This is a genomic window from Microbacterium longlingense (assembly GCF_058349825.2).
In genome coordinates, this window is sequence record NZ_JBYRJA020000012.1 from 1 (window position 1) to 55161 (window position 55161).

Here is a 55161-nt window from a genome sequence, read left to right on the forward strand (position 1 = left end):
TGGCGTGTGCTTTGTCCTCCTCTTTGTTTTTTGTAGAATTCGGTGGGGGGGGGGTTTTCTGGTGGTGCTGGACCCCCCCTCCACGACAAGAATGCCCTATCAGTCCAGCGGTGTGACGTAGGCGGCGCTGATGCCGCCATCGACCAGGAAGGTCGAGCCGGTGATGAACGACGAGTCGTCGCTCGCGAGGAACGCCACCGCAGCGGCGAGCTCCTCCGGGTTGGCGAAGCGGCCGACGGGGATGTGCACCAGGCGCCGCTGCGCGCGCTCGGCATCCTTGGCGAAGAGCTCCTGCAGCAGCGGGGTGTTCACCGGTCCCGGGCAGAGGGCGTTGACGCGAATGCCCTGGCGGGCGAACTGCACGCCGAGCTCCCGGCTCATCGCCAGCACGCCGCCCTTGGAAGCGGTGTAGGAGATCTGCGATGTCGCCGATCCCATCACGGCCACGAATGACGCGGTGTTGATGATCGACCCGCGCCCCTGCTTGGTCATGTGCCGCAGCGCTGCGCGCGAGCACAGGTAGACGCTCTTGAGGTTGACGTTCTGCACCTTGTCCCATGCGGGGAGCTCGGTGGTCTCGATCGAGTCGTCGTCATCGGGGGAGATGCCGGCGTTGTTGAAGGCGATGTCGACAGAGCCGTACTCGCGCGCCGCGGTGTCGAACAGATTGTCGACCTGCTCCTGGTCCGTCACGTCGACCGGGACGAACAGGCCGCCGACCGCTTCGGCCGCCGCGGGGCCCGCGACCGGGTCCATGTCGCCGATCACGACGCGCGCGCCCTCGGCCGCCAGACGCTTCGCGGTGGCCAGGCCGATGCCGCTCGCGCCGCCGGTGATGACGGCGACGCGCCCGGCGAGACGCTGGGTGAGGTCGATGGGAGTGATGTCGCTCATGGGTTTCCTCTGAGAGAAGGGGTGGTGAGATGGGGAAGTCAGCTCGCGCTGTAGAAGACGTTCTTGGTCTCGGTGAAGTGCTCCGCCGCGTCCGGGCCGAGCTCGCGGCCGAGGCCGGACTGCTTGAAGCCGCCGAACGGTGTGGAGTACCGCACCGAGGAGTTGGAGTTCACCGAGAGGTTGCCGCCCTCGACGGCGCGGGACATGCGGATGCCGCGTCCGAGGTCGCGCGTCCAGATCGAGCCGCTGAGGCCGAACTCGGTGTCGTTGGCGATGCGGATCGCGTCTGCCTCATCGGTGAAGGGCAGCACGCTGACCACCGGTCCGAAGATCTCTTCCCGGCATACGCGGGCGTCGGCCTGCGGGGTGAGCACGGTCGGGGGGAGCCAGAATCCCGGTCCGTCTGGGGCCGTTCCCTGGAACGCGACCGGGTCGCCGTCGGCGAGGAAGCCGAGCACGCTGTCGCGGTGGGAGGCGGTGACGAGCGGGCCCATCGCGGTGGACTCGTCACGGGGGTCGCCGACCTTCATCGCCTTCACGGCCTGCTCGAAGAGCTCCATGAAGCGGTCGTAGGCGCTGCGCTCGACGAGGATCCGGCTGCGGGCGCAGCAGTCCTGGCCGGAGTTGTCGAACACCGCGAAGGGCGCTGCAGCCGCAGCGGCCTCGAGGTCGGCATCGGCGAAGATCACGTTCGCGCTCTTGCCGCCGAGCTCGAGCGTCACACGCTTCACCTGCTGCGCGCAGCCGGCCATGATGTGCTTGCCGACCTCGGTCGATCCGGTGAAGACGATCTTGCGCACGCCGGGATGCGACACGAAGCGCTCGCCCACCACGGACCCCCGGCCGGGGAGCACCTGGAACAGGCCCTCCGGCAGTCCCGCCTGCAGGGCCAGCTCGCCCAGGCGGATACTGGTGAGCGGGGTCCACTCCGCGGGCTTGAGCACCACGGCGTTTCCGGCGGCCAGGGCCGGGGCGAACCCCCAGCCGGCGATCGTCATGGGGAAGTTCCAGGGGGTGATGACGCCCACCACGCCCAGCGGCTCGTGGAAGGTGACGTCGATACCGCCGGCGACCGGGATCTGCTGACCGATCAGGCGTTCCGGTGCGGCAGAGTAGTACTCCAGCACGTCGCGGACGTTCTGTGCCTCCCAGCGGGCGTTCGCGATCGGATGGCCGGAGTTGGTCACCTCCAGGGTGGCGAGGTTCTCCCGGTCCGCGTCGACGGCTTCGGCGAAACGCCGCAGCGCCGCGCCGCGATCGGCGGGGGCGAGCCCAGCCCAGTCGCGCTGGGCGACGGCAGCGGCAGCGATCGCGGCGTCCGTCGCCTCGATGTCCAGATGCTCGACATCGGTGACGATCGTCTCGTCGGCCGGGTTGATGACCGTGTAGCTCATGGTTCTCCTTGTGGCCCTGGCGGGGTGGGGGTGTCTGGGGGGTGCGCGTCAGCGAGCGGTGCGCGCGTCGCGGTGGGCGCGCGCGGCTTCGACGAGGCCCGCGAAGAGGCGGCGGTCCTCGGTGTGCTCCTCCGGATGCCACTGCACGGCGATCGCGAAGGGGGCGCCATCGACCTCGATCGATTCGACGATGCCGTCGTCGGTACGGCTGGTGACGCGAATGCCGTCGGCGATCTCGCCGAGCGCCTGGTGGTGGTAGAGCGGCGCTGTGGCGCGGAGGTCGTCGGCGTAGACCTCGGCGATGCGGCTCCCCGGGTCGACCGTGACCTCGGTGCTGCCGAACACGGCGGCGCCGGGCTGATAACGGTCATCTCCCACGAGATCAGGCACATGCTGGATGAGCGTGCCGCCGAGCGCGACGTTCAGCATCTGTGCGCCCCGGCAGATGCCGAGGAACGGCAGCTCTGCCGCGAGGGCCGCACGCAGGAGCGCGTCCTCCCATGCGTCGCGATCGGTCCGGGGAGCGCCGGTGCGCTCGTGCGGCTCCTGACCGTACCGGGCGGGGTCGACGTCGGCGCCACCGGTCACGATCAATCCGTCGAGGCGGGCGAGAACGGCCTGCGCCACCGGCTCATCGACGGGCTGCGGCGGGAGCAGCAGGGCGATCCCGCCGGCATCGGTGACCGCGTCGATATACACCTTCGGCAGGAACGAGGCCCGCACGTCCCAGACGCCGGTCTGGGCCTGCTCCAGATAGGTGGTGAGGCCGATGACGGGTGCGGCGACGTTGTTCTCAGAGGCGCTCAAAGCCGCGCACCCTCTCCCAGTCCGTGATGGCAGCATCGAAGGCCGCGACCTCGACGCGCGCCGCGTGGACGTAGTGGTCGACGACCTCGTCGCCGAAGACCTCGCGGGCCAGCTCCGAGCGGTCGAACAGGTCGGCCGCCTCGCGCAGCGTGGTGGGCACCCGGTCGATCTCTGCCTCGTAGGCGTTGCCGGCGATCGCCTCGCCGAGCTCGAGTTCGTCCTCGATGCCGGACAGGCCGGAGGCGAGGATTCCCGCGACGGCGAGATACTGGTTGACGTCGCCGCCCGGCACGCGGTTCTCGACCCGCATCCCGTGGCCGTGGCCGACGACGCGCAGTGCACAGCTGCGGTTGTCGTGGCCCCAGGCGACGGCGGTCGGCGCGAAGCTGCCCTCCACGTAGCGCTTGTAGGAGTTGATGTTGGGGGCGTAGAGGAGGGTGAACTCGCGCATCGCGCGCAGCTGACCGGCGAGGAACTGGCGGAACATCGGAGACATGCCGTCCTCCGCATCCGCATCGGCGAACACCGGGGTGCCGTCTGCGGTGCGCAGGCTGGCGTGGATGTGACAGCTGTTGCCCTCACGCTCATTGAACTTGGCCATGAACGTGATGCTCTTGCCGTGCTCGTCGGCGATCTCCTTGGCCCCGCTCTTGTAGATCGAGTGGTTGTCGCAGGTGTTCATCGCATGCGCGTAGCGGAATGCGATCTCCTGCTGCCCGAGGTTGCACTCGCCCTTGACGCCCTCGCAGTACATCCCGGCGCCGTCCATGGACACGCGGATGTCGCGCAGCAACGGCTCCATGCGCGTCGAGGCATGCAGCGCGTAGTCGATGTTGTAGTCGCTCGCGGGGCGCAGGTCGCGATAGTCCTTGCGCCAGGCGGTGCGGTAGTCGTCGTCGAAGACGATGAACTCCAGCTCGGTGCCGACGTAGGGGATGAGCCCCTTCTCGGCGAGACGGTCGATCTGACGACGGAGGATCTGGCGGGGGGAGACGGAGATCGCCTCCCGGTCGGACGAGACGAGGTCGGCGAGGACGAGCGCGGTGCCGGGGATCCAGGGGATCCTGCGCAGGGTGCCCAGGTCTGGCATCATCGCCATGTCGCCGTATCCGCTCTCCCAGCTGGTGAGGCGGTAGCCGTCGATGGTGTTGAGGTCAACGTCGACCGCGAGAAGGTAGTTGCAGCACTCGGCGCCGTGGTCGATGGCGTCCTCCACGAACAACCGTGCCGAGATGCGCTTGCCGACGAGGCGTCCCTGCATGTCGGTGAAGCCGAGGATGACGGTGTCGATCTCTCCTGCGGCGACCGCTGCGCGCAACTCGTCTGGGGTGAGGTTTCCGCTGTCGGGGATCATCAGGCCTCCTCGGCTCGCCGGCAGCGCTGCCGGCCGATGTCTTCGGTATCCCCAGAGCCTGTCGCAGGCAATGGGGGGATTCCCGACCATTAGACCACAGCGGGGTGCTTCCGTCCATCACTCCGCCGCGGTGATCCGGCGTCGGTGCGCGTGCTGCAGCGCGCGGGGCGGGCTATCCGGCTAAACAACCAAAAATTAGCCTGATAAAGGTGGTGAATGCCGACCAATGAATCACTACACTCGTCCCCACCCGACCGAGCCGCGCTGCTCGGTGTGCGCAGAGAGGCGCGCGGGTCTCGCTCGATGAGAGGAAGCGGCATGCCCAAGGATACGCTCCGGGTCGACGGCGTCACCTATACGACGGCGGACGACGACTACTTCGACAAGCGCAAGCTCAAGAGATCGGCGGGCATCTGGGGACTCTGGGGCCTCGCCGTCGGCGCCGTCATCTCTGGGAACTTCTCGGGCTGGAACTTCGGCATCGAGGCCGCCGGCTTCGGCGGGATGCTCATCGCCTTCGGAATCCTCGTCGTGATGTACTACGGCCTGGTCTTCTCGATCGGGGAGATGGCCGCGGCGATGCCGCACACCGGTGGCGCGTACAGCTTCGGACGCGCGGCCATGGGCCCGTGGGGCGGTTTCGTGACGGGTCTCGCCGAGACCATCGAGTACGTGGCGACCACCGCGGTGATCGTCTACTTCTCCGCGGGCTACGCCAACGGGGTCACCGAAGCGCTGATGGGATTCTCGCTGCCCACCTGGGTGTGGTGGATCATCCTGTACACGGTCTTCGTGGGCCTGAACACGGCTGGCGCCTCGATCTCGCTCAAGTTCGCGATCATCGTGTCGATCATCTCGATCGGCGTGCTGCTGCTCTTCGGCGTGATGGCGCTCGTGAGCGGCGCGGCCGACTTCGGCAGCCTTTTCGACATCGAGCCGGACCCGGGTCAGAGCGCCTTCCTGCCGCACGGTGTGCTGCCGATCCTGTTCGCGCTGCCCTTCGCGATGTGGTTGTTCCTGGGCATCGAGGAGCTCCCGCTCGCCGCAGAGGAGTCGCACAACCCGGTGCGCGACATCCCGCGCGCCGGTATCTGGGCACGCGGCACCCTGGTGGTCACCGGTCTCCTCGTGCTGGTGCTGAACACCGCCGTTCTCGGCGCGTCGGCGACGGGTGTCGCGGGGGAGCCGCTGCTCGACGGCTTCCGGGTGATCGTCGGCGACGAGCTGGCGTGGGTCGCCGGCGTCCTCGCGCTGTTCGCTCTCTTCGGCCTGCTCGCCTCTCTCCAGGGGATCATGTTCGCCTACGGCCGCAACATGTACTCGCTCTCGCGTGCGGGCTACTACCCGAAGTTCCTCTCCCTCACCGGCGCCCGGCAGACCCCGTGGGTCGCCCTGCTGGCCGGTGCTCTGATCGGGTTCGTCGCGCTCGTGATCGTCGACGTGATGGGCGGCGAGGATGGCGTCGCCGGTGCTGTCGTGCTGAACATCGCGGTGTGGGGCGCGGTGCTGGCCTACTTCATGCAGATGATCTCCTTCCTGATCCTGCGGCGGAAGTTCCCCGACGCCAAGCGCCCCTACCGCAGCCCGTGGGGCCGGTTCGGCGCGATTGCGGCGGCCGTGATCTCGGCCTTCATCTTCGTCGGATTCCTCCTCAACGAGGCGTTCCGCCCGGCGATCGTGGCCATCGTCGTCGTCTACGTGATCGCCCTGATCGTGTTCGCCGTCTACGGGCGGCATCACCTGGTGCTCTCCCCCGAGGAGGAGTACGCGGTCTCTGGGGGCCTGCACGGCGACCCCCAGACGGAGGGCTACGGCGGCGCGGTCGAGGACGAGCTCCTGGCGATGGACGGACGAGACGACTGATGCGGGGCGCGCTTCGCGCGCTCCCGAATCACCAGGGAGTTCAGGTCGGGTGGGCGCGGCGCGCGCCCACCCGACCTGAACTCCCTGGTGATTGGGCAGGCCGAGCGGAGCGCGGCCCGGTGCCCCGGCGGCCGGCGGCGGGCGTAGCCTGAGACCGTGTCGGCATACGTCTCGGTCTTCGACCTCTTCTCGATCGGCATCGGCCCCTCCAGCTCCCACACGGTCGGCCCGATGCGCGCTGCGGCCGACTTCGCGGCGCGCCTGACCGACCGGGGGGATCTCGATCGCGTGGCCCGGGTCACGTGCACGCTGTTCGGCTCCCTGGGCGCGACCGGCATCGGGCACGGGACACCGGATGCCGTGGTGGCGGGTCTGGGCGGCCGGCATCCGGAGAGCTGCGATCCGGACGACGTGCGCGATGCGTGGACGGCGTGGCCGACGGCCGCCGAGGGCGGCGCCGAACTGCGCCTCGACGGGGCGGCTGGCATCCGCTTCGCCAAGGAAGACGTGGTGTTCGAGCCGCGCACCCGCCTGCCAGGGCATCCCAACGCGATGACGCTCCTGGCGGCGGACGCCGCGGGCGCACCGGTGCTCGTGGAGACGTACTACTCGGTCGGCGGGGGGTTCATCCGCCGCGAGGGTGAGGATGCGGGGCTGCGCCAGCGGCCCTTCCCCCATCCCTACGACGATGCGGCCTCGCTCCTCGCGCTGTGCGATGAGCACGGGCTCGCGATCGCGGATGTCGCGCGGCTCAACGAGCTGGCGCTGCGCAGCGAGGCCGATCTCGCCGCCGGACTCGACGCCATCTGGGACGCGATGTCGGCCTGCGTCACGGCGGGGTTGAGCGCGGAGGGCACGCTGCCCGGCATGCTCAGGGTGAAGCGACGTGCGGCCACCATCCGCGGTCAGCTGGAGGCCGCGGAGGCCGACGGCCATCGCGAGCTGCCGGGTGAGTGGCTCGGTGCGTTCGCGCTCGCCGTCAACGAGGAGAACGCGGCGGGCGGACGGGTGGTGACCGCGCCCACGAACGGCGCTGCCGGCATCCTGCCCGCCGTCGCGATGTACTGGTGGCGTTTCCTCGCCGACTCCGGGTTGGGCGCGGGCAATGCGGTGACCCCGTACGGCGAGCTGGTCGGCAGCGCGCTGCTGGGGTTCGGAGGCGCGGGATCCGGCGGAGCGGACGCGGCGAACGCCGATGACGCGGCTGTCGCGGAGGCGAACCGGCGCCGCGGCATCCGCCGGTTTCTGCTGACGGCCACGGCGCTGGGGTCGCTGTTCAAGGCGAACGCGTCGATCTCCGGGGCGGAGGGCGGGTGCCAGGCCGAGGTGGGCAGTGCCTGCGCGATGGCCGCAGGAGGGCTGACCGCCGTGATGGGGGGAACCAACCGCCAGATCGAGAACGCCGCAGAGATCGCGATGGAGCATCACCTGGGGCTCACGTGCGACCCGATCGGCGGACTGGTGCAGATCCCCTGCATCGAGCGCAACGCCATCGCCGCCTCCACCGCGGTGACCGCATCGCGTCTCGCGCTGCGGGGCGACGGCACCCACTACGTCTCCCTCGATCAGGTCGTGGAGACGATGCGCCAGACCGGTCTCGACATGTCGACCAAGTACAAGGAGACGAGCGAGGGCGGCCTCGCGGTCAACGTCATCGAGTGCTGACGCCGGTCACCGTGCCGGCGTCGATCGCCGGTCGAGCCCGTCGTTGCACGCCCGCGGGCCGGCTCCGGGCGACGGGCTCGGGCCACGGCCGGTTTCATCGCCGCACGACGACGCCGCGGAGCTTGTCCGTGAGGAGCTGCAGCTGGCGGAGCTCCTCCTCGTCGAGGCGGGACATGCGCTCCGAGATCGCCTGCGCATGGCGCATCGCGGCGACCCGGAAGCGACGTACGCCCTGCTCGGTGGCTGTCACGAGGGTCCCGCGGCCGTCCGAGGGATCAGCGCACTTGGTGATGAGGCCATCGATGACCATCCGGTCGAGCAGGCGAGACACGCTCGGCTGGCTCAGCCGCATGTTGCTGGTGATGTCGCGCATGCGAGCCGTTCGTTTCGGCGTGCGCATGACCGTGATCATCGCTTCGTACTCGGCCTCGCTCAGCGGGCCCTCATCGAAGTCGCTGGATACGCCGGCTGAGACGGCGTCCTGGGCGCGGAACAGACTCTCCCACGCGTCGACAGCAAGGTTGTGATCGTTCATTATCCCCCCGGATGAACGCCAGTGATCTACGGCATCGCCGTAGATCAAATCATATCCCTCGGTGCCGCGGGGGGAGCGGAACGGCGAGGGCCGGTCGGAGAGGTTTCGACCGGCCCTCGCACTGCACCAAGAGTGTCCTGCAATCACATGCGGTGTCTGTCACAGCTCACATTCACCGTGCGATCAATCTATAACGGAACGGTAACGGCGCACAAGAGGCAAATCCGAGTTTCTTTCCGGTGGTGCCGGGCCGGGTGTCCCCGTGGATCATCCGCCGTGCTCGGAGTGCGGATCGCCCCCGGCTGCCGATGCGGTCAGGGCGTGGAAGAAGCGCAGCACCGCCTCTCGGTCGTCGGCCGTCAGGCCGCCGACCGCGTCGAATCGGCGAGCATGGCTGCGCCCGACGGAGGCGCGGGCCGAGGTCAGCGTCGTCTCGCTGACCTCGATCGCGATGCGGCGACGGTCGTCGGGGTGAGCCAGGCGGCGGATATGGCCGCCGGCCTGCAGGCGGTCGGTGAGCTTGGTCGCCGCGGCGGGGGAGATGCCCAGATGCGAGGCGATTCCGCCGGGGGTCGCGACGATGCCCTGGCGGTGTGCGGCGATGAGGTATCGCAGGGCGCGCATATCGGTATCGCCGAGCCGCATGTATCGTCGCGCCGTCTCGTTCATGGCGTTCTCGAGCTCTCGCCAGGCGCTCATCGCCTCGAGCACCGCCACCACCTGTGCGATCTCGTCGTCGGAGAGGTGCTGGCGCACCACCACCTCGCCGTCTGGGTCCATCGCGCGCGGGTCGAGCAGCGACATCCTCGGGGTGCTGCGCTCGGCGGTGGCATCGGACATGCGCCGATAGTACCGGGATTTGGTATTACTCACAGGAACTGTTTAACCTCGTTAAATATTTAGATGCATGGTCTTCGCTGCCGGAGGCTGGCATCATCGTCCTTCGACATCCGGGAGAGCACTGATGACACCTGTTCCGTACGCATCGCCCGCCAGTGTCGCCGGGGCACCATACGCCACAGATCCGCAGCCGTACGACGCGATCCTGCTCGCCGGATTCGGAGGGCCGGAGGGGCAGGACGACGTGATCCCCTTCCTGCGCAACGTCACGCGCGGTCGCGGGATCCCCGACGAGCGCCTCGAAGAAGTCGCGCACCACTATCGTCACTTCGGCGGCGTGAGCCCCATCAACGCCCAGAACCGGGCGCTGAAGGCCGCGATCGAGCACGAGCTCGCCGCGCGCGGCATCGACATGCCGGTGTACTGGGGCAACCGCAACTGGGCCCCGTATCTCACCGAGGCCGTGCAGGAGGCCGCCGAGGACGGGAACACGCGCCTGCTCGCATTCGCGACCAGCGCCTACAGCTCGTTCTCGAGCTGTAGGCAGTATCGCGAGGACTTCGCCAGAGCTGTGGAGGAGACCGGGCTGGGAGACACGGTCACGATCGACAAGATCCGGCAGTTCTTCGACCACCCCGGTTTCGTCGACGCCTTCGTGGGAAGCATCGTCGCCGCTCTCGCCGGCTTCCTCGCGGCGGGCACGGCACCGGCCGCGATGCGCGTGCTCTTCACGACCCACTCGATCCCCACCGCAGACGCGCAGCGCTCCGGCCCACGGGACAGGGACTTCGGGCAGGGCGGGGCGTACGAGGCCCAGCATCAGGCGGTGATGGCGGCGGTGATGGCGCGCGTCGGGGCGCAGGACCCCCGGTTGTCTGAGGTCGCCGCCGAGCTCGTGTACCAGTCGCGGTCCGGACCCGCGTCGCAGCCGTGGCTCGAACCGGACATCTGCGACCGCATCGCCGCGTTGCCGGCGGAAGGCGTCGAGGCCATCGCGATCTCCCCGATCGGCTTCGTCAGCGACCACATGGAAGTGCTCTGGGATCTCGACACCGAAGCGCTCGACGCGGCGGAGTCTGCCGGGCTGCAGGCGGTGCGAACCGAAACGCCGGGCTCCGGCCCCGTCTTCGTCAGCGGCATCGTCGACCTCATCCAGGAGCGCATCGCCGGAACGGAGCCGTCTGAGCGCGCCGCGGTGACGTCTCTCGGGCCCTGGTTCGATGTCTGCCGGCCCGGTTGCTGCGAGAACGTGCGGGCCGGATTCACGTCCGCCGCCGCCGGCGTGGCGCCGTGAACCGGCCGGGGAGACGATCGTGAGCGGCGCGAGCGTCGTCTGGTTCCGTGACGATCTGCGGGTCGAGGACAACCCGGCTCTCGCCGCCGCAGCCGATCGTGATGCTCCGATCGTGGCATTGTTCGTGCTCGATGAGGAGTCGCCCGGCATCCGGCCGCTGGGGGGCGCCGCGCGGTGGTGGTTGCACCACTCGCTGCGCGCCCTCGAGGAGCGGCTGGCTGATCTCGGCATTCCGCTGGTGCTGCGGCGGGGCGCGGCGGCTCGGATCGTCGCAGACGTGGTGGGCGAGGCGTCAGCGGATGCGGTGTTCTGGAACCGGCGCTACGGCGGAGCGGAGCGAGCGGTCGACGCCGAGGTCGCGGATGCGCTGCGGCGAGCGGGCTGCGCGGTCGCCTCCTTCTCGGCATCGCTGCTGCATGAGCCGGGGACCGTGGTCACGGGCGCGGGAACGCCGTACGCGGTCTTCACGCCGTTCTGGCGGGCGTGCCGGCAGCGCCCGGAACCGCGAGCGCCCCTGCCCGCCCCGAAACGGGCGGCATGGCCGGCCAGGCGGATCGCGTCGGACGCCCTGGATGACGCGGGCCTGCTGCCGCGTGATCCGGACTGGTCCGGCGGGCTCGCCGACGCCTGGGTGCCCGGCGAGGCCGCAGCGCACCGCGACCTGGGGGCCTTCGTATGCGATGAACTGGCCGGTTACGAGCAAGCGCGCGATGAACCGGCAGCCGGCTCTACCTCGATGCTCTCGCCTCGATTGCGATGGGGCGAGCTCAGTCCGTTCACCGTCTGGCACGCGGTCGCCGGGGAAGGCGGCGCGGCCCGCTTCCGCACCGAGCTCGGCTGGCGCGAGTTCGCCTGGCACACCCTGTTCGCCTTCCCTGCGTTGGCCACCCGCAATCTTCGCGCCGAGTTCGATCGGTTCCCCTGGCCACCACGCGACGACGACGCGGTGCACGCCTGGCAGCGCGGCCACACCGGTGTGCCGCTCGTCGACGCCGGCATGCGCGAGCTGTGGCAGACCGGGCATATGCACAACCGTGTGCGGATGGTCGTGGCATCGTTCCTGGTGAAGAACCTGCTCGTGCACTGGCGCGTCGGCGAGGAGTGGTTCTGGGACACCCTGGTCGACGCGGATCCGGCGAGCAATCCGTTCAACTGGCAGTGGGTCGCCGGCTCCGGCGCCGACGCCGCGCCCTACTTCCGGGTGTTCAACCCCCTCCTTCAGGCCGAGAAGTTCGATCCCCACCGGGCCTACATCGACCGGTGGGCTCCCGACCGGCCGGAGACGCCCATCGTCGACCTCGCGGCGAGCCGCCGGGCGGCTCTCGACGCCTACGCTCGGATGCGCGCCGAGGGGAACGGCGTTCGGGCGCGCTGAACAGGGTTGCGGCGCAGCCTCCCTGCGGCTCGCCGTCAGCGACCCACGATCTGCGCGGTCGTGACGATGGTCGCAAAGCCGCGCGCAGCGAGGACGGCCTCGGTGCGCTGCATGATCTCCGCACCCGACACCGCGGCGAGCGACCCCGCAGCGGGGATCGCGGACGTGGTGGTCGCATCGGTCACGAACTCGACCGCGAACCCCAGGTCGCTCGCCACGCGCGCGGTGGTCTCGCAGCACTGCTCGGTGCGGATGCCGCAGATGATCACCCGCCGGACGCCGCGCTGCATGAGCTGCTGATGCAGGTTGGTCGTGGTGAAGGCGTTGATCGACGTCTTCACCACCCGCGGCTCGCCGTCGCGCGGTGCGAGCTCGGCCAGCACCCGGACGTGACCGTTCTCGGGATCGAAGACGCTGCCGGAGCCGGGGTCGGCGTGCGTCACCCAGACGACCGTGTCGCCCGCGTCGCGAGCGTCGGCCACCAGCCGGGCGATGTTCGCCACGGCGTCCGGGTTGGCGGTCGTATCCAGGCCGCCGGGCAGTTCGCGGAAGGACTCCTGCGCGTCGATCACGAGGAGCGCGGTTTCGGTCGTCATGTTCTCAGCGTGACGGGGCGGTTGCCCGCGGGCAACCGCCCCGTCACGGCACGATCAGTGAGGCGCGTGGTACTCGGCCTCGCCGCGCTTCCAGTAGCCCTTGACGACGGCCTCGTCGACCGGAACACTCCAGCGGCGCAGCAGGGCGCGGCCCGGCTTGACGATCGACTGCTCCGCGGCGATGAAGCAGAACGGGTTCGCGCTCACGGCGTCGGACTCCCCGAGGCCGTCGAGGTAGCTGATCAGCGCAGACCCCTCCGGAGCATCGCCGCGATGCAGCCATTCGATGCGCGCCGCCGCGGCGATCTCGACCTCGTCGGCGGGGGTGGGGACCTCGATCGCGATGCGCGCGGGCGCGCCCTCGGGGATGTGCAGCGCGAAACGGCGGATCGCCGGGATCGCGGTCGCGTCGCCGGCGAGCAGCCAGCCGTCCGGCTGGCCCTCGATGAGCATCGACCCGCGGGGGCCGCCGACGAAGACGGGAGCACCGATCGGGGCCTCCGCCGCCCAGGGGGCGGCGACGCCGTCTGCGCCGTGCACGGCGAACTCCACGTCGAGCCAGTCCTCACCCCAGGCCAGCGGGGTGTACTCCCGGCTGGGAGCCTCGCGGGCGGCCTCGGCGTCGACGGTGTCGTCCGCGACGAAGAAGAGCCTCATGTGGTCGTCGCAGCCCGGGGAGTCGAAGCCGACGAGATCAGGGCCCTCGAGCCGCACCCGGACGTAGTCGGGTGCGAGCCAGACGCGGGAGGCGAGATGGGCACGGCGGAAGCGGAGATCGAGCATGCGGCGCTCGAGACGGAAAGAACGACTCGCGGAATTCATATGGTTAGGCTAACCTATCTTCTAGGCGTGCAGATGTGCTCCTGGCAAGTCGGATCTCCGGATGGTCAGCCGAGCGAGCCGCCGCACACGAGGTGGGATCGAGCAGGGGCAGACTCGGTCCCACCATCGTGCTGCGTGGGACGCGGGCTGAGACCAGCACGGGTTGGGCCACGACACGCTGCTCGTGCGCAGGAACGACGGTCAATGCGACCGATGGTCTTCGGGGGCCAGTCGCGGCCCGCGCCGAGGCTCCCGCACGCCGCTCGCGAGGATGTACCGGATCGCACGCTGTCGCTGCCCGCGCCACGGCTCCAACAGCTCGAGCATCCCGGCGTCATCCGTGCGGCGCCCCGTGAGGGCATGGCCGATCTGATGGGGCAGGTGATAGTCGCCGGTCGTCACCGCATCCGGGTCGCCGAGCGTGCGCAGCCGGGTCTCCGCCGAGGTCCACGCGCCGATACCGGGTATCGCTGTGAGCGCGCGATCGAGCTCTGCCGCGACGGTCGGGAAACGATCGCCGACGACCGACGCGCGCAGGATCGTCTTCGACTGCGGTGGCTGGACGCCCGCGCGATGCCATTCCCACGAGGGGATGCGGCGCCACACCTCCGGGCTGGGGTGCGCCCACAGGGGGCGCGGCGATGGCCCCGGCGCACTCTCGCCGAAGCGCTGCACGAGAACGCGCCACGCGCGATAGGCCTGCAATGACGTGACCTTCTGCTCGAGCACGATCCCCGCGAGCTCATCGAACACCCGGCCGCCACCCGTCAGACGCAGCCCGGGGTGCCGGTGGGCCGCCGCGGCGACGAGCGGATGCAAGGATGCGTCGAAGGGCGTCGGGTCATCCCCCGCGCCGCAGAGCGCGGGAACCTCGGCGATGACGTGCTCTGCACCGGCACCCCAGGCCGCAGCCCTGACCTCGCCGGAGACCATCCGGAGCGCGAGCGTCGCGGCGCCCCGCGGGGTCCGGCGCCCGAACCAGAAGACACCGTGTGCGCGCAGCGCCGTCGGGTCATGGGGCCCGCGGAACAGCACGCCGAGCGTGAGACCGAGGTCGAGCGGATGCCGCGGACGATACGTTGCCTCTGTGCGCTCGGGCGCGGCGTCCGTGATCGTCATGCAGTCACCCTACGTCCGGCCGCGGACACCGCTCCTGTGCTCGGCGTGTTCGGCCTGAGCGGAGCCGGGAGCGCTGTCGCCGGGGGCGCCGCGGCTCAGAAGCGGTCGGGAGACGGAGCGCCGTGGTGGTAGCGGATCACGACGTCGGCGTGGCGGTCGAAGCGGTACCCGACGCCGCGCACGGTGCGAACGATGTCCTCGTAGCGACCGAGCTTGGCGCGCAGGCGACGCACGTGCACATCGATCGTGCGAGCGCCAGGCGTCTCGTCGCCGCCGGCCTGCCAGAGCGACTCGACGAGCTCGGAGCGCTCGATCGTGCGACCCTCGCGGAGGACGAGATACTGCAGCAGCTCGAACTCCTTGTAGGTGAGGGTGGCGTTCTCTCCGTCGATCTCGACGCGCTTGCGCGAGATGTCGACGGTCACCCCGGACACGGTGGCGACCTTGGGCTCCTCTGCGGCCTTCGCGCGGGCGACCGCGCCGGGCTCCTGCAGGGCGAGGCGGACGACATCGAGATCCCGTCCGCCGGCGGTCTCCGGGGCGAGCGCCACGGTGGCGTGGGTCTGCGCATCCGGGGCGAGCTCGGCAAGCGTGCGCCGCAGGGCATCGACGAGCACGGGGAGGCTGACGCCGGCGGCGGCGGCCTTGACCTCGTCGAGACCGACGTAGAGGGCGAATCCGCGGGGCGCGCGGCCGGCGGGGAGCTCAGCGTGCGGTGCCGGCACGTTCTGCGGCGTCTCGTTCGGGGCGATCGCGCGAAGCGCGGGACGGGTGGCGGGAGCGGCGGAGGGTCGGTCGAGAAGAGCGATGTTGGACATGATGATGGATTCCTTCGAGCAGGACAGACGTGTGCGATGTGCGGCTCCGAGAGGGGAGCGGCGGGGGATCAGAACCCGCGACACCGGGATGCGGTGGGGTTCGTCGAGGTCACTGGGTGTTCAGCGACACATTCGACAGCACATACCGACGCGGCCGGCCATCATCATGCCGGCAGTCCCATTCGCCTCCAAGGCGGACAGAGGACGTGCGTAGGTGGTCATGCGGTGATTATGACTGCTTGTCTCCCCATGTGTCAATGTGAGTCGGGGCGTGCGGCCGTCATTTTTCGACACAGTACGGGATTCCGCCGGTTCCGCACCGGTGTCCGCGGGCGGGCGTAGCGTGGGGGCATGAGCACTCCAGCGCAGACCGGGATCGTCGTCGTGGACGAGCGAGAGGCCTCGCGATTCGCGCTCTACGAGGGCGGTGAGCTGCGTAGCGTGCTCGACTACCGCGACGATGGTGCGACCATCGCGATGACGCGGGCGTTCACTCTGCCTCCCTTCCGCGGACACGGCTATGCGGCGCGCATGGTGGCTGCTGCGGTGGCGGAGCTCGCGGATCGGGGCGACCGTCAGATCGACGCGGTGTGCTGGTTCGTGGCGGACTGGTTCGAGGCCCACCCCGACAGGGCGGGCCTCCTGCGGCGGCGCTGAGGCCCGGAGCATCGTCATCCGCTCGTCATCTGCGAGGCGGATACTGGTGTCAGAAACACGCATCGGCGCCCGCCGCATCGGCGCCGGGAACGGAGCAGCCGTGACCCTGCAGGATGAGATCATCGCCGCGCTCGATGTGCGTCCCCGGATCGACCCGGCGGAGGAGATCGAGCGACGCGTCGCCCTCCTGGCCGACTACCTCGCCTTCTCGGGAGCCGCCGGCTATGTGCTCGGCATCTCGGGAGGGCAGGACTCCACCCTGGCCGGGCGCCTGGCGCAGCTCGCCGTCGAACGGGTGCGCGAGAGCGGGGGAGATGCGGCGTTCATCGCGGTCCGCCTGCCCTATCGCGTGCAGCACGATGCCGACGACGCCGAGGCCGCGCTCGCGTTCATCCGGCCGGACGAGGCCGTCGAGGTGAACATCCAGCACGGCGTCGACGGGGTCGAGACCGATCTGGAGACCGCCGGAAGCGGCGACATCACCGACTTCAACCGCGGGAACATCAAGGCTCGGGTGCGCATGGTCGCGCAGTACGCCCTGGCCGGCCACCGGCGGATGCTCGTGGTAGGCACGGATCACGCCGCCGAGGCGGTCACCGGATTCTTCACGAAGTTCGGCGACGGCGCCGCGGATATCTGCCCGCTGGGCGGTCTCACCAAGCGCCAGGGCAGAGCGCTCCTGGCCGAGCTCGGAGCCCCGGCGCGGCTGTCCGAGAAGATCCCGACCGCCGATCTGCTCGACGGTCAGCCGGGCCGGTCCGACGAAGACGAGCTGGGCATCACCTACGCGGACATCGATGCCTACCTCGAAGGCGAGCAGATCGACCCCGAGGTTGCTGCTCGGCTGGAGGGGAAGTACCTCGCCACGATGCACAAGCGCCATCTTCCTGTGACGCCGGCGGACAGCTGGTGGCGCTGACGGCGTCGGCCGGGAACTTCCTGCCCGCACCCGCGCACCCGCCGGGCCGAGGGCCGCGTCGTGCGGCTCGGCGTGATGTCCGACCTGCGGGCGGGTGATGTCCGACCTCGCGGCTAGGGTCGTAGCATCTGCCGCAGGGGTGTCGGAAGCACCGGTCGTCCGGTGGCCCGGCGGGGAGGGAGACAGCGGATGCGCGTCGTCGAGAGCGAGTCCGGGGAGCGCCGGGTCGTGTGGAGCGCGAGCGACCTGAAAGCGGCTGCCGACTGCGAGTTCGCCTGGGCCAGAGCCCTCGATGCTCGCCTGGGGAGGGTGCCGGCGGTTCCCGACCCCGAGGACGCCACCCTCGCCCGCGCTGCCGCCCTCGGCGATGTTCATGAGCATGCCGTTCTCGGGCGCTATCTGGCCGAGTTCGGCGCAGACCGCGTCGCCGTGCTGCCGCCGGTCTCCTCCCGCGACGACGCCGCGCTCGCTGCTGCGGCGGACCAGACGGTCGCCGCGCTGCGCTCGGAGGCCGCGGTGGTCTTCCAGGCCGCGTTCTCGACCGAGGAGTTCGTCGGTTTCGCCGACTTCCTGTTCCGCGAGGAGGGGGATGACGGCCCGCGCTGGCGCGTGCAGGACACCAAGCTCGCGCGCACGGCGCGATCGACCGCGCTCATGCAGCTCGCGGCATATGTCGATCAGCTCGACCGCTTGAACATCCCGCGCTCCGCGCAGGTCGAGCTGATCCTCGGCGATGGCACGTCGAGCGTCCACCGCGTCGACGACGTTCTCCCGCTCTTCCGCGTGCGCCGAGAGCGCCTGCGCGCTCTCATCGCCGACCGGCGGGTCGACCGCGGCGCAGCGGGGGAGGTGCTCGGATGGGGCGACGATCGTGGTGACCTCGGCGTGCGAGCGTGCGGGCGCTGCCCGACCTGCGAGCAACAGGTCGAGGCGCATCGCGACCTGCTCCTCGTCGCGCGGATGAGGCCCGCCCAGCGGGAGCGGCTGCGAGCGGGCGGAATCACGACGATCGACGCGCTGGCCTCCGCATCCGCCGCACCGGCAGGGCTGTCGGACGAGGTCTTCGACGCGCTCCGCGGCCAGGCGCGCGTGCAGGTGCGCGCGGAGAGCGGCGGTGCGGTGTTCGAGGTGGCATCGCCGGCGGCGCTCGGCACCCTGCCGGCGCCGGACCGCGGCGACGTCTTCTTCGATTTCGAGGGCGATCCGCTCTACACCGAGCCGGGCGACGATCCGGCCAGATGGGGCCTCGACTATCTCTTCGGCTGGGTCGATGACACCGAGCAGTACTCGGCTCTGTGGGCGCATTCCTTCGCGGCAGAGGCGCAGGCGCTGCGCGACTTCCTCGACGTGATCGCCGTGCGGCGGGCAGCGCATCCGGGCATGCACATCTATCACTACGCGCCCTACGAGACCGCGCATCTCGTGGCGATGGCCGCTCGGCACGGTGTGGGGGAGGCGGAGGTCGACGGTCTGCTGCGTGACGGCGTGTTCGTCGACCTCTACCCGGTCGTGGTGCGGTCGGTACGGGTCGGGTCGCGTTCCTACTCGATCAAGAAGCTCGAGCCGCTCTACATGGGCGACGAGGTCCGCGTTGCCGCTGTGCAGAAGGGCGATGACTCGATCGTCGAGTACGTCCGGGCCCGGGAGCTGCTCGCTGCGGGTGACCCTGCTGCGGCCCAGGAGATCCTCGCCGATCTTGCCGACTACAACCGCTATGACTGCGTCTCGACGCGGCGCCTGCGCGACTGGCTCCGCGGCCTCGCCGCCGATGCCGGCGTGCCGCCCGCTCCCGCCGACGACCCGGCTGGGCGGCCCTATGAGCCCTCACCACGCGCGGTAGCCCTGCGCGCGCAGGCCGATCGCGCGGCGGCCGCAGGTCTGACGGCGGATGCAGAGAGCTACCGGGTCGCGGCGGCGGCCATCGACTATCACCCGCGCGAGGCGAAGACCTTCTGGGTCTCGCACTACCAGCGTCTGCGCGAACCACTGGCCCTCTGGGAGTCCACGCGTGACGTTCTGCGTGTCGACACGGCGCGGTCACGGGTGGTGCGGGACTGGGAGGTGCCAGAGGGCGGCCGTGCGATGACCAGGGAGATCGTGTTGCGGGGCGATATCTCGCCGGGAACCACTCTGGGTCCGGGGGCCGAGCCCTTCGCGCTGTATCCGGTGCCCGCACCCTTTCCCCGGGACGGATCGGCGCGGGATCTTCATGCCCCGCACGGCATGAAGATCGTGTCAGTTCTCGACGACGGCTTCGTCCTCGAAGAACGCGCCGTCGGAGGCGAGACCTGGGATGATCTGCCGATCGCGCTCGCCCCCGCGGCCCCGCCGCGCGCGCTCTCGCAGCAGGATGCGATCGAGGCCTGGGCCGACACCGTGCTCGACGCGGCACCGGGCTTCCCCCGGGATGCGGCGACCGACATCCTGCGCCGCACTCCGCCACGGCGGCGCGCGGGGCGGAGTGAGCCAGACGGCGTCGGGACGGGGAACGACCCTGTCGCGGCGATCGTGGCGGGCGTTCTCGATCTTGATGACAGCTACCTTGCTGTGCAGGGTCCTCCGGGCACGGGCAAGACCTACACCGGCGCTCATGTGATCGCACGGCTGGTCGAGGAGCATGGTCTGCACGTCGGCGTGGTGGCCCAGTCTCATGCGATCGTGGAGTCGTTGCTGGAGCGGGTGATCGAGGCAGGGGTGGCGCCGGGCCGCGTGGCGAAGGCGCCGAAGGATCCGGCAGCGGATCCGTCCTATGTCGTGATCCGCAAGGACGGCATGGCCGGATTCCTCGCCGAGCACGCGGCTACCGCCGGACGCCCGCAGGGGGGCGTGGTCGTCGGCGGCACCGCCTGGGACTTCAGCAATCCGCGCCGAGTCGCGCGGCAGGGACTCGACCTGCTGGTGGTGGACGAGGCCGGCCAGTTCTCACTCGCCTCGACCATCGCGGTGTCTGTCGCGGCTCGGCGTCTTCTCCTGCTGGGCGACCCGCAGCAGCTGCCGCAGGTGAGCCAGGGAGTGCACCCCGAGCCGGTCGACACGTCGGCGCTCGGCTGGGTGATGGGCGGGCACGCGGTTCTCCCGCCGGAGTACGGTCGCTTCCTCGCGCAGTCGTGGCGGATGCACCCGGCCGTGGCGCGCCCGGTCTCCGAGCTCGCCTACGAGGGGCGCCTGGCGTCCGCGCCCCCCGCTGCCCTCCGCCGCGTGGCGGGGATCCCCGCAGGGCTGCACGTGCACCCGCTCCGGCACCGGGGCAACGCGACCTCGTCTCCGGAGGAGGCCGCGGAGGTGGTGCGGATCGTGGCAGATCTCATCGGCCGGCTGTTCACCGACGAGAACGGCGCGTCGAGACCGCTCGCTCAGCCCGACATCATCGTGGTCGCGCCGTACAACGCGCAGCGTCAGACGGTGGCCGACGCCCTGGCTTCGGCCGGATACCCCGATATCCCGGTCGGGACCGTCGACAACTTTCAGGGCAAGGAGGCTGTGGTCTCGATCACGTCGCTCGCGGCATCCAGCGGGCGCGATGCGCCACGCGGACCGGAGTTCCTGCTGCTGCAGAACCGGCTCAACGTCGCGATATCCCGCGCGCAGTGCGCCGCGTATCTGGTGTTCTCGCCCGCGCTGCTCGACGATCTGCCCTACACGCCCGAGGGGGTCGCCCGGCTGAGCGCCTTCGCCCGGCTGGTCGGCGCGGGATGAGGGCCGTCGTGCCTCTGGTCGCCGCCGGGCTCAGACCGTGCCGTACAGCCGGTCGCCGGCGTCGCCGAGCCCCGGCACGATGAAGCGGTTCTCGTCGAGCCCTTCGTCCAGCGCGCCGAGCACGAGGGTCACGTCGCGGTCGCCCACGACGCGCTCCAGGGTCTCGGTGCCCTCCGGTGTTCCGAGCAGGCAGATCGCCGTGACGTCCTGGGCGCCGCGGTCGAACAGGAAGCGGATGGCGGCTGCGAGCGAGCCCCCGGTCGCCAGCATCGGGTCGATCGCGAAGCACTGACGGTCGCTGAGGTCCAGCGGAAGGCGCTCGGCGTACGTCGACGGCTCGAAGGTCGTCTCGTCGCGCACCATGCCCAGGAAACCGACCTCGGCGGTGGGCAGGAGCTTGACCATGCCCTCGAGCATGCCCAGTCCGGCCCGCAGGATCGGCACGACGATCGGCCGCGGCTCGGCGATGCGCACGCCCATCGTGGTGGTGACGGGCGTGGTGATCTCGACCGGCTCGACCCGCACATTGCGCGTGGCCTCATAGGCGAGGAGGGTGACGAGCTCTTCGGTGAGCTGGCGGAACAGCGGCGATGGCGTGTTCTTGTCGCGCAGCACGGACAGCTTGTGGGTGATGAGCGGGTGATCGGCGATGTGAACGCGCATGCGTACAGGCTATGGCACGCGTGGCTCGCCGACCGGCGATATCGCCTCCGGCGGCGCTAGGCTCGACCGCGGAACGGCAGGAGGAGCGCGATGGCGGATGAGGCGGCTGAGCGCGCGGCGATGGACCGGTCCCTCGCTCTCGCCGTCGAGGCCGCCGAGGCCGGTGAGGTGCCCGTGGGCGCTGTCGTGCTGGACCCGGGAGGACACGCCATCGGTGAGGGGCGTAACGACCGGGAGGGCAGCGGCGATCCGACCGCGCATGCCGAGGTCGTCGCGCTGCGTCAGGCGGCGGCGTCGGTCGGGTCGTGGAATCTCAGCGGCTGCACGCTCGTGGTCACGATGGAGCCGTGCGTGATGTGCGCCGGCGCGATCCTGCAGGCGCGCGTCGGTCGGGTCGTCTTCGGAGCGTGGGACGACAAAGCGGGGGCCGCGGGGTCGATGTACGACGTGCTGCGCGACCGGCGACTGCCGGTGCGGGCCGAGGTGGTCGGTGGGGTGTCAGAGGATGCCTCCGCCGCCCTGCTGCGCGCTTTCTTCACCCCCCGCCGCTAGCGCCCTCCGTTCCCCGGATCACTCCCCGCACGCCCGTACGCCCGCACGGGGAGCGGACTCGGCGGGGGTTCAGGGGCGGAACGTAGGATCGACGCATGGCTGAGAACCTTCCTGAGATCGCGTTCCTCGGTGCCGGCTCGATGGGGGGTGCGATCCTGCGCGGCCTGGTCGCCTCCGGTGTCCCGGCCGAGCGGATCATCGCGACGACCGGGACCCGCCCGAGCGCCGCTGCGCTGGCCGACCTCGACGGTGTGGAGGTGCTCAGCGTCGAAGACGAGGCCGATGCGAACGCCGTCGCTGCCGCGGCTGCTCGCATCGTCGTGATCGGCGTCAAGCCGGACGCCGTGCCGGCGCTGCTGCGCGAGATCGCCCCGCACCTGCGGCCAGACGCCATCGTGGTGAGCGTGGCGACCGGCGTGCTGCTCACGACCTATGCCGCGCTGCTCGGTGACGATGTCGCCGTCGTCCGCTCGATGCCCAACACTCCTGCGACGGTCGGACGCGCGGTCACCGGGGTCGTTCGCGGCGCGAGCATCACAGACGATGAGCTCGCTCTCGTCCGGCGGCTGTTCGAGGCCGTCGGCGCCGTCGTCGAGATCGACGAGTCTCAGCTCGATGCGCTCTCCACGATCTCCGGTTCCGGCCCGGCCTATGTCTACCTGCTGATCGAGGAGATGACCAGCGCCGCGGAGGCCGCCGGCTTCGACCGCGACCAGGCGAGGCTCCTCGCCGAGCAGACCTTCATCGGGGCTGCGGCCCTGCTCCAGGCATCCGGGGCGGAGCCGGAGGAGCTGCGGCGCAACGTCACCAGCCCCGGCGGCACGACAGAGCGCGCCGTGGCGGTGCTGCAGGACGCGCACCTGGACGAGCTGTTCACCCGGGCGATGGATGCCGCTGCCGCCCGGGCGCGGGAGATGGCGGCTCCGGCCGACTGACGCGCGCGAGAACAGGCGAACAACACCAGAACAGGCGGGTGACGCGAGAAACAGCCTGTTCTCGTGTCACCCGCCTGTTGTGAGGCTGAGCCGGAGACGTGTCAGTCGGAGGAGGCGAGGATGATCGCCTCCGTGGGGGGCGGCGGGTTGATCGCGCCGGTGAAGCCGATGCGCTCGACCAGCGCCCGCCGGAACGCGCCGGGGCGCTCGTGCTGCGGGGAGGCGCCGAGCCCTTCCCACTCCAGCTCGGTCACGTCGCCGCCGTCGGCCGCGTAGGCGTCGAGCAGCCGGCGGGTCTCGGAGATCGAGGCCTCGTGGGCGTCGTGCACCCACAGCACCGGGGGCTTCTGCTCGAGCACCGTGATATCCGCCGGGTCGCGGGGCGACGCCAGGCTGAGGCTGAGCGCAGGGTTGTGCAGCGCGTAGCGGGTGACGATCTCGGCTCCCGACGACCATCCGACCAGATGCGCGGTGGGCAGCTCGAGGGCGTCGAGCACGGCGGCGATCGCGTCGACCAGCTCACCGTAGGTCGGTCCAGAGCCGCGCAGATCAATCGCGAGGGCGCGGATGCCGATGGGGAGGTCGAGCATGACCTCCTGCCAGCCGGCGGGAGACGAGGCGTCACCCTGCACGAGCACGACGGTGCGCTCCGGCGTCGTGGCGGTGCTGTCGCCCTCGCGCTCGAGGATCGTGATCGCTCCCTGCGCGGTGTCGAGCTCGCGGGCGGTGATGCCCTCGATCAGGTCTCCATTCTGGCCGGCCATGGCACGTCCTCTCGCTGCGGGATCACGTGTCCCCGAGTCTAGTAGGCTTCCTCGCCGCTCACCCTGGGAGGAGGTGACATCTCTGTGACATCCGCCCCGGCCAACCGGGCATATGCAGTCACGTGCATGTATCAATCGTGCGGGGTCAGCGATCCAGCGCGGAGAAGCGCTCGATATCGCTGTTGGTGCCGGAGACGATGATCAGGTCGTGGTTGGTGATGATCGTGTCGGCCTCGGCGTAGCGGAACGGCTTGCCGGGGCTTTTGACGCCCACCACCGTGACGTTGAACTTGGTGCGCACGCCGGATTCGTACAGAGCGACGCCGCGGATGAACTTCGGCGGGTACATCTTGGCCAGCACGAAGTCGTCGTCGAACCGGATGAAGTCGAGCATCCGCCCGCTCACCAGGTGCGCCACCCGCTCCCCGGCCTCCCGCTCGGGATAGACGACGTGGTTGGCGCCGACGCGGGCAAGGATCTTGCCGTGCGACTGCGAGACCGCCTTCGCCCAGATCTGGGGGATCTTCAGGTCGACCAGGTTCGCGGTGATGAGCACAGAGGCCTCGATGGAGGAGCCGGTGGCCACGACGGCGACCTGGAAGTCCTGCGCGCCGATCTGCTGCAGCGCCTCGATGTTGCGCGCGTCGGCCTGCACGGCGTGCGTGACGCGCTCCGACCATTTCTGCACCAGGCCCATATCGGCGTCGATCGCGAGCACCTCGCGGTTGAGCCGGTCCAGTTCGCCGGCGCATGCGGCTCCGAACCGCCCGAGCCCGATGACGAGGACGGGGGCGTCGCTGCGGATCTGTTCAACCAACGATCGGCCTTTCCACGGGCAGCGAGTACAACTGGCTGCGGGATGTCGCGGCCACCGCCGCGGCGAGAGTCACTGTACCAACGCGACCCATGAAGATCGTCGCGGCCATGACCAGCGCCGCGGGGTCGTCGAGCGAGGCGGTGAGGCCAGTGCTGAGGCCCACCGTGCCGAAGGCGGAGACCACATCGAAGAGCACCTCGGACACGGGCGCCTTGGTCATCTGCGCGATCGTGACGGTGGCGATCGCGACGATCGTCGCGCCCCACGCCACGACGCTCATCGCCACGCGCTGCACGTCGCTGGGGATCGTGCGGCCGTAGACCTCCACCGAGGAGCGCCCTTTCGCCTCTGACCACACCGCGAGGGCGATCACGGCGAGCGTGGTGACCTTGATGCCGCCGGCAGTGGACGCCGACCCGCCGCCGACGAACATCAGCATCGCCGCGACGATATGAGACGAGCCGTAGAGGTCGGCAGGGTCGACAGCGCTGAATCCCCCGGAGCGCGTCATCGCCGAGAGGAAGAACGCGTGGAACGTGGTGTCCAGCGCCTCCATCGACCCGAAGGTCTTCGGGTTGGCGTATTCGAGGAGGAGGAAGATGAGCGCCCCGCCCACGAACAGCGCCACGGTCGTGACGAGGGTCAGCTTGGTGTGCAGCGACCACCGCTTCACATGCCAGGTGTGCTTGGCCAGGGCGTAGATGACGGGGAAGCCGATGCTGCCCAGGAACACCCCCAGCATCAGGATCGTCAGCACCGGATAGTCGTCGAGGAAGGGCTCCAGGCCCCCCGGGTTGGGGGTGAAGCCGGTGTTGGTGAACGCCATCGCCGCGTAGAACGGCGCCTCCCACAGCGCCGTGAGGGGATCGACACCGGCCAGCAGCAGCGCGCCGTAGAGGAGCACCGCGATCCCGGCCTCGATCACGAGCGCCGAGATCGCGACGGTGCGCAGCAGCTGGCCCACCTCGCCGAGCTGCACGCTCTGGCGCTCGTCGACCGGCCCGCCGTGGGCGCGCAGCGGATTGGTGTCTCCCGCGGCGAGCAGCTTGGCCCGCAGGCCCAGCCGGCGTGAGATGACCATGCCGAGGAGCGAGGCGAGGGTGAGGACGCCGAGGCCGCCGATGTTCACGCCGAGGAAGATCAGCACCATTCCGAACGGCGACCAGTGCGTCGCCATGTCGACCGTGGCGAGTCCGGTGACGCAGATCGTGGACACCGCGGTGAAGAGGGCGTCGACCGGCGCCGTCGCGCGGCCGTCTGCGGCAGCGGCGGGCAGGGAGAGCAGCCCGGTGAAGAGCAGGATGAGCGCTGCGAACACGATGATCGCGAAGCGCGACGGCGACGACGTCATGAGTGCGCGCGTGGCGCGGAGCAGGCCACGGCCGTGCTCGGCAGCCTGCGCCCACGTCTCGCGTGACGGCCTCGGCGAACCGACCGGCGACATGACCTCCGACATCCTCTCCGCCGGTCGGGTCCTCGGCACGAAGGGCAGGTGCGGGGTGCTCGATCCAGCCCCGTCATGGTACTCCCGGTGAGGGCGGACTACCCTGTCAGCATGACCGACATCTTCGATGTGATCGCGGACGGCACGAGGCGCGAGATCCTCCAGCTCCTGTTGCAGCGCTCCGACGAGGCCGATGCCGGTACGAGCGTCACGCAGATCGTCAGCGAGCTCGGGGTCAGCCAGCCCACCGTGTCGAAGCACCTGAAGGTGCTTCGTGAAGCCGATCTGGTCACGGTGCGCGAAGACGGCCAGCGCCGCTTCTACAGCCTGGCTGTGGCGCCGCTCGAAGAGGTCGACGACTGGCTGGTGCCGTTCCTGGCCGAGGTCTACGCCGACGCGTCGGACATCGACGAGCTCGTCGGTCCTCTTCCGGAGAGCGCCGCGAACGCGGCGGAGTTCGTCGGCCGTGCTGCGGCGTCGGCGAAGCACGTCGTCACCACGGCGCTCAAGCGTCTCGGTGCCTGACACCGCGGCGGACGGCGGCCTGACGGTGACGATCGTCGGCGGCGGTCGTGTCGGCGGTGTGTTCGCGCGCGCCCTGCGGGCTGCCGGCGTGCCGGTGCGCGGGCCGGTCGGCCGCGGGGAACCGGTGCCAGCGGCGGAGGCCGTGCTGCTGTGCGTGCCAGATGCTCAGATCGGTCCGGCGTCCGCGGCGGCGAGAGGGGCGGGACTGATCGGCCATGTCTCGGGGGCCACGCCGCTTGCCGGGGTGGACTTCGGGGTCCACCCGTTGCAGACGTTCGTCGGCGACGAGCCGCCAGAGATCTTCCACGGACTCGGATGCGCTGTCGCCGGGAACGCTCCTGCGGCGCAGGAGACGGCGCGCCGGATCGTCGCGGCGGTGGGCGGCCGCGCCTTCCCGATCGACGACGCCGGGCGGGCCGCGTATCACGCCGCCGCATCGATGGCGTCGAACTTCGTGATCGCATTGCAGGACGCCGCAGAACGCGTCGCCGGCCTGGCCGGGATCTCCGCGGCGGACGCGCGGGCGCTGCTCGCCCCGCTCATGCGGGCGACCGTCGAGAACGGGATCGCCGTCGGCCCGCGCGCCGCTGTGACCGGGCCGATCGCACGGGGGGACGAAGCGACCGTGCAGCGTCAGCGGGCAGCCATCGAGGCGGGAGCGCCCGAGCTTGTCGCGCTGTTCGACGAGCTGTGCGCGCAGACACGGCGGCTGGTGGCGCGCGACGCGCCCGCCGCCATCGCAGACGAGGAGCGGGTCGGATGAAGATCGTGCGCAGCATCGCCGAGGTGCGCGGGGCCGTCGCCGAGGCGCGTTCCGCTGGTGCATCGGTGGGGCTTGTCCCGACGATGGGTGCGCTGCACGACGGCCACCTCTCGCTGATCCGCCGGGCCGCAGAGGCGGACGGGTTCGTCGTGGTGTCGCTCTTCGTCAATCCCACCCAGTTCGGTGCAGGGGAGGACCTGGCCTCCTACCCGCGCGACGAGGAGCGCGACGCGGCCCTGGCGCGCGGCGCGGGCGCCGATGTCCTCTTTGCCCCCGCACCGGGAGAGATGTACCCGGACGGCTTCGCCACCACGATCCACGTCGCCGGCATCACCGACGTCTTGTGCGGCGCTCGCCGCGGCGCCCAGCACTTCGACGGCGTCGCCACCGTGGTCGCGAAGCTGCTCTCGATCGTGATGCCGGATGCCGCGTACTTCGGGCAGAAGGACGCGCAGCAGGTGCTCGTGGTGCGCCGGGTGGTGCGCGACCTCGATCTGCCCGTGCGGATCGAGGCGTGCCCCATCGTCCGGGAACCGGACGGTCTGGCGATGAGCTCGCGCAACGTCTACCTCGACGCCGCAGCGCGGGAGCGGGCCACCGCGCTGAACCGCGCCCTCGTCGCCGCCGAGCGCGCCCTCGCCGATGGCGAACGCCGCGCAGACGCGCTGGTCGCCGTCGCGCACGGCGTCCTCGGGGAAGCCGGGATCGAGCCGGAGTACCTGGAGCTGCGCGGTGCGGACGATCTGCGTGCACTCGACCGCGTCGACGGCGACGCCCTGCTCGCCGTCGCAGCGCGCGTCGGCGCGGCGCGCCTCATCGACAACCGGATCCTGCGCGCCGGCACCGCGGCAGCGGCGCCCGCCGATCTCACCGGCTCAGCGGCGGCTCAGAAGGTGTGCTCCGGCGCCGGGAACGCCCCGGAGCCGACCTCCGCGGCGTAGGCGGCGGCCGCGTCGCGCAGCAGCGTGCGGGCATCCGCATACTGCTTCACGAACCGGGGGAGCCGGCCGGTGCGCAGCCCGGCCATGTCCTGCCAGACCAGCACCTGGGCATCGCAGGCGCCGCCGGCGCCGATCCCCACCGTGGGGATGCCGACCGCCGCGGTGATGCGTGCCGCGACCTCGGCCGGCACCATCTCGATGAGCACGCCGAAGGCGCCGGCGCTCTCGAAGGCGCGTGCGGTCTCGATGAGCCGTTCCGCATCATCGCCGCGGCCCTGCACGCGGTAGCCGCCCAGCTGATGCTCGGACTGCGGGGTGAAGCCGATGTGGGCCATCACCGGGATGCCGTTGGCGGTGAGCTTCTCCACCTGGGGCACCATCTCGACGCCGCCTTCGAGCTTGACCGCGTGCGCGCCGCCCTCCTTCATGAACCGCGCCGCGGTGAGGAAGCACTGCTCGGGGGATGCCTGATACGAGCCGAACGGGAGATCGGCGAGCACCAGTGCGCGGGACGTGGAACGCACCACCGCGCGGACGAGCGGCAGCATCTCATCGACGGTGACCGGGATCGACGTGTCATAGCCGTACACGTTGTTCGCCGCGGAGTCGCCGACCAGCAGCACCGGGATGCCGGCCTCCTCGAACACCGCAGCGGTGTACATGTCGTAGCTGGTGAGCATCGCCCAGCGGTGGCCCTCCTGCTTCATCCGTTGCAGGTGCGGGATCCGGATGCGCCCGGCGGCGGGAGCGGAACCGGGGGCGCCGGAACCATAGGGTGCGGGTTGTTCCGTCATGGGAATGCTCCTCGAAGGGCCGGGGCCTGGCGCTCGCGGCGAGCCTGGCGATGCGTGGCGGCGGCGGTGACCCGGTGCGAACGCCCGGGGCAGAGCCCCGTCAACTCTAGGGTGATTCCGGGGCGCTCCCGGTCTCGGCGGACACCGTGCGACGCTGCGTTACGACCGTGTCCCAGAGGGCGTCGGCGATCGCGCTCTTGGCTCCGGCCGTCTCGGCGACGATCGCGTCGTCTCGGTCGAGGATCACCACGGCGTTGTCGGTCTGCTCGAAGCCGTGGTCCCAGTCGATGCGGTTGACCACGAGCAGGTCGACACCCTTGCGGCGGCGTTTGCGGCGGCCGCGCTCGAGCAGCTCGTCCCGATCGGCGGCCGTCTCGGCCGCGAATCCCACGACCGTCTGGTCGGGTTGCCGCGCAGCAGCCAGCGCGGCCAGCACGTCGGCGTTCTCGACCAGGTCCAGGCGCGGCGGGCCCTCCTCCTTGCGGAGCTTCACGTCGGACACCGTCGCGACACGGTAGTCGGCGACCGCGGCAGCCATGACGACGACGTCGGCGTCTCCGGCGGCCGCCTGCATCGCCGCAGCGAGCTGCGCGGCGGACGAGACCCGCTCCACCTCGATCGCGGGGTGCGCGGCGGCGGCCGCGAGCACGCCGTCGTCGACATGGGCGGCGACCAGCCGCACCAGGGCGCCACGCTCGGCGGCCGCGAGGGCGACAGCGGCGCCCTGCCGGCCGCTCGAACGGTTGCCGATGAAACGCGCCGGATCGATCGGCTCGCGGGTTCCTCCCGTCGACACGGCGACCGCGAGGCCGGCGAGGTCAGCCGGCCTCGCACCGGCGTCCGCGGCGACGGCCAGCGCGGCTGCCAGGACGTCCTCCGGTTCTGACATCCGGCCGGGTCCCGTGTCGCCGCCGGTGAGCGGTCCGTCCGCGGGGCCGACGACGTGCACGCCCCGCGCGCGCAGGGTGCGCATGTTCGCCACGGTCGCCGGGTGCTCCCACATCGCGGTGTGCATCGCGGGGGCCACGACCACCGGCGCTGTGGTGGCGAGCAGGGTGACGCCGAGCAGGTCGTCGGCGATGCCGGCCGCCATCCGGGCCAGGGTGTTCGCCGTCGCGGGGGCCACGACGACCAGATCCGCGCGGGTGCCGAGGGAGACGTGCCGCACCTCCGCGACGTCCTCGTGCACGCTGGTGGTGACAGGATTGCGACTGACGGCCTCCCAGGTGGCCGTGCCGACGAAGCGCAGCGCATCCTCGGTGGGCACCACGTGCACGTCGTGACCGCCGGTGACCAGACCGCGGACGAGATGGACCGTCTTGTACGCGGCGATGCCGCCCGTGACGCCGACGACGATGAACATGCCCCGATCCTCCCACGCGAGCAGAGGCGGCCGTGCCGCCGAGAGGAGACCCCGCGAATGTGCACCGCGATCCTCCACGTCCCCGCCGACCCCACGCGCCCGACCCGGCTGCTCGCGGTACGCGATGAGGACCCGGCGCGAGCCTGGCAGCCCCTCGGGGCGTGGTGGCCAGACGATCATCCCGGAATCGTGGGGGTGCGCGATGCGCTCGCCGGGGGCGCGTGGCTCGCGGCAGACGAGCGGCGAGGTCGCGTCGCCGTGATCCTCAACCGTGCGGCAGCCGGACTGCCGCCGGGGCGGGCGCCGATGTCGCGCGGTCGTGTCGTGCTCGATGCGGTCGCCGGGCACGAGCTCGGCACGGCGCCGCCCACCGACGGGTTCAACCTCGTCGACGTGACCGCCGCCCGTACGCGGGTGCAGACCTGGGACGGCATCGCGCTGCGCACGACAACGCTTCCTCCCGGCGTCCACATGATCGCCCACGACGATGTGGACGACGGGCAGACCCCGCGTATCGTCGCCTGGCGCGACGCTTTCCCTGAGCCGGAAGACGGGCCGGACTGGTGGCTGCCGTGGCTCGACGCCCTGGAGGCAACGACGCGCCTCGGGCCCCGCGATGATCGCGCGATCGTGCGCGACAACCGGGTGCACGGGTACCCGACCCTGTCGCTCCTCGTCTGCGCGGCATCGATCTCGCCCGCCGGGGCCGAGGTCGTCTCCGGCGCCTTCGACGAACCGGGGGTGTGGAACCGGGTGGACCTCGTGCCCCCGGTGCGGCCGGCAGAGCGCTGAGGGCCGGCTCCGCCCTCCTCCGCCGCGCCTACGCTGGGAGGATGACCTCGGCCACCCCCACCGCGGACCGCATCGCCGCGCTCGCCGCCCTGTTCGATGCCGGTCCGGTGGCGCTGCTGACCGGAGCCGGCGTCAGCACCGACTCCGGCATCCCCGACTACCGAGGCGAGGGCACCCCGCCTCGCACGCCCATGAGCATCGCGCAGTTCGTCCGAGACGATGCCTACCGTCGCCGGTTCTGGGCCGGTGCAGCGGTGGGGGCGCTGCGCACCCAGGGAATCGAGCCGAACGACGGCCACCGCGCGGTCGCCGCGCTCGAGCAGCGGGGCCTGCTCACCGGCGTCATCACGCAGAACGTCGATGGCCTGCACGGTCGTGCCGGATCGGTGCGGCTCATCGAGCTGCACGGCAACGGCGACGTCATCCGGTGCATCCCCGAGGGCCACCGGTTCACCCGCCGAGAGGTGCTGGGATGGTTCGAGCAGGCCAACCCCGGTTTCGCCGCGCGCAACGCGCACGCCGCGCTCACCCCGGACGGTGACGCGGACGTCACGGACATCGACGGCGTGCGGGTGCCCGTCTGTCCCGCCTGCGGCGGGATGCTGCGCCCCGATGTGGTCTATTTCGGCGAGCATGTGCGCCCGGAGGTGTTCGCGCGCGCGGCGGATGCGGTGGCCGGTGCGTCTGCGCTCATCGTGGTGGGTTCCTCCCTGGCGGTGAACACCGGAATCCGTCTCGTGCATCGCGCCGAGGCCCGCGGCATTCCGCTCGGTGTCGTCAATCGGGGGCCGACGGCGCTCGACGGGCGCCCGGCCGTGCAGGTGCGCATCGACGCCGGGGCGACCGAGACGCTGCAGGCCCTGGCGGGCACGCTGGGGAGCGCCGGAACCGGAGGCTGAGCGCCGCGGATTCGCGTGACGCCGCTCATGCGGTAGACTCGTTCGAGGCATTTTTTCCGTGCCCGATCCCGGGCGCCCGCAGATGGGGCGTCCAGCCCCTGACGTAGTGAGGTTTCCGTGGGTTCTGTCATCAAGAAGCGCCGCAAGCGCATGGCGAAGAAGAAGCACCGCAAGCTGCTTCGCAAGACTCGCCACCAGCGTCGCAACAAGAAGTAAGCGACCGACACCGAGCGCCTGTCTCCGGACGGGCGCTTCGTGTCTCTGCGGGCGGGTGCTGCGGCATCCGCCAGAAGCACAGACGAAGGAAAGGCACCAGGATGCAGACGATGACCGTCGCGGAGCTCGCCGCCGCCCCCCAGACCCCGCTGATCGATGTGCGTGAGCGCGACGAGTTCGCCGCCGGGCACGTGCCGGGCGCCGTCAACCTCCCGATGTCTGAGCTCGGCGACCTGCTCGAGATGCTGCCGGGCGACGCTTTCGCGGTGATCTGCCAGGCCGGCGGGCGTTCGGCCCGCGTGGTCGAGGCGCTCGAGGCGCGCGGCTACGACGCCACCAACGTCGAGGGCGGCACCGGTGCCTGGATCGCCGCCGGCCACGCCGTCGAGGTCCCCGGGACCCCCTCGGCGTGAACCACGCCGAGGACGCCATCGCGCTGACCCTCATCGGGAAGCCGGACTGCCACCTCTGCGATGTCGCCGAGGAGATCGTCGACGCCGTCGTGGCCGAGGTGCCGGACGCCGTGGCCGAGCGCATCGTGGTGACGCGCGCGTCGATCCTCGACGATCCGGCGCTCTTCGAGCAGTGGTGGGAGAAGATCCCGGTCGTGCTGATCGACGGGGCCCTGCATGCGCACTGGCGCGTCTCGGCAGACCGGCTGCGGGTGGCGCTGGAGACCGCGGCCGGCTGAACCCGCCGCTCGGCGGCGCTGGTACGCCGCGACCGATCCCAACTCAGGCAGAAACCTGTTGCAGTTGCCCACCGCCTCGTCATCCCGGGGCGCGGCAGAATGGGGCTGGGGATCCTGCCTGAGTACGGGCAAACGCGCTCGGTTCGATGTGATCCAACTGTGATCGCCGACCGCGCCGTCACCGCCGGTATCCGCCGACGCTGCGTGACATGATGAGAGCCACGCCGCCGCACATCGGCGCATCACCAGACATCGCAGTCAGGAGCTTCTCATGCAACGACGCCTCGTTCTCGCCCTCGCCACCGGCACCATCGCTGCCCTGGCCCTCACCGGCTGCGCCACGAACAGCGACGGCGGCGCCGGCGGAGGAACGCAGACGCCGGGCGACGGCGAGGCTCAGGCCGGATCCGAGTACATCCTGGTCGCCGACGGTGCGCTGACGGTGTGCTCCGACATCCCCTACCCGCCGTTCGAGGTCGAGGACGCCTCGTCGCCGAGTGGCTACTCCGGCTTCGACATCGACCTCCTCACCGCGATCGCCGGCGAGCTCGATCTCGACATCGCGATCCAGGACGTCAGCTTCGACGCGCTGCAGTCCGGCACCACCCTCGTGGCCGGCACGTGTGACATCGGCGCGTCGGCGATGACCATCACCGACGCGCGCAAGGCCAACATCGACTTCTCGGATCCCTACTACGACTCGCTGCAGTCGCTGCTGGTGCGTGCAGACTCCGGCATCACCGGCATCGGCGACCTTGCGGGCAAGAAGGTCGGGGTGCAGCAGGGCACCACCGGCGAGCTCTACGCCACCGAGCACGCCACGGGCGCGGAGCTCGTGCAGTACCCCTCAGACGGTGAGCTGTGGCCGGCGATCCAGGCCGGGCAGATCGACGCGATCCTGCAGGACCAGCCGGTCAACGTGGTGCACGAGCGCGCGGATGACACCTACGTCATCGTCGAGGAGTACGACACCGAGGAGTCGTACGGCTTCGCCTTCGCCAAGGGCAAGAACGACGCGCTGCGCGAGGCCGTCAACGCGGCGCTGCAGAGCCTGCGCGACAGCGGCTCCTACCAGGAGATCTACGACTCCTACTTCGCGGCGAAGTGACCGGAGCCGCGAGCTGAGGGGGCCGGGATGGCTCTGAAGAGACGGACGCGGAACCGCATCTACCGGGGAACCGTCTATGTGATCGTCATCGCGCTGCTGGTGTGGCTGGTCGTGGCCACCGACTGGAGCGTGTTCGCGCACCAGTTCCTCAACGGCGAGGTCGCGGCCTCGATGTGGCCCGGCATCATCACGATCGCCCTGAAGAACACGATCCTGTTCACCCTCACGGCGTTCGTCGGCGGCCTGGCGCTCGGCACCGTGATGGCGCTGCTGAAGCTGTCCAGCATCGGGCCGTTCCGCTGGTTCGCGACAGCGTGGATCGAGCTGTTCCGTGGTCTTCCCGCGCTGCTGACGATCTTCGCGTTCGTGTACATGGTGCCGATCGCGTTCGACGGGGTGAAGTTCCCGGGCGGACCCATCGGCGGCGGACTGATCGCGCTGATCGTGGTGGCCTCGGCGTACATGGCCGAGGTGATCCGCGCGGGCATCCAGGCCGTGCCGAAGGGGCAGGCGGAGGCGGCGCGGTCGCTGGGCATGTCGCCGTTGAAGACGACGTTCTGGATCGTGCTGCCGCAGGGGATCCGGGTGGTCATCCCGCCGCTCACGAACGAGTTCGTGCTGCTGCTGAAAGACACCTCGCTCCTGTTCATCGCCGGGTCGACGCTGTTCACCAAGGAGCTCACGACCTTCTCGCGCGATGTGATGAACCAGAGCGCCAACGCGACGCCGCTGGTGATGGCGGCGCTGCTCTACCTGGTGGTGACGATCCCGCTCACGCGGTTCGTCGCGTGGCTCGAACGACGGATGGCGAAGCAGAGATGAGCACCGACCTGATCGACCTGCAGGCCCCCGCGATCCACGTGCAGGGCCTGGTGAAGACCTTCGGCGAGAACGAGGTGCTCAAGGGCATCGACTTCACCGTCACGGCCGGGGAGGTGGTGTGCATCATCGGGCCGTCCGGCTCCGGGAAGTCCACCCTGCTGCGGTCGGTGAACCTGCTCGAGGAGCCCACCGACGGCAAGATCCTCGTCGAGGGAATCGACATCACCGACCCGGATGTCGATATCGATCGGGTGCGTCGCCGCATCGGCATGGTGTTCCAGCAGTTCAACCTCTTCCCGCACATGACGGTGCTCGGCAATCTCACGATCGCGCAGCGGCGTGTGCTGCATCGCTCGAAAGCCGACGCCGAGCGCGTGGCGCACGAGATGCTGGCGAAGGTGGGCCTGGCCGAGAAGGCCACGGCGTATCCCGGACACCTCTCGGGCGGTCAGCAGCAGCGCGTCGCGATCGCGCGGTCGCTGTGCATGAACCCCGACATGATGCTCTTCGACGAGCCGACCTCTGCGCTCGATCCCGAGCTGGTCGGCGAGGTGCTCGCGGTCATGCGCGATCTCGCAGAGGAGGGCATGACGATGCTCGTCGTCACCCACGAGATGGGCTTCGCCCGGGAGGTCGGCTCGCGGCTGATCTTCATGGACGGCGGGCACATCCTCGAGGACGGTGACCCGCGCGAGGTGCTGGCGAATCCGCAGCATCCGCGCACCCAGAGCTTCCTGTCGCGCGTGCTCTGAGACCCGGTGCGAACGGTTCGCTCGCACATGTGACCGTGCCTCGGAGGAGCCAGCCGCTTCAGTCCGAGCAGGGTGCACATGTGCGAGCGAAGCGCGTGACCGAGGTCCGCGAACTCAGGCGTCGATCTCCACGACCTCCGCGTCGCCCGCGTTGCGCCGCACGGAGTCGATGCCGTTCAGCGCGCCGGACTTGGACGTATAGCCCTCGCTGGTCGCGATGACCTCGCCGTTGCCGGCCTTGAGGCGGAAGCGATACTCGCCCGCCCTGTCCTGGTACAGCTCGAACTTCCCTGCCATGGGGTTCCTCTCGATCGGGTGAGCCGATGGTATCGCCCGGGAGGGCATCCATGCGAGGGAATCAGACAGCACGACAGCCGCCGTTCTCGCTGCCCCCGGGTGCGGGGGCGGAGAAGGGCGGCCGTCGTGTCGTCGGCTCAGGGCGCGAGTCGGGTGGGACCGCGGAAGAGGAACGTGACCTCGCGGATCGACTCCTGACCCAGCAGCAGCATCAGCACGCGAGCCAGGCCCATGCCGAAGCCGCCGTGCGGCGGGGTGCCGTAGCGGAAGAAGTCGAGGTAGAACTCCAGCTCCGCAGGATCCATGCCCTTCTCCCGGGCCTGGGCCTCGAGCACCTCGACGCGGTGCTCGCGCTGCGCGCCCGTGGTGATCTCGACACCGTTGTAGAGGAGGTCATAGCTCTTGGTGAGCCCGGTCTCCTCGTCGCGCATGTGATAGAAGGGGCGGATGCCGGTCGGGTAGTCCGTGACGAACACGAACGGGTGGCCGAAGGTCTCCCGTACGTGCGCAGACACCTGCCGCTCGCCCTCGGGGTCGAGGTCGCCGTCTGTGCGCGGGATCTCGTACCCGCGGGCCGCGACGATCTCACGCGCCTCGTGCAGCGGGATGCGCGGGAAGGGCAGCGCAGGAACCTCGACCTCGACCCCGAACAGCCGCTCGATCTCGTCGCCGTGCTTGTCCTTGACCGCCTGGATCGCGGTGGCCAGGAGCTCCTCCTGCATCCGCGCGACATCCTCGTGGGAGTCGATCCAGCTGATCTCCGCGTCGACCGACGTGAACTCGGTCGCGTGGCGCGACGTGAAAGACGGGTCGGCGCGGTAGACGTCGCCGATCTCGAAGATCTTCCCGAAGCCGGCCGACTGCGCCATCTGCTTGAAGAACTGCGGGCTCTGCGCGAGATACGCCGTCTTGTCCTCGAAGTAGGGCACCTCGAACAGCTCGGCGTTGGACTCCGACGCGCTGGCCATCAGCTTGGGGGAGTGGATCTCGATGTAGTCGCGGTCGATCCAGTAGCTGCGCATCGCGTGCTCCAGCGTGGTCTGCACGCGGAAGATGAGGTTGTTGCGCTCCTGACGGAGGTCGAGGAAGCGCCAGTCCATGCGCTTGTCGAGTCCGCTGTCGGCCGCGATGGGGGTCTCGGGGAGAGCCGCCGCGGCGATGTCGAGCTCGTCGATCTTGATCTCGACCCCACCGAGCTTCACGCGCTCGTCGTGCTTGAGGGTGCCGCGCGCGGTCAGGAAGGTGCCGTGCGAGAGGTTCGAGATCAGGTCGGTCAGCGCCAGCGCTGCCGCGTCCTGCTCCGTGCCGTCCTCCGCGGGCCGGGTGGCGGGATTGACCAGCTGCACGGCTCCGGACTCATCCCGCAGGATGACGAACTGGACCTTCTTCTGATCGCGGACCGTCTCGACCCAGCCAGAGACCTGGACCGGTCCGTCTTCGCGGGCCTGCAACTGCTTGACAAGGATGCGTTCGCTCACGAGGCCCCAGTCTACGCGGGCCGCGGATGCGTCTCCGCGGACGGGGATGCCGGTATTTCCCAGGCACCGGCCGGTAGCCTCGGGCCGACGATGACGCGCGGACCTGTCGCGTGCACCGAGAACGCCCCGGGGGAGAGCATTCGCATGACCAACGCCACCGAGAGCACGTCGTGGCTCTCCTCGCTCGTCGACGTGGTCGTGGGCCTGATGGACGTGATCGGCCCCTACGGGGCCGGCCTGGCGATCGCGCTCGAGAACCTCTTCCCGCCGCTGCCGAGCGAGGCGATCCTGCCGATGGCGGGGCTCGCGGCGCACCAGGGCGCCTTCCCGCTGTGGTCGGCGATCCTGTGGACCACGATCGGGTCGCTCGTCGGCGCCTTCGCCCTCTACGGGCTCGGCGCATGGCTCGGGGCGGAGCGCCTGCGCCGCATCGCAGAGCGGCTGCCTCTGATCGCCGTGTCGGACGTGGACGCGACGATCGCGTGGTTCAACCGGCACGGCTCGAAGGCGGTGTTCTTCGGCCGCTTCATCCCGATCTTCCGCAGTCTGATCTCGATCCCGGCGGGGGTGACGCGCATGCCGCTGCTGCGGTTCGGGCTGTTCACCGGTATCGGCAGCCTGATCTGGAACACGGCCTTCATCCTCGTCGGATGGTTCCTGGGCACCGGCTGGCACATCATCGAGCAGTACATGGACGTGGCGCAGAACGTGGTGATCGTCGCGGTGGTGGCGTTCGTCGTCGGTTTCGTGGCGATCCGCGTGCGCAAGATCCGCGCCGACCGCGTGGCCGTCGTCACCGGGCCGATCGCGGTGGTCGACCCGCAGACCCGGCGCCCGACCCAGATCTGACGGGCTCGGTAGACTCGGCGCGACCCGACCGCAGAGGGAAGCGAGCCCCATGCCCGCCGCACGACTCCATCTCGTCCGCCACGGCGAGGTGCACAATCCGGAGCACGTCCTCTACGGACGCATTCCGGGGTATCGCCTGAGCGACGCCGGCCAGCGCATGGCCGAGGCGGCCGCCGACCACGTCGCCACGCTCGACCGGCCGGTGACCGCGCTCCGCTGCTCTCCCCTGGAGCGCACGCGGCAGTCCGCCGCGCCCTTCGCGCACCGCTTCGGGCTCGAGCCCGCGGTGGAGGAGCGCGTGATCGAGCCCTGGAACGTGTTCGAGGGAACGCGCATGAGCCGCTCGCTGCGCAACCCGCGCAACTGGTGGCATCTGCGCCGCCCCAGCCGGCCCAGCTGGGGAGAGCCCTATGCGGAGATCGCGGCGCGGATGCGTGCGGCGATGGATGCCGCATGGGAGGAGACCCCGGGCGGCGATGTGGTGATCGTGTCGCACCAGGCGCCGATCTGGATCGCGCATCTCGACGTGGCGGGCCTCCCGTTCCGTCACGATCCGCGCACGCGCCGGTGTGCGCTGTCGAGCGTGACGTCTTTCGAGCGCGACGCCGCCGGGTGGCGCGAGGTGGACTACGCCGAGCCCGCGCCGGCTGGCATCGACCTCGGCGCTGTCTGAGCGCCCCCAGCGCGCCGCGCGCCCGCACCGCCCCGCATACCGCGCCGCGCCCCGCATACCGCGCTGCGCCCCCGCATACCGCGCTGCGCCCCCGCATACCGCGCTGCGCGCGTGCCGAGTCACCAGGATTTTCAGGCCCGCGGGCCTGAAAATCCTGGTGACTCGGCGGACCGAGCGGAGCGAGGGGAGGAGGGAGGGGAGGGGTGCCCGCGGACGCCTCGACGATGCGGCCCCCTCTACGATGGAGACACGCCCGTGGCCAGCGCCCCACGGCGAGCTCCCGGAAGGACACCCTCGACCATGACGTTCATCTCCACGCGCGGTCAGATGCCGCCCGCAGAGTTCATCGACGTGCTGCTGGACGGCCTCGCGCCCGACGGCGGGCTGGTCGTGCCGGCCGAGGTGCCGGTGGTCACCGCCGCGCAGCGCGAGGAGTGGCGCGGACTGTCCTATCCCGAGCTCGCTGCACGCATCATCGGGCTCTATGCCGCAGACATCCCCGCCGACGACCTCGCCGGTCTCGTGGCTGCCGCCTACGCCCCGGAGAACTTCCCGACCGCCGGCACCGTGCCGGTGGCGCCGCTCGATGAGCAGGTGACCCTGGTCGGCCTCTCGGAAGGGCCGACGCTGGCCTTCAAGGATCTGGCGATGCAGTTCCTCGGGCAGGCGATGCCGTACGTGCTCGCGCGCACCGGCCGCACGCTCAACATCCTGGGCGCGACATCAGGCGACACCGGATCTGCCGCGGAGCACGCCTTCCGCGGCAAGGACGGCATCAGCGTTTTCATGCTCTCCCCGAGCGGGCGGATGAGCGCTGTCCAGCGCGCGCAGATGTTCTCGATCGACGACGACAACGTCCACAACCTGGCCGTGGAGGGCGTCTTCGATGACTGCCAGAACCTCGTCAAGGCGATCTCCGGCGACGCGGCCTTCAAGGCGGCGCACGCGATCGGCGCCGTGAACTCGATCAACTTCGGCCGGATCTGCGCCCAGATCGTCTACTACTTCTGGGCATGGCTGCGCGCGACGGACGACCTCCCCGCCGAGGAGCGCGCCGCGGCTCCGGTCTCCTTCGCGGTGCCGTCCGGGAACTTCGGCAACATCTTTTCGGGCTACCTCGCCCGCCGGATGGGTCTGCCGGTGCACCGCCTCATCCTGGCGACCAATGAGAACAACGTGCTCGACGAGTTCTTCCGCACCGGCGTGTACGCTCCCCGGTCGAGCGCGGACACGTATGCCACCACGAGCCCCTCGATGGACATCTCGAAGGCCTCGAACCTGGAGCGCTTCATCTTCGACGTGCTGGGGGCCGAGGAGTTCGCGGCGCGCTGGCCGCTCCTCGAGCGCGACGGCCGGCTCGACCTGAGCGACCACCGGGCGCGCTTCGAGGAGGAGTTCGGCATCGTCAGCGACACGAGCACCCACGACGATCGCATCCGCACGATCCGCCTGGTGCGCGAACGCTACGGCGTGGTGATCGATCCGCACACGGCGGATGCGGTCGCCGTCGCGCTGCGGCACAGCACGCCGGGGATTCCCACCCTGGTGCTGGAGACCGCCAAACCGGAGAAGTTCACCGAGACGGTGGTCGAGGCGCTCGGCGCCGACGCCCCGGCGCAGCCGCCCCACATCACCGAGCTCCTGGATCTGCCGCAGCGGGTCGTGGAGATCCCCGACGACGTCGCGCACCTGCGCGACTACATCTCCGCGCACACGACGCCGGCGGCCGGCTGACGCCGCCGTCTCCGCCCCGGGCCGCGGTGCGGCCTGCCGAGTCACCAGGATTTTCCGGCCGCCGGCCGGAAAATCCTGGTGACTCGGCAGGAGCGGGCGGCGGTCAGCGCCGGCCGAGCCGCAGCGCGGTGCGCACCGCGAGACCGGCCACGAGCGCCCAGAAGGCCGCGCTCACGCCCGCGATCGCGATGCCGCTCGCGGCCGTCGCGAATGCGATCACGGCGGGAACCTGCTCGGCAGGCTCGGCGAGGGCCGCCTTGAGCGACGCCGCGAGCGTGCCGAACAGCGCCAGCCCGGCGACCGCGGGGATCAGGCCGGCGGGGGCGAGGAGAACCAGGGCGCCGAACGCCGCCGACGCGATCCCCAGTCCCACCACGATCACACCGGACGTCACGCTCGCGATCCAGCGGCGCGAGCGGTCCTCGCCCGCCTCCGGGCCCGCGGCGAGGGCCGCGCTGATGGCGGCGAGGTTGATCGCGTAGCCCCCGGATGCCGCGCCGGCGAGCGTGCCGACCCCGGTGACGATCATCGCCGGCCGCCACGGCACGTCGTAGCCGAAGCCCTTCATCACCGCCACGCCCGGGACGTTCTGCGAGGCCATCGTCACCAGATAGAGCGGCAGGGCGATACCCACGACTCCGGCGACGGTGAACTCGGGGGTCGTGAAGGTCACGCGCGGTGCGATGCTCGCGGCCTCCACGATCGCCCCGGTGGCTGCCGTGTGGACGCCGATCACGATCGCGGCGGTCGCGAACGCCAGCGGTGCGGCCCACCGAGGGAGCAGCCGCAGCGCGATCAGCCAGACGACCACGACGGGCGCGACGGCGGCCGGGTTCTCGACGATTCCGGTGATCGGGCCCAAGCACAGCGGCAGGAGCACCCCGGCCAGCATCGCCTGGGCGACAGACTCCGGGATGCGGGAGATGAGGGCGCCCAGCTGGGGCACGAGCCCGGTGAGCACGATGAGCGCGCCGGTCACCACGAACGCGCCGACCGCGACGGGCCAGCCGCCCTCGACGGTCCCGGTGGTGGCCAGCAGGGCGGCACCCGGTGTCGACCAGGCCACGGTGATCGGCATCCGTGTGGTGGCGGCGAGGAGGATCGTCGCGAGCCCCATCGTCACGCTCACCGCGAGGAGGCCGCCGGAGGCCTGGTCGGGTGTGGCACCGACGCCGGTGAGACCGGCGAGGACGACGACGAACGCGCTCGTGAAGCCCACCAGAGCCGTGGTGACGCCGGCCAGCAGCGGACGGGCGAGGTCGCCCCGGACGGGCGCGGAGGGGAGCGGCATCCTGACATCGTAGGGGCCCGGCCGGGCGGGGGCGGGGTCACCAAGCTGCCGCATAGGGTCACCGCCTACGGTGGAACCATGCCCCTGCCTGCACACAGGACCCCCGTGCGCGGCCGCTTCGCGGCGATCGCGCTGATCGCCGCTCTCTCCGCCGGTCTCGTCGCATGCTCGCCCGACCCCGTCAGCGAGGACTACCTCGCCGGAGGCGACAAGGGGTACGTCGGTTCCAACGGCCTTCGGGTGGACGAGATCAAGCCAGCCGATCGTGGTGAGCCGGTGGTCTTCGAGGGGGTCACTGAGCACGGTGAGACGTTCCGGTCGAGCGATGTGCTCGGCGAGGTCGTGGTGGTGAACTTCTGGTACGCCGCATGCGGCCCGTGCCGGGTGGAGGCCGACGACCTCGAGCAGGTCTGGAACGACTACCAGGAGGACGACGTGGTGTTCATCGGCGTCAACACCTCCGACGAGGCAGACACCGCGCGGGCCTTCGCCGACAACTGGGGCATCACCTATCCGAGCATCATCGACGCGGGCAGCGGCGACGCGAAGCTCGCGTTCGCGCGCGTCACGCCGATCCAGGCGACGCCCACCACCGTCGTGCTCGACCGCGAGGGCCGCGTGGCGGCACGCATCATCGGCCAGCTGGAGAGCGCGTCCATCCTCTCCACCCTCGTGCGCGAGGCGGTCGCGGAGACCTCATGACCATCGACGGCCTCGTGGGCGGCGGCGCCCTCTGGCTCGCCGTGCCCGTCGCGATCGCGGCGGGCCTGCTGTCGTTCCTCTCGCCGTGCGTCCTGCCCCTCGTGCCGGGGTACCTCGGTTTCCTCGGGGGAGCCGCGGGCGGCTCGGCGACGCCGGCGGACGCCGCGCCGACCAGCCAGGGCCGGGCGCGGCTCGTGCTCGGCGTGGTGCTGTTCATCGCAGGGTTCTCGCTCGTCTTCGTCGCCCTCACCGCGCTCGGCGGGGCTGCGGGGATGTTCTTCCTGCAGTGGGGCGACGTCATCACGCGGGTGCTCGGGGCGGTGATCATCCTGATGGGGCTGGTGTTCATCGGCCTGTTCGGTTTCGCCCAGCGCAGCATCCGTATGGACGTCTCCGGGCGTGCCGGCCTGCTCGGAGCGCCGTTGCTGGGCATCGCGCTGGGCGTCGGGTGGACCCCCTGCATGGGGCCGACCCTCAGTGCCATCACCGCGGTGGCCTGGAACCTGGGCGACCCGTGGCGCGCCGCTGTGCTGGGCATGGCCTACTCGCTCGGTCTGGGCATCCCGTTCCTGCTCGTCGCGCTCGGATTCGGCTGGGCGTCGCGTTCGGTCGGTTTCCTGCGGCGGCACATCCGGGCGGTCAACATCGTCGGCGGTGCGCTGCTGATCCTTCTCGGCGTTCTCATGCTCACGGGCGTGTGGAACGACCTCATGAGCCGACTGGGGGCGGTGATGCAGAGTGTCGAACTCCCGCTCTGACCGGAACGAGGCTCGATCCACGGCGGCGTCCGACCCGTTGCGCCCGGCCGATCACATCGACGGCGGCCGGGACCAGGTGAATCAGCCGGCCCTCGGGGTCGTCGGCTGGCTGCGCTGGGGGTGGCGCCAGCTCACCTCGATGCGCACCGCGATCATCCTGCTGCTCGTCCTCGCGGTCGCCGCGATCCCCGGGTCGATCTTCCCGCAGCGCATGGCAGACCCCAACGGCGTGCTGCAGTGGAAGGACGACAACCCCGACCTGTTCCCGATCCTCGACGGCATGCAGCTGTTCGACGTGTACCTGTCTGTCTGGTTCTCGGCGATCTACCTGCTGCTGTTCCTCTCGCTGATCGGCTGTGTGATCCCCCGGATCCGGCACCACATCAAGGCCCTGCGCTCGCGTCCGCCGCGCACGCCGGTGCGCCTGCAGCGCCTGGATGACCACCGTTCCGACGTGGTCGCCGTGGATGACGTGCCGGATGCGACGGACGCCGACGACCTCGCAGAGCGCGCGGTCGTCCTCGCCAGCTCGCAGCTGCGCTCGGCGGGCTACCGCGTGGAACGCTATGACACGGCGCGTGACCGCTCGGTGTCGGCGGAGCGCGGATATGCCAGGGAGACGGGAAACCTCGTGTTCCACCTGGCGCTGCTCGGGGTGCTCGTCTCGGTCGGGGTGGGTGGCGGCTTCGCGTACACCGGCCAGAAGGTGGTGGTCGAGGGCGAGCCCTTCGTCAACGCCCTCGTCGACTACGACTCGATGAACCGCGGACGCTTCGTCTCCGATCACGCGCTCGCCCCCTACCGCCTGGTGCTCGACCGCTTCGACGTCACCTACCCGCGCCCCGGCGAGCCGGGTGAGGGGCAGCCGGTCGACTACGAGGCCCACGTCGACGTCACCGGCATCGACGGCGAAGAGTGGGACGGCGGCGTGCGGGTCAACCACCCCCTCGACGTGCACGGCGACAAGGTCTACCTGCTCGGCAACGGCTACGCTCCCACGGTCACCGTGCGTGACGCCGATGACGACATCGTGTTCCGCAAGTCGGTGCCGTTCCTGCCGCAGAACAACGCCACGATGACCTCGCTCGGCGTGATCAAGGTCGCCGATGGCCTGGACCAGCAGGTGGGTCTGCTCGGATTCCTCTACCCGACAGCGGCGACCCTGGAGACCGGCGCCCTCACGTCGGTGTACGGCGATCTCGTGTCGCCTGTCCTCACGCTCGACGTCTACGTGGGGGATCTCGGCATCGACGACGGGACGCCGCGCTCGGTGTACGTGCTGGACACCACCGACATGACCAAGCTCACCGGTCGCGGCACCGTGCTCGAGTCGATCCAGCTCATGCCGGGGCAGCGTACCGACCTGCCGGGCGGGCTGGGCTCGATCGAGTTCGAGGACGCAACGCTCGACGGCGCGCAGCAGCCGGTCAAGCGCTTCGTCTCGCTGCAGATCCACCACGACGCGTCGGCGACCTGGGTGCTGCTGTTCGCGATCCTCGCCGTGCTCGGCCTGCTCTCCGCGCTGTTCGTGCCGCGGCGGCGGATGTGGGTGAAGGCGGTGCCAGGCCAGGACGGCACCGTGCGGATCGAGTACGCGGGCCTGGCGCGCGGGGAGGACCCGACCCTCGCCGCGGCGGTCGACGCCCTCGCCGCCGGGCACCGTACGGGTCTCGGGCTCCGCGCTGACGCCCCGCGCCCGAATGCCGGGGACGAACCCGGCGCGCACCATGAAAACCGAAAGTAGGCTGACTCCATGCTCGATCTCGATGCGCTCTCGGTGCTGCTGATCTGGACCGCGATCGCGGTCTACACCGCCGGCTTCATCGCCTACGTGTTCGACCTCGCGCGCCGCTCGCAGCTCGCCTCAGACGCGAAGCTCATCGCTGAGCCCGCCCGGGAGCTGGTGGGCGCCGGAGCTCCCGTCGCGGCGCCCGCGGGGGGTGCTCCGTCCGGAGACTCCGCCGCCCCGGCCCCACGGGGATCGGTGATGGCGCGCATCGGCACGGGCCTCGCGGTGCTGGGCTTCGCGTTCCACCTCGTCGGGACCGTGCTGCGCGGTGTGGCAGCCGAGCGCGTGCCGTGGGCGAACCTCTACGAGTTCGCGATGACCGGCACCCTGCTGATCGTCGCGGTGTACCTGCTGATGCTCACCCGGGTGGACCTGCGTTACCTCGGCACGTTCGTGCTGGGCCTTGTCGTGATGCTGCTGGGCGGCTCCGCGATCAGCTTCTACGTCGACGTCGCACCGCTGCCCGACCCGCTCAAGAGCATCTGGCTCGTCATCCACATCTTCGTCGCGTCCCTCGGCACGGCCTTCCTCGCGCTCTCCTTCGCCCTGTCTGCGCTGCAGCTGCTGCAGATCCGCCGGGAGCGCCTGCTGCTCGAGGGGGCGAAGAAGACCGGGCCGGGGTTCCTGCGCACCGTCCCGGGCGCCGATCAGCTCGAGGGCATGGCGTATCGCTTCGCGACCGTCGGATTCATCTTCTGGACGTTCACGCTCATCGCCGGCGCGATCTGGGCGCAGGATGCCTGGGGGCGGTACTGGGGCTTCGACGTCAAGGAGACCTGGACCTTCATCATCTGGGTGCTCTACGCCGGTTACATCCACGCCAGGGCGACCCGCGGCTGGCGGGGCGCTCGATCCGCGTGGCTGTCGATCATCGGCTTCTCCGCCGTGATCTTCAACTTCACGGTCGTCAACGTCTACTTCAAGGGCCTCCACGCCTACTCCGGCCTGAGCTGAGCCGCCCTGATGCGTGCGGGAGAGCCGCGCGCATTGCGACACATTCCTGCTGCGGTGTGGCACCGGCCTCCGCCTGCCCATAAGGTCGAGGTGCCGACATCCGGGTGGTGCTCGGCGTCCGCCGCCGACCCCCGGGCGGCACCGACCGGCCCGTGCGCGGGCCGGAGAGGAGACAGGCATGACCTTCTGGACCACGATCTGGGACGCCATCTGGTGGTTCCTCACCATCTTCGTCTTCGTCGCCTATCTGATCGCACTGTTCTCGATCATCAGCGACCTGTTCCGCGACCGGAAGCTGGGCGGCTTCGCCAAGGCGATCTGGCTGCTGTTCCTGATCTTCCTGCCCTTCGTCACTGCTCTGGCGTACCTGATCTTCCGGGGTGGCGGCATGGGCGAGCGCGCGGCAGCGCAGGCCGCCGAGGCGCGCGCGGCGACAGACGACTACATCCGGTCGGTCTCCGGCGGGATCACGCCCACCGATGAGATCGCCAGCGCCCAGGCGCTCCTCCAGGCGGGAAGCATCACGCCGGCCGAGTTCGACGCTCTCAAGCAGGGCGCTCTCGCGCGCCTGCGCTGAGATCGCATCCATCGCGGACGGCGGTGCGGAGGGCAGGCCCTTCGCACCGCCGTCCGCATCTGGCGGCAGCGAACGTCTGCGCCCCCGGTCGAGGAATCGACCGGGGGCGCAGACGTTCTGGCGGCGTGGCGTCAGGCGGTGGCGAGCACCGCACGGGCGGAGGCCGAACGGCCCCGGGCGACGGCGAGGACGGTCACGATGAAGGCGAAAACCGCCCACACGATCACGCCGGCCACGGCCGCCCCCACCCCGGTGCCGTCACCGATCAGCATCCGCAGCGCGGGCGCGGTCGGCAGCATCGCGGCGATGCCGGTGAGCCAGGCAGGCGTCGTGGAGATGATGCCCACCGCGACGGCTAGGGCGCCGGCGAGCGCCGAGATCCAGCGACCGGCGCCGCCGAACACGGCGACGAGCGCCTGGTTGATCGCGGCGAAGGCGACCCCCACGAGCATGGCTGCGCCGGCGAACGCCCACCAGCGCGGTGCATCGTAGGAGGCCACGATCTGGACGACCAGCGCGACCAGCAGCCCCTGTCCGGCACCCAGCAGGGCAGCGGGCAGCAGCGAACGGGCAGCGAGGACCGCGGACGGACGACGCGACGACAGGATGCCGCGCGGCACGGCCCGCAGCACGATGAACGACACCAGGCCGCCGAGCCACAGCACGACGCTGGCCAGGAGCGGGATCGCGGTCGAGCCGAAGCCGAACGTGCTCGTCCCGTCGGCGCGCACCGGGTCGGAGACCACCTCGGCGAGCGAGACGGCCTCGTCGGACGTGTAGGACGGGATCTGCTCCGTGGCGGTGGCGAGGCCGTCTGCGAGGTCGTCTGCGCCGGTCGCCAGGGTTCCCAGGCCGTCGGCGAGCTTCTGACTGCCATCGGCCAGCTGGTCGGCACCCGAGCTCAGCTCGCCGGCTCCGGAGGCCAGCTCTCCCGCACCGGAGCTCAGCTGCGACGCCCCGTCGCCCGCCTGCAGTGCGCCGTCGTTCAGCATCCACGCGCCGTCTCGCAGGGAGGTGGCCCCGGTAGCGACCTGGCCGGCGCCGCCGGCGAGGTCGTTCGCGCCCGAGCTGAGCTGCGATGCGCCGCCGGCCAGCACGCCGGCGCCGCCGGCGAGGGCTCCCGCGCCCGCGGTGGCCTCGTCTGCGCCGGTGGTGAGGCGGTCGAGGCCGACGCCGAGCTCGTCGACCCCCGCGGCGGCCTCACGCAGCTTCCCGGCGATCTCGGCGGGAGCCTGTGCGTCCAGCTGGGCGAGCCCGTCTGCCGTGCCCGACGCCAGACCCGCGGCGGTGTAGGCGGGCTCGATCTGCGCACCGACATCGGCGGCGGCTGCTCCGAGCCGCGCACAGAAGTCTTCCGTGGCGCCCGCGATCTCGAAGCACTCGGCGGCGAGACCGCCCAGCGACTGCGCGGCCGGGGTGAGCCCCGCGGCCACGGCGTCTGCTGTCGCGGCCGCGCCCCAGGCGGCGTCGGAGAGCTCGCTCGGGACGATGCCGGTGCTCTCCAGCGCCGTCGCGCCCTCGCGAAGCTGGCCGCTCAGCAGGCCGACCCCGCCCTGGGCCTCGCGCAGTCCCGCGGCGATCAGGCCGACACCGTCGGACAGATCGGCCGCGCCCTGCTGGAGGGAACCGGCGCCGGTGGAGAGGTCTCCCGCTCCCGTGGCGAGCCGGTCCGCACCGGTCGACAGCGCGCCCGCGCCCTTCGAGAGGTCTCCGGCACCGGAGGCGAGCTGGCCGGCTCCGCCCGCGAGTCCCTGGACTCCGGAGGCGAGCTCGCCGGCGCCCGATGACAGTTGGCCGGCTCCGCCCGCGAGCTGGTCGGCGCCGGAGGCGAGCTGGCCGGCGCCCTCCGGCAGGGCCTGTGCGCCGGTCGCGGCGTCGCCGGTGCCGGATGCCAGCTTGTCTGCCCCGTCCGCGGCCTCGCCGAGTTTCTCATTGAGCGTCGTGAAGCTCAGCAGGACGTTCTCCATGGTGGTCTCGGAGAGAGTCCTGCCCATGGTCGCGGCGGCCACCGCGGCGATCTGCCCGGTGACGATCTCGTCGGCGAGCGGGCCGTCGTCCGCGGTGGTCACGGTGATGGTCGCGCGCTCCGCTGCAGCGGTGCCGTCGCTCAGCGCCCGGGCGCCGGATGTCGCCGCGGCGGAGAAATCCTCGGGGATCGTGATGACGGCCTGATAGGTGCCGTCGGCGAGGCCCTCCTCGGCGTCCTCCTCGTTGGAGATCACCCAGGTGAGGTTGCTGTCGAGGTCGTCGGAGCCCTCCACGAGCCCGGCGGCGAGCTGGCGGCCGAGCGGGACGAGCTGGTCGTCGAGGGTGACCGGCTCATCGAGGTTGACGATCGCGGCGGACATCGCGTCGAGGCGCTCTGCGGGACTCTGCAGGGCCGCGACGAGAATGCCGCCCAGGAGGCCGGGGAGGAGCAGGAGCCCGGCGAGGGTGAGGATCGTGATCGGTCGTCGGGAGCGGGCGCGTTCTGCGGGGAAGGTCATCGGGTCACCTCGGAGACGGGGGAGGTCGAGTGCACGGCCGGGGTGCGGCCTCGTGCGGAGAGATCGAGGACGGCCGGGGCAGACCATCCGGCGGACGAGAGCAGGGCGGTGGCCGCTTCGGCATCGGATGCCGTGGCGAACACGGCGAGCGGGCGCTGTGTGGCGGCATCGCGCAGCATCGCCGCCGCCTGGTCGGCCGCCGCGGGAGCGAGGGTGTCGATGCCGTCGATCACGATGACCCTGCTGCGGCCGCGGAGAGCCTCGCGCAGCTGATCGAGGGGCGGTGTCGTCTCGGTCTCGTCCGCGCCGGCGAGCACGCACCCCACGTGGGCGCGCACCCAGGCGCCGCGGCCGGGAAGCAGGTGTCCGTCCACGCGCAGGCGGCCCTCCGCCACGGGGAGGCGCCCGGCGACCGCGAGTGCCACGAGGCGCCGCACGGCGGCGTGCCTCCCGGTGACCACGAGGGCATCGCCGGGGTACACGCGCAGGGACAGGCCCTCGACCACCGGAGCGTCGGCGTGGAGGGCGACGTCGGCCGCGATGATCGCGTCGTCGCCGGGCCACTCCGCCAGCATCCGCTCGCGTTCGACGGCCTCGCCCTCGGCGTCGATGTGCGGGAGGATGCGCTCGAGCCAGCGCGGAATGCGCCAGGCGTGGTCGCCGAGGATGGTCATGAGCGCCGGGATGAGCGTCATGCGCACCAGGAAGGCGTCCACGGCGACGCCCACCGCGAGGCCCAGCGCGATGGGCTTGATGTTCGAATCGCCCTCCGGCACGAACGCCACGAACACGGCGAACATGATCAGCGCGGCGGCGGTGACCACCTTGGCCGAGCCGGAGAAGCCGCTGCGCACGGCGGCGATCGCGGCCTCGCGGCCGCGCTGCTTGCCGTGGATGTACTCCTCGCGCATCCGCGACACCAGGAACACCTGGTAGTCCATTGCGAGGCCGAACAGCACGCCCATCAGCACGATCGGCATGAAGCTGATCACCGGACCGACGCGCGCGACGTGCAGGGCATCGGCGAACCAGCCCCACTCGAAGACCGCTGCGACCACGCCGAAGGCGGCGACGACCGAGAGCAGGTAGCCGAGCGCCGCGGTGAGCGGCACCCAGATCGATCGGAACATGATCAGGAGCAGCACGAACGACAGCCCGATCACGAACGCGCCGAAGGGCAGAAGCGCAGCGCCCAGCTTGTCGGAGATGTCGATCGCCACCGCCGTGAAGCCGGTCACCTTCAGATCGACGCCGTACTCGTCGAGCAGGCGGTCGTGTTCGCCGCGCAGCATCCGCACGAGGTCGGCGGTGGCCGGGTCGTCTGGGGCCGTCTCGGGGATCACCTGCACGATGCCGGTGTCCGCTGTCTCATTGGGGGTGGCCAGGGCGACCTCCGCGACCCCGGGGAATGTCGCGATCTCATCGCCGAGGTCTTCCATCAGGCCCAGGGGGTCGGTGGAGGTGATGATGGTGCCGGTGAGGATCAGGGGGCCGTTGAAGCCGGGGCCGAAGTGCTCGGCGGTGAGGTCGTACGACTGACGCACCTCGGTGTCGCGGGGCAGCACGCCGGCGTTGGGCAGGGCCAGCGCCAGGCTCGACGCGGGAATCGCGGTGAGGCCCAGCACGAGCACGACGGCCACGGCGGCGATGACAGGGTGTCGTGAGACGGTGCCGACCCAGCGCGCGAAGAAGCCGGTCGCAGCGGGAGCCGGTGCGTCGGCGTCTGTGGTGTCGGCGTCTGTGGTGTCGGCGTCCGCTGCGGACTCGTCACCGGATTTCTGGGCGGTTTCACGCTTTCTCGCGCGGGCGGAGTGGGGCTTGGGCATCCGGCCCACCACGCGGCCCTTGATGAGGCCGAGGAGGGCAGGGGTGAGAGTGAGGGAGATCACCACGGCCAGGGCGACGGCCGCCGCGGCGGCGATGCCCATGGTGGTGAGGAAGGGGATGCCGGCGAAGCCCAGGCCGATCAGGGCGATCAGCACGGTGATGCCGGCGAAGACGACCGCAGACCCTGCGGTGCCGGTGGCCCGGGCCGTCGATTCCTCCGGTTCGACGCCGTGGCGCACCTGCTCCTGGTGGCGCGCGATGATGAACAGCGAGTAGTCGATGCCGACGGCGAGCCCCAGCATGAGGGCCAGCAGCGGTGTGGTCGAGGAGATCGGGGTGATGGCCGTCGCTCCGAGGATCCCTGCCATCGAGATACCCACCCCGATGAGGGCGGTGAGCAGGGGCAGCCCGGCGACGAGGAACGACGCGAACGTGACGATCAGCACGATCAGCGCGACCAGGACGCCGACCGCCTCGGTGATCGTCAGGGTGGGCAGGTCGATAGCGAACAGGTCGCCGCCGAGCGCGACCGTCGAACCTTCCGGCAGGGCGTCGCGCATGTCGTCGACCGCGTCGACCACGGCATCGCGCATGTCGTCGGTGATGTCGCTGGCCAGGCCGTCGAACTGCATCCGGATGATCGCGGCGGAGGAGTCCTCGCTGACCATCCCCGTGACGAGCTCGTCGAAGGGGGACGTCGCCGCCACCACGCCATCGAGGTCGGACAGCTCGGTCGCGGCATCCTCGATGGGCGAGCGCATGTCGCTATCGGTCACGTGCTGGCCGTCCGGGGCGACCACGATGACCTGGGCGCTCACGCCGCTGACCTGCGGGAACGACCGGTTGAGCTGGATGATGCCGTCCTCAGACTCCGTGCCGGGGATCGAGAAGGAGTTGTCGGTCCCGGTGCCGAGGAACACCGCGCCGACCCCCGCGAGCAGGAGCACGAGGAGCCATCCGGAGATCACCCGCCAGGGGTTGCGGTACGACCAGCGCCCGAGCGAGGACAGGAGTGTGGACACAGAGGCCTCCGGATGCGAACCGGAACGAGGCCCTGCGGAGGAGCCGCGCTCGCGGGGTGTGAATACAAGAATGTATTGGATACGTTCATGTATCGTAATGCGACGGAGACCCGCGAACCTTTGCGCGGGGTGTGAATCATGAGCGAGATGACAAATGAGGCTGGCGGAACCCGCAGCCGTGTGCACACGCGCGAACGCCTGCTGGACGCGGCCGCGGCGGTGTTCGCCGAGCTCGGCGTGGCGGGCGCGTCCGTCGAGGCCGTCTGCGAGCGGGCCGGCTTCACCCGCGGCGCCTTCTACTCCAACTTCGCGTCGAAGGAGGAGCTCATGCTCGCCGTGGACGCGCGAGCGGCCGAGGGCAAGATCGACGGCATCAGAGACCGCGTCGCCGAGCTGGTGACGTCGGGCGCCTTCTCCCGGCCGATCGACATCGTCTGGATCGTGAGCGAGCTCATGTGCGTCGAGGTCGACGACCGGCTCAGCATGCTCCTGCTCGCCGAGATCCGGTTGCACGCGTTGCGCGACGTCGAGTTCGGGGCGCTGTACATCGAACGAGAGGACGCCTTCCTGCGGGAGGTCTCCACGCTGATCGACGAGCTCACCGACACCGGGAGCCTGCGCCTGCGGGTGGACGCGGTGACCGCAGCCCGCATGCTCACCGGCACGTGGCAGGACGCGGCGATGCGCTCGATCATGGCGTGCGACGACGACACCCGGCTGCAGGAGCGCGGTTCGCACGCGCTCGCCGAGGTGATCGCTCTTCTGCTGGTGTAACCGGCGTCGTCGATCAGCCCGTCGCGCGCAGCAGCCGGTGGCAGCGCTCCAGGCGCGAGAGCCACCACTCCCGCCGCTCGGCAGCAGCGGCGAGGCGGCGGAGCGCCGCGGCATCCGGTGTCACGCGCGACACGGGGACGTGCCCGTCGCGGGGCGAGAAGTCGGCGACGTCGTCGGCGAGGAGCGAGGCGGTGCCCAGGCCGCAGTCGAAGGAGAGGTCGGGCAGCGCTGCGGCCAGCGCTGCGCCCTGGGAGAGCCCCACAGCGGTGTCGAGGGCGCTCGAGACCACGGCCGGCAGTCCGGCGGCGGCCACGATATCCAGCGCCCGGCGGATGCCGCCGAGCGGCTGCGCCTTGACCACCAGCAGGTCGGCCGCCCCCGCGCGTGCGACGGCGAGCGGGTCGTCCGCCTTGCGCACGCTCTCGTCGGCCGCCACCGGGATTCCCAGGTACCGGATCCGCGCACGCAGCTGCGCGAGCTCGTCGACGCTCGCGCAGGGCTGCTCGATGTACTCCAGGTCGAACTCCGCCAGAGCGTGCACGGCGTGTTCGGCCTCATCGATGTTCCATGCGCCGTTCGCGTCGAGCCGCACGCGCCCCTCCGGACCCAGCTCTGCGCGCACGGCCCGGACGCGTGCCACGTCGTCGGCGAGGGTCTGGCCGGGCTCCGCGACCTTGACCTTCGCGGTGCGGCATCCGTCGAAGCGCGCCAGCACGCCGGCGACGTCGCGCGCGGCGACCGCCGGAACGGTCGCGTTCACCGGGATCTCGTCGCGGTGTCCCTCCGGGCGTTCTTCCCAGGCATCGGAGATCGCGGCGGCGAGCCAGGCGGACGCCTCCCCGTCGTCGTACTCGGGAAACGGCGAGAACTCGCCCCAGCCCGCGGGGCCCTCCAGCAGCAGCGCCTCGCGGTGGTCGACGCCGCGAAAGCGTGTCCGCATCGGGATCGACACGACCCTGGCCGTGGCGAGCAGGTCGGAAAGGGGAGGGATCATGCCTCCATCCTGGCCCGTCGCCCGGCACCGGAACAGGCATTCGGCACCAGAACAGGCTGCCTTCTCCCTAAACGGCCTGTTCTGGTGCCGAATGCCTGTTCTGGTGGAGGGCCGGCGCCGGAACCTAGGCTGAGGGCATGCCGAAGACCGACGTTCCGGTGCGCCTCGGGGTGCAGCTCGGACAGCACCACAGCTCCTATCCGCAGATCCGCGACGCGGTGCGGCGCTTCGAGGACATGGGCGTGGACATCCTGTTCGACTGGGACCACTTCTATCCGATGCACGGCGACCCGGAGGGATCGTCCTTCGAGGCCTGGTCGATGCTCGCGGCCTGGGCGGAGCAGACCGAGCGGGTCGAGATCGGATGCCTCGTGAGCTGCAACAGCTATCGCAATCCCGACCTTCAAGCCGACATGGCCAGGACGATCGACCACATCTCGGCGCACGGCACCGGGGTCGGGCGGTTCATCTTCGGCACCGGGGCGGGCTGGATGGAACGCGACTACGTCGAGTACGGGTATCCGTTCGGCACCGCAGGCTCTCGGCTCGACGACCTCGCGGAGGGCCTGGATCGCGTGCTGGCGCGATGGGCGCGGCTGAACCCGGCGCCGACACGCGACATCCCGGTGCTGATCGGTGGAGCGGGGGAGCGCAAGACGCTGCGCATCGTGGCCCGCCATGCCGATATCTGGCACAGCTTCGCGGCGCCGGACGTGCTCGCGCACAAGCTCGATGTGCTCACCGGCTGGTGCGAGCGTGAGCAGCGCGATCCCGGGGAGATCGAGGTGTCGGTCGACGTGACGCGGCGCGACCTGGCCGACGGGGACGCGCTCTACGATCTCGGCGCCCGGCTGTTCACGCTGCAGCTGTCCGGTCCGGACTTCGACGTGGCGAAGGCCGAGCGCTGGCTCGCCTGGCGCGACGCCCGCTCCTGACCCTTCGGCCCGCGCCGCCCCGCCGTGAGGGGACGTGCGCGGGCTCGGCTCCCGCACCCGGCCTCTCTTCCCATACTGTGCGTCACACAGTAAAGTGTTTGACATGGATGATGTGGCCGTCGATAGTCACACGCAGGAGCTGCGTCGCGGCACGGTCGTGCTCGCGTGCCTGCGCCTGCTGCAGACCGCTGAGTACGGGTACCGGCTGCTGGAGGAGCTCGCCCGGCGCGGCTTCGAGACCGACGCGAACACGCTCTACCCGCTGCTGCGACGGCTGGAGAAGCAGGGGCTGCTCACCAGCGAGTGGAACACCGAGCAGGCGCGGCCGCGCAAGTTCTACCGCACCTCGGATGCCGGCACGCGGCTGGTCGGCATCCTCACCGACGACTTCACGCGCCTCGCCGCCGCGATCGGCGCCCTTCCCGAGGAGAGACGATCATGACCGCAACCGCGACCCTGACCGAGCGGTACATCGCCGCTGTCACGCGCTCCGTGCCCGAGAAGCAGCGTGCTGACGTCGCCGCAGAGCTGC

General features: G+C 70.6%; 54 protein-coding genes (1 of these 54 only partly in view). 32 read left to right on the forward strand and 22 right to left on the reverse strand.

What is annotated here, in order from left to right; genetic code table 11:
* Positions 1 to 99: 99 nt before the first annotated feature.
* From AC3RXY_RS14295 to AC3RXY_RS14310, 4 genes are read right to left on the reverse strand one after another with little or no spacing between them, the layout of a single operon-like run.
* Complete coding sequence (locus AC3RXY_RS14295; RefSeq protein WP_491511588.1) at positions 100 to 894, reverse strand: 3-oxoacyl-ACP reductase; 795 nt, start codon at positions 892 to 894, stop codon at positions 100 to 102.
* 38 nt (positions 895 to 932) lie between these two features.
* Positions 933 to 2288, reverse strand: coding sequence for an aldehyde dehydrogenase family protein (locus tag AC3RXY_RS14300; protein WP_491511589.1), 1356 nt, complete (start codon positions 2286 to 2288; stop codon positions 933 to 935).
* Positions 2289 to 2336: 48 nt separating this feature from the next.
* Entirely contained in the window at positions 2337 to 3095 is a 759-nt protein-coding gene (locus tag AC3RXY_RS14305; RefSeq protein ID WP_491511590.1) for a gamma-glutamyl-gamma-aminobutyrate hydrolase family protein, read from the reverse strand.
* Complete coding sequence (locus tag AC3RXY_RS14310) at positions 3082 to 4449, reverse strand: glutamine synthetase family protein (RefSeq protein WP_491511591.1); 1368 nt, start codon at positions 4447 to 4449, stop codon at positions 3082 to 3084. Before AC3RXY_RS14310 ends, AC3RXY_RS14305 begins: the two co-directional genes overlap by 14 nt.
* Positions 4450 to 4767: 318 nt before the next feature.
* Between AC3RXY_RS14310 and AC3RXY_RS14315 the strand changes: the two genes are divergently transcribed.
* A complete protein-coding gene (locus tag AC3RXY_RS14315; protein WP_491511592.1) occupies positions 4768 to 6312 on the forward strand; it encodes an amino acid permease in 1545 nt (514 codons plus the stop codon).
* A 156-nt stretch (positions 6313 to 6468) separates the two neighbouring features.
* A complete protein-coding gene (locus AC3RXY_RS14320; protein WP_491511593.1) occupies positions 6469 to 7977 on the forward strand; it encodes an L-serine ammonia-lyase, iron-sulfur-dependent, subunit alpha in 1509 nt (502 codons plus the stop codon).
* Between the two features lie 94 nt (positions 7978 to 8071).
* Here the strand turns inward: AC3RXY_RS14320 and AC3RXY_RS14325 are convergent, their stop codons facing one another.
* Both AC3RXY_RS14325 and AC3RXY_RS14330 read right to left on the reverse strand, forming a co-directional pair.
* Positions 8072 to 8512 (reverse strand): MarR family winged helix-turn-helix transcriptional regulator, encoded by a 441-nt coding sequence (locus AC3RXY_RS14325; protein ID WP_491511594.1) that lies wholly within the window; start codon positions 8510 to 8512, stop codon positions 8072 to 8074.
* A gap of 267 nt (positions 8513 to 8779) precedes the next feature.
* Complete coding sequence (locus AC3RXY_RS14330) at positions 8780 to 9352, reverse strand: MarR family winged helix-turn-helix transcriptional regulator (protein ID WP_491511595.1); 573 nt, start codon at positions 9350 to 9352, stop codon at positions 8780 to 8782.
* Positions 9353 to 9476: 124 nt separating this feature from the next.
* On the opposite strand from AC3RXY_RS14330, the gene AC3RXY_RS14335 reads away from it, so the two are divergent.
* Both AC3RXY_RS14335 and AC3RXY_RS14340 read left to right on the forward strand, forming a co-directional pair.
* Positions 9477 to 10646 carry a ferrochelatase gene (locus tag AC3RXY_RS14335; RefSeq protein WP_491511596.1) on the forward strand — a complete coding sequence of 390 codons (1170 nt, stop codon included), beginning with the start codon at positions 9477 to 9479 and terminating at the stop codon, positions 10644 to 10646.
* 19 nt (positions 10647 to 10665) lie between these two features.
* Complete coding sequence (locus tag AC3RXY_RS14340) at positions 10666 to 12021, forward strand: cryptochrome/photolyase family protein (protein ID WP_491511597.1); 1356 nt, start codon at positions 10666 to 10668, stop codon at positions 12019 to 12021.
* A gap of 35 nt (positions 12022 to 12056) precedes the next feature.
* Here AC3RXY_RS14340 and AC3RXY_RS14345 read toward each other — a convergent pair whose 3' ends face one another.
* The 4 genes from AC3RXY_RS14345 to AC3RXY_RS14360 form a co-directional block, all read right to left on the reverse strand.
* Positions 12057 to 12617, reverse strand: coding sequence for an isochorismatase family protein (locus AC3RXY_RS14345; RefSeq protein ID WP_491511598.1), 561 nt, complete (start codon positions 12615 to 12617; stop codon positions 12057 to 12059).
* 54 nt (positions 12618 to 12671) lie between these two features.
* Positions 12672 to 13439, reverse strand: coding sequence for a siderophore-interacting protein (locus AC3RXY_RS14350; protein ID WP_491511599.1), 768 nt, complete (start codon positions 13437 to 13439; stop codon positions 12672 to 12674).
* A gap of 201 nt (positions 13440 to 13640) precedes the next feature.
* Positions 13641 to 14558 (reverse strand): DNA-3-methyladenine glycosylase family protein, encoded by a 918-nt coding sequence (locus tag AC3RXY_RS14355; RefSeq protein ID WP_491511600.1) that lies wholly within the window; start codon positions 14556 to 14558, stop codon positions 13641 to 13643.
* A 95-nt stretch (positions 14559 to 14653) separates the two neighbouring features.
* A complete protein-coding gene (locus tag AC3RXY_RS14360) occupies positions 14654 to 15376 on the reverse strand; it encodes a winged helix-turn-helix domain-containing protein (RefSeq protein ID WP_491511601.1) in 723 nt (240 codons plus the stop codon).
* Positions 15377 to 15727: 351 nt separating this feature from the next.
* Between AC3RXY_RS14360 and AC3RXY_RS14365 the strand changes: the two genes are divergently transcribed.
* The 3 genes from AC3RXY_RS14365 to AC3RXY_RS14375 all read left to right on the forward strand — a co-directional run bounded on the left by AC3RXY_RS14365 (position 15728) and on the right by AC3RXY_RS14375 (position 20648).
* Positions 15728 to 16033, forward strand: a complete 306-nt coding sequence (locus AC3RXY_RS14365) for a GNAT family N-acetyltransferase (RefSeq protein WP_491511602.1) — start codon at positions 15728 to 15730, stop codon at positions 16031 to 16033.
* A gap of 100 nt (positions 16034 to 16133) precedes the next feature.
* Entirely contained in the window at positions 16134 to 16952 is an 819-nt protein-coding gene (gene nadE, locus AC3RXY_RS14370) for an NAD(+) synthase (RefSeq protein WP_491511657.1), read from the forward strand.
* A gap of 189 nt (positions 16953 to 17141) precedes the next feature.
* On the forward strand, positions 17142 to 20648 hold the full coding sequence (locus AC3RXY_RS14375; RefSeq protein ID WP_491511603.1) for a TM0106 family RecB-like putative nuclease: 3507 nt from the start codon (positions 17142 to 17144) through the stop codon (positions 20646 to 20648).
* Positions 20649 to 20678: 30 nt separating this feature from the next.
* Here the strand turns inward: AC3RXY_RS14375 and upp are convergent, their stop codons facing one another.
* Entirely contained in the window at positions 20679 to 21311 is a 633-nt protein-coding gene (gene upp, locus AC3RXY_RS14380) for a uracil phosphoribosyltransferase (protein WP_491511604.1), read from the reverse strand.
* 90 nt (positions 21312 to 21401) lie between these two features.
* Between upp and AC3RXY_RS14385 the strand changes: the two genes are divergently transcribed.
* The gene (locus tag AC3RXY_RS14385) at positions 21402 to 21863 is read left to right on the forward strand and encodes a nucleoside deaminase (protein WP_491511605.1); all 462 of its coding nucleotides are present in this window, start codon (positions 21402 to 21404) and stop codon (positions 21861 to 21863) included.
* 95 nt (positions 21864 to 21958) lie between these two features.
* Positions 21959 to 22798: a pyrroline-5-carboxylate reductase gene (proC, locus tag AC3RXY_RS14390; RefSeq protein WP_491511606.1), complete on the forward strand. Its 840-nt coding sequence runs from the start codon at positions 21959 to 21961 to the stop codon at positions 22796 to 22798.
* A 101-nt stretch (positions 22799 to 22899) separates the two neighbouring features.
* Here proC and AC3RXY_RS14395 read toward each other — a convergent pair whose 3' ends face one another.
* From AC3RXY_RS14395 to AC3RXY_RS14405, 3 genes are all read right to left on the reverse strand, one after another.
* Positions 22900 to 23562, reverse strand: a complete 663-nt coding sequence (locus AC3RXY_RS14395; RefSeq protein ID WP_491511607.1) for an alpha/beta fold hydrolase — start codon at positions 23560 to 23562, stop codon at positions 22900 to 22902.
* A 145-nt stretch (positions 23563 to 23707) separates the two neighbouring features.
* Positions 23708 to 24379 (reverse strand): potassium channel family protein, encoded by a 672-nt coding sequence (locus tag AC3RXY_RS14400; protein WP_491511608.1) that lies wholly within the window; start codon positions 24377 to 24379, stop codon positions 23708 to 23710.
* The gene (locus AC3RXY_RS14405; RefSeq protein ID WP_491511658.1) at positions 24372 to 25730 is read right to left on the reverse strand and encodes a TrkH family potassium uptake protein; all 1359 of its coding nucleotides are present in this window, start codon (positions 25728 to 25730) and stop codon (positions 24372 to 24374) included. The genes AC3RXY_RS14400 and AC3RXY_RS14405 overlap by 8 nt, the downstream gene beginning before the upstream one ends.
* Positions 25731 to 25934: 204 nt before the next feature.
* Between AC3RXY_RS14405 and AC3RXY_RS14410 the strand changes: the two genes are divergently transcribed.
* The 3 genes from AC3RXY_RS14410 to panC are packed head-to-tail and all read left to right on the forward strand — an operon-like array spanning position 25935 to position 28052.
* Positions 25935 to 26348 (forward strand): ArsR/SmtB family transcription factor, encoded by a 414-nt coding sequence (locus tag AC3RXY_RS14410; RefSeq protein WP_491511609.1) that lies wholly within the window; start codon positions 25935 to 25937, stop codon positions 26346 to 26348.
* Positions 26341 to 27111, forward strand: a complete 771-nt coding sequence (locus AC3RXY_RS14415) for a DUF2520 domain-containing protein (protein WP_491511610.1) — start codon at positions 26341 to 26343, stop codon at positions 27109 to 27111. The genes AC3RXY_RS14410 and AC3RXY_RS14415 overlap by 8 nt, the downstream gene beginning before the upstream one ends.
* On the forward strand, positions 27108 to 28052 hold the full coding sequence (gene panC, locus AC3RXY_RS14420; protein WP_491511611.1) for a pantoate--beta-alanine ligase: 945 nt from the start codon (positions 27108 to 27110) through the stop codon (positions 28050 to 28052). Before AC3RXY_RS14415 ends, panC begins: the two co-directional genes overlap by 4 nt.
* Here panC and panB read toward each other — a convergent pair.
* The gene (panB, locus tag AC3RXY_RS14425) at positions 27998 to 28846 is read right to left on the reverse strand and encodes a 3-methyl-2-oxobutanoate hydroxymethyltransferase (RefSeq protein ID WP_491511612.1); all 849 of its coding nucleotides are present in this window, start codon (positions 28844 to 28846) and stop codon (positions 27998 to 28000) included. The two genes, panC and panB, sit on opposite strands and share 55 nt — an antisense overlap.
* A 106-nt stretch (positions 28847 to 28952) precedes the next feature.
* Positions 28953 to 30209: a bifunctional phosphopantothenoylcysteine decarboxylase/phosphopantothenate--cysteine ligase CoaBC gene (gene coaBC, locus AC3RXY_RS14430; protein WP_491511613.1), complete on the reverse strand. Its 1257-nt coding sequence runs from the start codon at positions 30207 to 30209 to the stop codon at positions 28953 to 28955.
* Positions 30210 to 30266: 57 nt separating this feature from the next.
* Between coaBC and AC3RXY_RS14435 the strand changes: the two genes are divergently transcribed.
* From AC3RXY_RS14435 to AC3RXY_RS14470, 8 genes are all read left to right on the forward strand, one after another.
* Positions 30267 to 31001: an NRDE family protein gene (locus AC3RXY_RS14435; protein WP_491511614.1), complete on the forward strand. Its 735-nt coding sequence runs from the start codon at positions 30267 to 30269 to the stop codon at positions 30999 to 31001.
* Positions 31002 to 31042: 41 nt separating this feature from the next.
* Entirely contained in the window at positions 31043 to 31900 is an 858-nt protein-coding gene (locus tag AC3RXY_RS14440; RefSeq protein ID WP_491511615.1) for a Sir2 family NAD-dependent protein deacetylase, read from the forward strand.
* A gap of 117 nt (positions 31901 to 32017) precedes the next feature.
* Positions 32018 to 32116 (forward strand): 30S ribosomal protein bS22, encoded by a 99-nt coding sequence (locus AC3RXY_RS14445; RefSeq protein ID WP_003792170.1) that lies wholly within the window; start codon positions 32018 to 32020, stop codon positions 32114 to 32116.
* Between the two features lie 101 nt (positions 32117 to 32217).
* Positions 32218 to 32529: a rhodanese-like domain-containing protein gene (locus AC3RXY_RS14450; RefSeq protein ID WP_491511616.1), complete on the forward strand. Its 312-nt coding sequence runs from the start codon at positions 32218 to 32220 to the stop codon at positions 32527 to 32529.
* On the forward strand, positions 32526 to 32807 hold the full coding sequence (locus tag AC3RXY_RS14455; protein WP_491511617.1) for a glutaredoxin family protein: 282 nt from the start codon (positions 32526 to 32528) through the stop codon (positions 32805 to 32807). The genes AC3RXY_RS14450 and AC3RXY_RS14455 overlap by 4 nt, the downstream gene beginning before the upstream one ends.
* Positions 32808 to 33078: 271 nt before the next feature.
* Entirely contained in the window at positions 33079 to 33915 is an 837-nt protein-coding gene (locus AC3RXY_RS14460) for a transporter substrate-binding domain-containing protein (protein WP_491511618.1), read from the forward strand.
* A 27-nt stretch (positions 33916 to 33942) separates the two neighbouring features.
* A complete protein-coding gene (locus AC3RXY_RS14465; RefSeq protein ID WP_491511619.1) occupies positions 33943 to 34737 on the forward strand; it encodes an amino acid ABC transporter permease in 795 nt (264 codons plus the stop codon).
* The gene (locus AC3RXY_RS14470) at positions 34734 to 35489 is read left to right on the forward strand and encodes an amino acid ABC transporter ATP-binding protein (RefSeq protein WP_491511620.1); all 756 of its coding nucleotides are present in this window, start codon (positions 34734 to 34736) and stop codon (positions 35487 to 35489) included. The genes AC3RXY_RS14465 and AC3RXY_RS14470 overlap by 4 nt, the downstream gene beginning before the upstream one ends.
* A gap of 114 nt (positions 35490 to 35603) precedes the next feature.
* On the opposite strand, the gene AC3RXY_RS14475 is transcribed toward AC3RXY_RS14470, so the two are convergent.
* A complete protein-coding gene (locus AC3RXY_RS14475) occupies positions 35604 to 35786 on the reverse strand; it encodes a YegP family protein (protein ID WP_491511621.1) in 183 nt (60 codons plus the stop codon).
* A 137-nt stretch (positions 35787 to 35923) separates the two neighbouring features.
* A complete protein-coding gene (gene aspS / locus AC3RXY_RS14480) occupies positions 35924 to 37264 on the reverse strand; it encodes an aspartate--tRNA(Asn) ligase (protein ID WP_491511622.1) in 1341 nt (446 codons plus the stop codon).
* A gap of 144 nt (positions 37265 to 37408) precedes the next feature.
* Here aspS and AC3RXY_RS14485 point away from each other — a divergent pair, with 144 nt between their 5' ends.
* The 3 genes from AC3RXY_RS14485 (at position 37409) to thrC (ending at position 40520) form a co-directional block, all read left to right on the forward strand.
* Positions 37409 to 38113 carry a DedA family protein gene (locus tag AC3RXY_RS14485; RefSeq protein WP_491511659.1) on the forward strand — a complete coding sequence of 235 codons (705 nt, stop codon included), beginning with the start codon at positions 37409 to 37411 and terminating at the stop codon, positions 38111 to 38113.
* A gap of 49 nt (positions 38114 to 38162) precedes the next feature.
* Positions 38163 to 38786, forward strand: coding sequence for a histidine phosphatase family protein (locus AC3RXY_RS14490; protein ID WP_491511623.1), 624 nt, complete (start codon positions 38163 to 38165; stop codon positions 38784 to 38786).
* Between the two features lie 300 nt (positions 38787 to 39086).
* On the forward strand, positions 39087 to 40520 hold the full coding sequence (gene thrC, locus AC3RXY_RS14495; protein WP_491511624.1) for a threonine synthase: 1434 nt from the start codon (positions 39087 to 39089) through the stop codon (positions 40518 to 40520).
* A gap of 103 nt (positions 40521 to 40623) precedes the next feature.
* Here thrC and AC3RXY_RS14500 read toward each other — a convergent pair whose 3' ends face one another.
* Positions 40624 to 41811 (reverse strand): benzoate/H(+) symporter BenE family transporter, encoded by a 1188-nt coding sequence (locus AC3RXY_RS14500; RefSeq protein ID WP_491511625.1) that lies wholly within the window; start codon positions 41809 to 41811, stop codon positions 40624 to 40626.
* 78 nt (positions 41812 to 41889) lie between these two features.
* Between AC3RXY_RS14500 and AC3RXY_RS14505 the strand changes: the two genes are divergently transcribed.
* The 5 genes from AC3RXY_RS14505 (at position 41890) to AC3RXY_RS14525 (ending at position 46591) form a co-directional block, all read left to right on the forward strand.
* Positions 41890 to 42513, forward strand: coding sequence for a TlpA family protein disulfide reductase (locus AC3RXY_RS14505; RefSeq protein ID WP_491511626.1), 624 nt, complete (start codon positions 41890 to 41892; stop codon positions 42511 to 42513).
* Positions 42510 to 43271 (forward strand): cytochrome c biogenesis CcdA family protein, encoded by a 762-nt coding sequence (locus AC3RXY_RS14510; RefSeq protein WP_491511627.1) that lies wholly within the window; start codon positions 42510 to 42512, stop codon positions 43269 to 43271. The genes AC3RXY_RS14505 and AC3RXY_RS14510 overlap by 4 nt, the downstream gene beginning before the upstream one ends.
* Positions 43252 to 45015 (forward strand): cytochrome c biogenesis protein ResB, encoded by a 1764-nt coding sequence (gene resB / locus AC3RXY_RS14515; protein ID WP_491511628.1) that lies wholly within the window; start codon positions 43252 to 43254, stop codon positions 45013 to 45015. The genes AC3RXY_RS14510 and resB overlap by 20 nt, the downstream gene beginning before the upstream one ends.
* Before the next feature lie 9 nt (positions 45016 to 45024).
* The gene (ccsB, locus tag AC3RXY_RS14520; RefSeq protein WP_491511629.1) at positions 45025 to 46014 is read left to right on the forward strand and encodes a c-type cytochrome biogenesis protein CcsB; all 990 of its coding nucleotides are present in this window, start codon (positions 45025 to 45027) and stop codon (positions 46012 to 46014) included.
* A 178-nt stretch (positions 46015 to 46192) separates the two neighbouring features.
* On the forward strand, positions 46193 to 46591 hold the full coding sequence (locus AC3RXY_RS14525) for a PLDc N-terminal domain-containing protein (RefSeq protein WP_491511630.1): 399 nt from the start codon (positions 46193 to 46195) through the stop codon (positions 46589 to 46591).
* 131 nt (positions 46592 to 46722) lie between these two features.
* Here the strand turns inward: AC3RXY_RS14525 and AC3RXY_RS14530 are convergent, their stop codons facing one another.
* Both AC3RXY_RS14530 and AC3RXY_RS14535 read right to left on the reverse strand, forming a co-directional pair.
* Entirely contained in the window at positions 46723 to 49077 is a 2355-nt protein-coding gene (locus AC3RXY_RS14530) for a YhgE/Pip family protein (protein WP_491511631.1), read from the reverse strand.
* Positions 49074 to 51926 (reverse strand): MMPL family transporter, encoded by a 2853-nt coding sequence (locus AC3RXY_RS14535; RefSeq protein WP_491511632.1) that lies wholly within the window; start codon positions 51924 to 51926, stop codon positions 49074 to 49076. Before AC3RXY_RS14535 ends, AC3RXY_RS14530 begins: the two co-directional genes overlap by 4 nt.
* 147 nt (positions 51927 to 52073) lie before the next feature.
* Between AC3RXY_RS14535 and AC3RXY_RS14540 the strand changes: the two genes are divergently transcribed.
* On the forward strand, positions 52074 to 52700 hold the full coding sequence (locus AC3RXY_RS14540) for a TetR family transcriptional regulator (protein WP_491511633.1): 627 nt from the start codon (positions 52074 to 52076) through the stop codon (positions 52698 to 52700).
* 13 nt (positions 52701 to 52713) lie between these two features.
* Here AC3RXY_RS14540 and AC3RXY_RS14545 read toward each other — a convergent pair whose 3' ends face one another.
* Positions 52714 to 53694: an o-succinylbenzoate synthase gene (locus AC3RXY_RS14545; RefSeq protein ID WP_491511634.1), complete on the reverse strand. Its 981-nt coding sequence runs from the start codon at positions 53692 to 53694 to the stop codon at positions 52714 to 52716.
* Positions 53695 to 53831: 137 nt separating this feature from the next.
* Between AC3RXY_RS14545 and AC3RXY_RS14550 the strand changes: the two genes are divergently transcribed.
* The 3 genes from AC3RXY_RS14550 to AC3RXY_RS14560 all read left to right on the forward strand — a co-directional run.
* Complete coding sequence (locus tag AC3RXY_RS14550; protein WP_491511635.1) at positions 53832 to 54629, forward strand: LLM class F420-dependent oxidoreductase; 798 nt, start codon at positions 53832 to 53834, stop codon at positions 54627 to 54629.
* Between the two features lie 103 nt (positions 54630 to 54732).
* The gene (locus AC3RXY_RS14555) at positions 54733 to 55071 is read left to right on the forward strand and encodes a PadR family transcriptional regulator (RefSeq protein ID WP_491511636.1); all 339 of its coding nucleotides are present in this window, start codon (positions 54733 to 54735) and stop codon (positions 55069 to 55071) included.
* Positions 55068 to 55161: the 5' end (the start) of a permease prefix domain 1-containing protein gene (locus AC3RXY_RS14560; RefSeq protein ID WP_491511637.1), read on the forward strand. The gene runs 878 nt beyond the window's last position; 94 of the gene's 972 nt are visible here — the first part of the coding sequence; it begins with the start codon at positions 55068 to 55070; its stop codon lies off the right edge, out of view. Before AC3RXY_RS14555 ends, AC3RXY_RS14560 begins: the two co-directional genes overlap by 4 nt.

Bases quoted from the DNA above. Each gene is read 5' to 3' on its own strand.
- AC3RXY_RS14295 (WP_491511588.1), bottom strand. From the start codon at position 894: ATGAGCGACATCACTCCCATCGACCTCACCCAGCGTCTCGCCGGGCGC.
- coaBC (WP_491511613.1), bottom strand. From the start codon at position 30,209: ATGTTCATCGTCGTCGGCGTCACGGGCGGCATCGCCGCGTACAAGACG.
- upp (WP_491511604.1), bottom strand. From the start codon at position 21,311: ATGCGCGTTCACATCGCCGATCACCCGCTCATCACCCACAAGCTGTCC.
- AC3RXY_RS14475 (WP_491511621.1), bottom strand. From the start codon at position 35,786: ATGGCAGGGAAGTTCGAGCTGTACCAGGACAGGGCGGGCGAGTATCGC.
- AC3RXY_RS14470 (WP_491511620.1), top strand. From the start codon at position 34,734: ATGAGCACCGACCTGATCGACCTGCAGGCCCCCGCGATCCACGTGCAG.
- AC3RXY_RS14505 (WP_491511626.1), top strand. From the start codon at position 41,890: ATGCCCCTGCCTGCACACAGGACCCCCGTGCGCGGCCGCTTCGCGGCG.
- AC3RXY_RS14335 (WP_491511596.1), top strand. From the start codon at position 9,477: ATGACACCTGTTCCGTACGCATCGCCCGCCAGTGTCGCCGGGGCACCA.
- AC3RXY_RS14540 (WP_491511633.1), top strand. From the start codon at position 52,074: ATGACAAATGAGGCTGGCGGAACCCGCAGCCGTGTGCACACGCGCGAA.
- AC3RXY_RS14300 (WP_491511589.1), bottom strand. From the start codon at position 2,288: ATGAGCTACACGGTCATCAACCCGGCCGACGAGACGATCGTCACCGAT.
- AC3RXY_RS14450 (WP_491511616.1), top strand. From the start codon at position 32,218: ATGCAGACGATGACCGTCGCGGAGCTCGCCGCCGCCCCCCAGACCCCG.
- AC3RXY_RS14355 (WP_491511600.1), bottom strand. From the start codon at position 14,558: ATGACGATCACGGACGCCGCGCCCGAGCGCACAGAGGCAACGTATCGT.
- AC3RXY_RS14555 (WP_491511636.1), top strand. From the start codon at position 54,733: ATGGATGATGTGGCCGTCGATAGTCACACGCAGGAGCTGCGTCGCGGC.
- AC3RXY_RS14490 (WP_491511623.1), top strand. From the start codon at position 38,163: ATGCCCGCCGCACGACTCCATCTCGTCCGCCACGGCGAGGTGCACAAT.
- AC3RXY_RS14465 (WP_491511619.1), top strand. From the start codon at position 33,943: ATGGCTCTGAAGAGACGGACGCGGAACCGCATCTACCGGGGAACCGTC.
- AC3RXY_RS14365 (WP_491511602.1), top strand. From the start codon at position 15,728: ATGAGCACTCCAGCGCAGACCGGGATCGTCGTCGTGGACGAGCGAGAG.
- AC3RXY_RS14460 (WP_491511618.1), top strand. From the start codon at position 33,079: ATGCAACGACGCCTCGTTCTCGCCCTCGCCACCGGCACCATCGCTGCC.
- panC (WP_491511611.1), top strand. From the start codon at position 27,108: ATGAAGATCGTGCGCAGCATCGCCGAGGTGCGCGGGGCCGTCGCCGAG.
- AC3RXY_RS14405 (WP_491511658.1), bottom strand. From the start codon at position 25,730: ATGACGTCGTCGCCGTCGCGCTTCGCGATCATCGTGTTCGCAGCGCTC.
- AC3RXY_RS14345 (WP_491511598.1), bottom strand. From the start codon at position 12,617: ATGACGACCGAAACCGCGCTCCTCGTGATCGACGCGCAGGAGTCCTTC.
- AC3RXY_RS14545 (WP_491511634.1), bottom strand. From the start codon at position 53,694: ATGATCCCTCCCCTTTCCGACCTGCTCGCCACGGCCAGGGTCGTGTCG.
- AC3RXY_RS14395 (WP_491511607.1), bottom strand. From the start codon at position 23,562: ATGGCCGGCCAGAATGGAGACCTGATCGAGGGCATCACCGCCCGCGAG.
- AC3RXY_RS14325 (WP_491511594.1), bottom strand. From the start codon at position 8,512: ATGAACGATCACAACCTTGCTGTCGACGCGTGGGAGAGTCTGTTCCGC.
- AC3RXY_RS14500 (WP_491511625.1), bottom strand. From the start codon at position 41,811: ATGCCGCTCCCCTCCGCGCCCGTCCGGGGCGACCTCGCCCGTCCGCTG.
- AC3RXY_RS14510 (WP_491511627.1), top strand. From the start codon at position 42,510: ATGACCATCGACGGCCTCGTGGGCGGCGGCGCCCTCTGGCTCGCCGTG.
- AC3RXY_RS14330 (WP_491511595.1), bottom strand. From the start codon at position 9,352: ATGTCCGATGCCACCGCCGAGCGCAGCACCCCGAGGATGTCGCTGCTC.
- proC (WP_491511606.1), top strand. From the start codon at position 21,959: ATGGCTGAGAACCTTCCTGAGATCGCGTTCCTCGGTGCCGGCTCGATG.
- ccsB (WP_491511629.1), top strand. From the start codon at position 45,025: ATGCTCGATCTCGATGCGCTCTCGGTGCTGCTGATCTGGACCGCGATC.
- AC3RXY_RS14375 (WP_491511603.1), top strand. From the start codon at position 17,142: ATGCGCGTCGTCGAGAGCGAGTCCGGGGAGCGCCGGGTCGTGTGGAGC.
- AC3RXY_RS14435 (WP_491511614.1), top strand. From the start codon at position 30,267: ATGTGCACCGCGATCCTCCACGTCCCCGCCGACCCCACGCGCCCGACC.
- panB (WP_491511612.1), bottom strand. From the start codon at position 28,846: ATGACGGAACAACCCGCACCCTATGGTTCCGGCGCCCCCGGTTCCGCT.
- AC3RXY_RS14360 (WP_491511601.1), bottom strand. From the start codon at position 15,376: ATGTCCAACATCGCTCTTCTCGACCGACCCTCCGCCGCTCCCGCCACC.
- AC3RXY_RS14350 (WP_491511599.1), bottom strand. From the start codon at position 13,439: ATGAATTCCGCGAGTCGTTCTTTCCGTCTCGAGCGCCGCATGCTCGAT.
- AC3RXY_RS14310 (WP_491511591.1), bottom strand. From the start codon at position 4,449: ATGATCCCCGACAGCGGAAACCTCACCCCAGACGAGTTGCGCGCAGCG.
- AC3RXY_RS14385 (WP_491511605.1), top strand. From the start codon at position 21,402: ATGGCGGATGAGGCGGCTGAGCGCGCGGCGATGGACCGGTCCCTCGCT.
- AC3RXY_RS14410 (WP_491511609.1), top strand. From the start codon at position 25,935: ATGACCGACATCTTCGATGTGATCGCGGACGGCACGAGGCGCGAGATC.
- AC3RXY_RS14485 (WP_491511659.1), top strand. From the start codon at position 37,409: ATGACCAACGCCACCGAGAGCACGTCGTGGCTCTCCTCGCTCGTCGAC.
- AC3RXY_RS14315 (WP_491511592.1), top strand. From the start codon at position 4,768: ATGCCCAAGGATACGCTCCGGGTCGACGGCGTCACCTATACGACGGCG.
- thrC (WP_491511624.1), top strand. From the start codon at position 39,087: ATGACGTTCATCTCCACGCGCGGTCAGATGCCGCCCGCAGAGTTCATC.
- AC3RXY_RS14530 (WP_491511631.1), bottom strand. From the start codon at position 49,077: ATGACCTTCCCCGCAGAACGCGCCCGCTCCCGACGACCGATCACGATC.
- AC3RXY_RS14440 (WP_491511615.1), top strand. From the start codon at position 31,043: ATGACCTCGGCCACCCCCACCGCGGACCGCATCGCCGCGCTCGCCGCC.
- AC3RXY_RS14525 (WP_491511630.1), top strand. From the start codon at position 46,193: ATGACCTTCTGGACCACGATCTGGGACGCCATCTGGTGGTTCCTCACC.
- AC3RXY_RS14550 (WP_491511635.1), top strand. From the start codon at position 53,832: ATGCCGAAGACCGACGTTCCGGTGCGCCTCGGGGTGCAGCTCGGACAG.